The sequence below is a fragment of the Peribacillus cavernae genome (genome assembly GCF_003989135.1).
GTDB lineage: Bacteria > Bacillota > Bacilli > Bacillales > DSM-1321 > Peribacillus > Peribacillus cavernae.
Window position 1 is genome coordinate 230,686 of record NZ_RYZZ01000006.1, and the last position, 57,671, is coordinate 288,356.

The following is a 57,671-nucleotide window of genomic DNA, read 5'->3' on the forward strand; positions in this document are numbered from 1 at the left end:
AAACATACAGCATCCACATTTCCGTTCCAACAGCGAAAATCAACTGAGACAACGTAAAACCTAAAAGTCCGATAATAATCGGGATCTTTCTTCCATATTTATCAGAAATCTCCCCAGCAATTGGGGAAAACATAAACTGGGTTAATGCAAAAACGGCAACAAGATAGCCCATAGCCTGGCCGCCGACCCCAAATTCTTTCAGGAACATCGGCAAAACAGGGATAATTAATCCGATTCCAACCATGGCAATGAACATATTGACCATTAAAATAATTAATGGAGTCCGATTCTCTTTTAAAGATGACATCCTTTTCCCCTCTTTCATGAAAAACTAATGAGCAAAAATCCAATTGAACGACTGATATACACAGAGTTTTGTATCAGTGGAATAAACGAAACCTTAAACAACCACATCATTCAATATTACAACGCTGAGTCACAGAAAATCAAGAACATTTTACATATATTCGGAAATTAAATACATCATTTTTTCGGGTTACATTCCTAAATTATAGGAATTTCAAGTCTCGAAATGAAAATACGGTGAATTCCCGAAATCGGGAATCATTCGGTGCGTTTACCGGGTCCAGAAAAGGTGGGGCGAAGGGGAAATTTGAAATTGCCCATTACGGTACTATTTTCCTTGATGAAATGGGAGATCTGCGCTTTACGGCGTAGGTTATTCGGGCATTTTTTAATTGATTTAGAAACTAAATGCTAGAAGTTTTCGAAAAAAACCTTAATAATAGAGGAAAATTAGATGTTTTACTAGAGAAAAGGGTGTATGCAATGGCCCAACAGGATTTTACACAGGGAAATATTATGAAGCAATTGGTTGCTTTTTCAACTCCGATTATGTTTTCGAATCTTCTTCAAGCATCCAGCCAATTTATCAATAGTTTATGGGTCGGCAATCTCCTTGGAGCAAATGCATTAGGGGCGATTACTGTTTCGGGAACGGTCATTTTTACCGTACTTTCCTTTGTGATCGGAATTAATAACGCAACCCTGACCATTTTGTCCCAGCAAAAGGGAGTGAATAATCAAGACGGCTTAAAAAGTTATTTAAATGCTTTCGTTGTTATTTTGACATTGTTGGCTCTCGTCCTTGGTGCGGCCGGATTTCTATTTTCGGAACCTATTTTAGTGATGCTAAATACACCGGCTGTTATGGTGAAAGAGGCGACATCATATCTTCAAATAAACTTCATCGGTATTTTGTTCCTGTTTGGTTATAACTTCATCGGCACCATATTACGGGCACTCGGCGATAGTAAAACCCCTTTGATGTTTGTGCTGATTGCAGTCCTGTTAAATGCCGTTCTTGATCCTGTGTTTATCTCTATTTTCGGTCTCGGGATGGAAGGGACAGCCTATGCAACGATCCTGTCGCAATGTATCGCTTTCCTTGTCGGCATCTATTTAATCATTCGCCGGAAACTGGTCCCATTCGGCATTCCATCAGTACCCAAAAGCGAAGAAGTGTTGCTTATCTTAAAACTCGGCATTCCTTCAGGTTTACAAATGACGGTGATTTCTGCAGGAGTTATGGCATTGATGAGTGTAGTCAACTCCTATGGGGAGAATGTTGTTGCCGGTTTTGGTGCTGCCCAGCGGATTGACAGTATCATTATGCTTCCTGCTTCAGCTCTCGGAACCGCAGTAAATAGCATGGCTGGCCAGAATATTGGTGCCGGTCAGTGGGCTCGGGTATACAGGATTGCACTTTATGGCGTTCTATACAATTTATTCATTATGCTCATCCTTGCAGTTCTGATCGTTTTGCTTGCCAAGTATGGAATCAGTTTATTTATCCAGCAAGAAGATGCACTGCGGTTCGGCACTGAATATCTCAAAATTATTGCGTTCTTTTATCCATTTCTCGGACTTAATTTCATTTTAAATGGAATCGTCCGCGCATCAGGTGCGATGTTTCAGGTGCTCGTGCTGAACATCATTTCATTTTGGGTGCTCCGCTACCCGTTAACGTATGTATTTTCCAATATGATGGGGGAGAAGGGAATCGCCTTTGGAATGGGGACAAGCTTTGTGATCAGCAGCGTCTTCGCTTATCTTTACTATAAATTCGGGAAGTGGAATAAGCAGAAGCTGTTTGAGGCGAAAGAATAGGCGGAGAAAGCTCACCGCCGTAACGCTCGATTCATATAAAGTCTCAACACAGGAAAAGACACCTTTTTTCGGTGTCTTTTCCTGTCTCTCTATTTTAAATTGAATCGATTTTTGCTAAAGTTGCCTTTAAGTACATTTCAAGTTTCGCTTTTAACTCAGGCCTTTTAAGCGCAAAATCAATGGAAGCCTGTAAAAAACCGAATTTGTCCCCGACATCATAGCGGAAACCCTCAATCAGGTACGAATACATCGGTTCTCTTTTTAGCAGTTGATCGAGGGCTTCGGTTAGTTGAATCTCGCCATTCCTATCGGGTTTGATGGTTTCCAGGATCGAAAAGATGCGCGGGGTTAAAATATATCTGCCAATAATCGCTTGAGCGGATGGAGCATCCTCGATCGCCGGCTTCTCGACTAAACCTTCTACTTTAAATAACCGTTCCATTTGCAATGAATAGTTGACGATTCCATACTTTACCACATCTGATCGCGGGACTTCATGGCAGCCTAATATGCTTGACCCCGCCTCCTCAAATTGATCGATCATTTGCCTTAATGCAGGTACTTCACTGTCGACAATGTCATCACCGAGAAGAACAGCAAACGGTTCGTCTCCAATAAATTTTTTGGCGCAAAGAACGGCATGGCCAAGTCCGAGGGGTTCCTTTTGCCTTACATAATGAATGTCTGCCAGATTTGAGATATCCTCAACCATCTCAAGCATCTCTTCTTTCCCATTCTTCATTAAAGTCACTTCAAGCTCGACTGATTTATCAAAATGGTCTTCAATTGCTCTTTTATTTCTGCCCGTAACGATAATGATATCTTCAATTCCAGACTCTACTGCCTCTTCAATTATATATTGAATAGTTGGCTTATCCACGATCGGCAGCATTTCTTTCGGCTGTGCCTTTGTCGCCGGTAAAAATCGTGTCCCTAAGCCCGCGGCAGGGATGACTGCTTTTTTTATCATGAAAACCAGCCCCTTATCAAGGTGTTACAAAAAGAGTGGAAGTTATTTGTTTTCCTTCAGCGAATTGCTCCTCAAATTTCCCATAACCAATTCCTTCCTGCATGCTTCTATCCTATTCGTAGTATTAATGAATATATGCGTTGGTTTTTCGTTTCACAATCAGTACCGGGAAATTTCTTTTAATCGGAGGAAAAGGAATATATTTCAGCGCTTAAGCAAACGTTAATAGCACCAAAGATTTTATGTAAAATCAATATGGCTGTTTTTAATAGGGTGCTTCCGCTTTTCTGACTAAATAAGAAAGTATAGCTTTTTCAATGTGAACTGGTGTCTAGCGCAAGCAGTCTAGCCCCGACGCACAGGACGTGCTAGTGCCGACGTCACCACAGGAAGTGGCGATCTTAGTCGGCCTCGAGGTCATAAGCCAACCATCTGATGGTGAGAAAACCGCTCCCCATACAGACGTTCGAATTATCCTTGTCGGACTTGCACAGGATGTGTTGACGTCGACGTTCGCCACAGGACGTGGCGGATCTTAGTCGACGTTCCTTTTTCAAGAACTTTCGCTTTTCTTGTGAGGTGTTTCGATTGTTTTTAAAAGAGAATAAAAAGGAACCGAAGCTTATTGGTTTTGCACTGGTTTTGCTCTGTGTTTATTTAAGTCCGTTGTTCATTCTAGGGGAAAATGCGCACATTCGTGTTCATGATAATTTAGATTCCAACATGGCCTGGTATAAAGTATTAACGGAAAGCGGCCAGCTGTTTGGCGGTGTGGCCTCGGAAATACCACAGGTGATCAATGGTCTGTCCAGAAATGCATTTGGAACCGAATATAGCGGGATCGTTTGGCTGCATGCTCTGTTTCCGACGATGATGGCTTATGCGTTAAGTCAGGCAATCACCCGGTTCTTTGCTTTTCTCGGAATGTATCTCTTATTGAAAGATCATTTCATAACAAAGCAGGAATGGGGAGTCATTCGTGTAGGGATAGCTCTTTCCTTTGCGCTCACTCCTTTTTGGCCTTCGGGGATGCTAAGCACTTTGGGTATGCCGCTTGCGCTCTGGGCGTTGTTGAATATCAGGAATGGGGATAAGTCCTGGAGAAACTATCTCGTCCTCACATTATTGCCGCTTTATTCAAGCTTTGTCCTCGGCTTTTTCTTTTTCCTGACAGCGATGGCCGTGTTCTGGCTGGTCGATTTTATCAGAGGCAAAGGATGGAACTTTCGGTTTATTTGTTCAATTGCCTATATGACTTTCATCTACTTGATGGTCGAATACAGGCTTGTTCATTCGTTTCTTTTCGGAACTGAAGCAAACAGCCGGGATGAATATTTTCATGCAAGACTTCCTCTCTGGAGATCGATACGGCTAACTTTTAAAAATTTTGTGCTTGGCCATACACATGTGATGACTGTCCATGCATTAATTCTTCTTCCCGTCGTGTTGTTTGCCTTTTATCTTGTTTTCAAACATCAATTATGGCGAAAGGAAAAGCTATTTATTTTCCTGTTGGGATTGGACTTTGCCCTTTCGACGTGGTATGCCTTCTGGTTTTATAAAGGATGGGCGCCTTTAACGGAACAATTTCACTTTTTGGATACGTTTAATTTTGCCCGTTATCATTTTTTGAGACCGCTTATCATTTATGTCAATTTTGCTTTGGCCTTGAGAGTTATTTGGAACCGCACGAAAAATAAAAACTCGATTACAGCTGTTATATTCGCTCAGATTTTCATTCTTTTTGCTTTCAATGATGAGATTATTTATCACACAAAGCCTTCGGTAAAAGAATTTTATGCCGAGGAATTATTCGACGAAGTTGAAAACTATATCTCACTCCCCCAGGAGGATTATCGGGTCGCAAGCATTGGAATCCACCCTGCAATCGCACAGTATAATGGATTTTATACGCTCGATACATATAACAATTTTTATCCGTTACGCTATAAATATAAATTTCGTAAAATAATTGAACAGGAACTGGCAAAAAATAAAACCATCCAGACATACTTTGATGAATGGGGAGGCCGCTGCTATCTTTTTTCTGATGAATTAGGCAAGCGTTACATGTTTAACAAGGATTCGAAAAAGCGGATCAAACATCTTGAACTGAATTCACAAGCATTCAAAGAGCTAGGGGGCACGTATATATTTTCAGCTTTACCCATTGAAAACGCTGAAAAAATAAAGCTGGAATTAGAAAATGTATTTACCTCTAGAGAAGCTGCTTGGAAAATTTATTTATACAAAGCCATATAAACATATAAACACCTGGGAGGTTGCACAAATGTCAGAACCAATTCTTACGATTGTTGTACCCTGTTTCAATGAGGAAGAAGTTCTTCCGGACACAATGAGTCAGTTAAGTATACTGTTAGAGGATATGAGCGCCCGGTATCTTGTTTCCAAGAAAAGCAAACTATTATTCGTTGATGATGGCAGCAAGGACCGGACCTGGCAGATCATCCATAAAGAAAGCCTGAAAAATGAACGGGTAACCGGTTTGAAACTGACACAGAATGCAGGACACCAAAATGCGCTGCTCGCCGGGCTGTTTACCGCAAAGAATATGTCCGATTGCGTTGTCTCGATAGATGCTGACTTGCAGGATGATATATCCGCAATCATTGGATTCATTGAAAAGTTTCGTGAAGGATTTGACGTAGTCTACGGTGTACGGCAAAAACGCGATACTGATTCGTTTTTAAAACGGACCACCGCTGAAGGTTTTTACACACTAATGAGTAAATTAGGTGTTGATCTCATCTATAATCATGCGGATTTTCGCTTAATGAGCCAAAGAGCACTTCAAGCATTGGAACAGTTTGAGGAAGTAAACATGTTCCTTCGCGGGATCGTTCCCCTTATCGGTTTTCGGTCTACTTCTGTTTATTACGACAGGAAGGAACGCCAGGCAGGAGAAACAAAATACCCTTTTAAAAAAATGCTCGCCTTTGCCTTTGACGGGATTACCTCCTTTTCCGTGACACCGATCCGTTTCGTTTTATTTGTGGGTGTCCTATCGTTCGTTATCAGTTTTCTGTTTGGCTGTTATTTTTCGATATTAAAATTTTTCGGGAACACCGCCACCGGCTGGACGTCTTTGATTACATCGATCTGGCTGATCGGAGGCTTGCAGTTGATTGCTATCGGACTGATCGGCGAGTATATCGGGAAAATTTACAAGGAATCCAAGCGCCGTCCTAAATATATTGTCGACATGGACTCCTATTCATTGCCAATGTCACTCCATTTGAAAAACAAAGAAAGAGAAGAAGATGACGCATATAGCCTTGCTCTTAGAGATTTGCCTGAATCAAACTAATTCATTTATCCGTTTTTTACTGGTAGGCGTCCTCAACACATTAGTCGGGTTGTCCACTATTTTTCTGCTTATGGATGCGTTAGCGGTAAACTATTGGCTCTCTACATTCATCGGTAATGGGGCAGGAGCTGTTATCAGTTTTCTTTTGAACCGGACGTTCACTTTCAAGAGCGGCGTTTCGTTGAAAAAAGGAGGGGTACTGTTCGTTGCGGTCATCACCCTCTGCTATACTGTATCTTATGGCACCAGTGAGTGGTTAAGCGGCCATCTTTATCACCTATTCCCTGTTTCACAACAAAATCTTGCTGTTATCCTCGGAACTTGTATCTATACGGTCACAAACTATATCGGGCAAAAACTAATTGTGTTTAAGCAAGCAACGGGCTAAATCATCATATTATTAGATAAATGAGTCAAAAGCTGACAACCTGAATAAAATAATACCATACAAGCAGGATGTTAGATTCGGACAGAAATAAATATTTGTAAGCGCTCTAATTAGAAATAGTTTCCTGTATCGGTTTAAAATCGGTGAACTTTGAGTAAATAAGAATAAGAATCGATAGCGTTAAGGAGTGTATAATCATGAATGGCGAAAAAGCAATTTCAGTGCTTGATCAGATGAGGCTGCCTAATGGAGCTTATACGGCCAGTGTTTCTCAGGATTATGGGTATGTATGGATCCGGGATGTGATATATACCGTACTGCCGTTTTTGCATACAGCTTGTGGTCGGTATGAGAAAGCTTATCATAGTTTGTTCGATTTATTTAGAAAATACGAATGGAAAATCGATATTCATACAAAAAAGAAACCGGTATATCTTCACGAATTTATCCATTCACGTTACGCCAGAGATTTAACAGAGCTTCACGTAGAGTGGGGGCATGCACAAAATGATGCGATTGGGGCATTCCTCTGGGGTGTCGGTGAAGGAGTGCGCAAGGGTAAAAAAGTCATTCGCGACGAAAGAGATTTGCAAATTGTCCAGAAGCTTGTCCATTATCTTGATTGTTTGCAATATTGGCAGGCAAAAGACAATGGAATGTGGGAAGAAAACATGGAAGTCCATGCTTCCAGTGTCGGAGCTTGTGTGGCTGGACTGCATGCTGTTAAAATGCTGGTGGATGTAAAAGAAGATAGTATTCACAAAGGCGAAGAAACACTCCGTTTTATGCTCCCGCGTGAAAGTGAAACGAAAGAAACTGATTTGGCTTTGCTCTCCTTAATATTCCCTTACAGAATCGTTGACAGGCGTATGGCGCTTGCAATCGCCAATCATGTTTCAAGCAAGCTGGAACGGCAGTATGGATGCATTCGATACGAAGACGATCAATACTATAACGAAGGCAGCGAAGCAGAGTGGTGTTTCGGCATACCGTGGCTGGGATTGTGTTACAGGGAACTGGGAATGATGGATAAAGTCCAGGAATATATCAAGAAAACGATGATGATCGTACCTGAAAACTGGGAAGTTCCGGAATTATATATCGGCGGCAAAAACATGCCCAATAAAAATACACCACTGGCATGGGCTGTTTCACTATCGTACCTGTTTTTAGAGGGAAGCGGAGAAGGAAGGCAATACAAAATACAATAGAAAAGCGGACGGCATAAGGGGTGTCTATTTCTGTCTTATCTTTGATTCCCTTTGTTGGGGACTTTCTATTGCAATGACTGTTTGGTGTTGTGCGCACAAACGGTCTTTTTTTAATTTAGCCAATCTTTTGTTTTATTACACCCTAACCATTCCATAAAAGCAAACAAGCTATGTTTTGTTTTTCCGAAAAAACGGGAAAAGGACTTTGATTGTAGCCGCTTACGTATAACTATTGCTCACTAAGTTTTTTAATACTTGGCTGCTCAATTAAAAAAAGAGCATTTCCATAATTTTATTTACATTCCGACAATAAAAGACAGCTTTCGGCAAAGGATTCACCATTTATGTAGCGAATATATTACAATAATAATATACATACAGATGAAGGTGGTGGTGATAATTTGGGCAGTACACTGCAATTGAAGCACGATGTGAACCCAAGTGAGTTTGATTTGTATCTGTTTCACGAAGGAACACTATATGAAAGTTATAAAACGTTTGGCGCCCATCCGGCCACTCTTGAAGGGATCGACGGTATCAGGTTTGCCGTGTGGGCCCCAAATGCCAGAAAGGTGTCTCTCGTCGGAGATTTTAATAATTGGGACGGCAACGGGCATACGATGGATCGAGTCCATCAATCGGGAGTTTGGGTCATTTTTGTTTCAGGACTTCAGGAAGGGGAATTATATAAGTACGAAATCCTTACCCAGGAGAACAAGGTCGTTCTCAAGGCTGACCCGTATGCATTCTTTTCTGAAGAACGCCCCAACACGGCATCAATTGTCCATAGATTGGATCACTATGAATGGCATGACCAAAAATGGATCGCCAGCCTTCCTAAATCGGATCCATACCACAGACCAATGCTCATTTATGAGGTACACCTCGGCTCCTGGAAGAAAAAGAGCAATGGGGAGTCCTATAGCTATCGTGAGCTTGCCGATGAGCTGATTGAACATGTCTTAGCAAACGGATTTACCCATATTGAAATCATGCCGCTGATGGAGCATCCTTTTGATGGATCGTGGGGCTATCAGATTACCGGATATTTCTCAGCAACCAGCCGGTTTGGCACCCCTGAAGATTTCATGCACTTTGTTGACTGTTGCCACCAACGCGGGATTGGCGTAATCATGGATTGGGTCCCGGCACACTTTTGCAAGGATGAGCACGGGCTGGGCCGCTTTGATGGAACACCGCTTTATGAGCCGATTGATCCCTTGCGAGCTGAACGTCCATTATGGGGGACGTATAGTTTCGACTTTACGAAACCGGAAGTTGTCAGTTTCCTTATTTCAAATGCCTTGTTCTGGATGGACGTTTATCATATTGATGGTTTCCGGGTCGATGCCGTTTCCTCGATGGTTTATTTAAACCATGACAACCCATTGCCGCAAAAGCTGACAAACGAATTTGGCGGAGAAGAAAACGGAGCTGCGATTGCTTTTATCAAAAAGCTCAACGAAACGATTTTCGAGAAACATCCCGGGGCCCTGATGATGGCCGAGGAAGCAACGGAATGGCCTCTGGTAACGGCTCCAACTGATACAGGAGGCCTGGGATTTAATTATAAATGGAATATGGGCTGGGTGAATGATGTCCTGCGCTATATGAAGCTAGAATCTTCCGAACGGGCCAACCATCACAACCTATTAACCTTTTCTTTTTTCTATGCGTTTTCAGAGAATTTCGTTCTCCCTTTTTCACACGATGATGTAGTGCATGGGAAGCGCTCCTTGTTAAACAAAATGTCCGGTGATTACTGGCAGAAGTTTGCAAATTATCGTTTGCTTTACGGATACTTCATGACACACCCGGGAAAAAAGTTATTGTTCATGGGGAGTGAATTAGGGCAATTCGCCGAATGGAAAGACAAGGAAGAGCTTGATTGGAATCTGTTGGATTTTCCATCCCATCAAAAACTTCATCATTATCTGAAAGAGCTTAATCAATTTTATCAAGAGAATTCAAGTCTTTGGAGGCTCGACCATGAACCGGATGGTTTCGAATGGATCGATCATAGCCACCAAGAAAGTGTCTTAACGTTTATGAGAAAAGGAAAGCGAAAAGGGGATTATTGCATAGTTGTCTGCAACTTTTCCGCCAATGTTTATGAAAGGTACCGCATTGGGATTCCATCGAATGGGAAATTCATAGAAGTATTTAACAGTGATGCCCAGTCTTACGGGGGCTCAGGAATAATCAATCAGGGCGCAATCGGATCTGAAAAAGAACCTTATCACAATCAACGATACAGCATGGAAGTCACCGTTCCTCCATTAGGTGTAGCGATTTTTATGAAACAAACAAAAAATAGACGGGGGAGAGTTGAACATAATGGTAAATAAGAAGTGGATTGCAATGTTATTAGCCGGTGGGCAGGGATCAAGACTGGGAGAACTAACGCATGAGTTAGCAAAACCAGCCGTGTCATTTGGCGGAAAATATCGGATTATTGATTTTGCATTGAGCAATTGCACCCACTCCGGCATTGATACAGTCGGCGTATTAACCCAATATCAGCCTCACCTGTTGAATGCTTATGTAGGGAAAGGCAGTGCGTGGGACCTGGACCGTAATAATGGCGGTGTATCTGTGCTTCCCCCTTATCAAGGGAAAAACGGGGGACATTGGTATGAAGGAACAGCGAATGCTGTCTATCAGAATATTCATTATGTGGATCAGTATGACCCGGAATATGTACTTGTCATTTCCGGCGATCATATTTACAAAATGGATTATACGAGACTGCTTCAGTCTCACGTCGCACACGGAGCACATGCAACCATTGCTGTCATCCAAGTTCCATGGCACGAGGCCAACCGGTTTGGAATCATGAATACCGACACTACTGACAAAATAGTTGAATTCGAGGAAAAGCCGGACCAGCCAAAAAGCAATCTAGCATCTATGGGAGTCTATCTTTTCAATTGGAAAATCCTTCGAAAATATTTAATACAGGATGAACAGAATCCGGTTTCTTCTAAGGATTTCGGAAAGGATATCATTCCTAAAATGCTTGCAGATGGCTCAAGCATGTATGCTTATCGGTTCGATGACTATTGGAAGGACGTAGGAACGATTCAGAGCCTATGGGAAGCACATATGGACCTTTTGGGCAAAAACCCTGCATTCTCCCTGAATGATCAAAAGTGGCAAATCTATGCAGGAAACGCAAATCACCCGCCGCACTATATTTCACCTGGAGCCGAAGTGAAACAATCGCTAGTCAACGAGGGTTGTATAATTTACGGACAAATCGATCATTCGGTACTTTCTTACAATGTCCAGGTTGGAGCAGGTACGACCATTCATGATTCCGTCATCATGCCGAATGTTACTATCGGAAAAAATGTAACGATTGAAAGAGCGATCATTGCAAATAATGCAGTCATAGAAGATGGTGCAGTGATTCGGCCTGTAAAACAATCTGACGATATCATACTGATCGGAGACAGACAAAAAATCTTCACACATATATAAAAAGTACTGTAAACCACAGAGATACTTAGGGGTGATGGACATGGGCAACGTATTAGGAATTATCAATCTTATCAATGAAAAACCATTTCTAAAAGAATTGACACAGCATCGGTGTATGGCATCTGTGCCCTTTGGCGGCCGTTATCGCCTGATTGACTTTACATTGTCAAATTTCATTCACGCTTCTATCACGAAGGTAGGCGTGTTTACGAAAGAAAAATATCGTTCAATCATGGATCATTTAGGATCGGGAAAAGAATGGGACCTCGACCGAAGAAATGGCGGATTGTTTATTCTGCCACCCGTCCATCCTGATGAAAAAATGAAAGGCGATCTCGAACACTTTTATGATCATCTTGAATTTTTTCAACGATCGCATGAAGAAACGGTCATCATTTCGCCAGGTTATCATGTCAGTAAGATGGATTTTAATGATATCATGGCCAAACATAAAGCTGATCAGGCAGACATAACAGTTGTTTATAAAGATTATCACGGTACCTCAGTTGAAAAGCCGATATACCATACTTGTACATTTGACGAAGAGGAGACTGTCACAGATATCGAGCTTTATACTTCACCGGTGCCGGGAGAACATGTTTGTCTTGAAACCTTTGTGATAAGCAAAAAACTGTTAATCAACTTAATCATTAATTGTGTGGGAAATGGTGAATATGATTTGATAAAAGATGCTGTGAAGGCGAATCTTCATACTTTGCGTGTAAAAGCATACCATTTCACAGGTGAAATGCCCTTTATCCATTCTGTTGAAAGTTTTCACTCCGGGAATATGGCTTTTCTAAATCCCGAAATCATCCGTTCCAATTTTTATGATTCGTGGGATTTATATACGAAAGTTAAGCACGAAGCTCCTGTAAACTATGGCCTTTCATCTAAGACAAGTAACTCTTTAATTGCCAATGGCTGCGAAATTGAGGGGGTTGTGGAGGATAGTATTCTTTTCCGCGGGGTCAAGGTCCATCCTAATGCTATTGTAAAAAATAGCATTATTATGCAAAGAGGAGAAATTGGTGAAGGAGCTTACCTAGAAAATGTAATCATGGATAAACAAGCAAGGATTACGAAAGATACAGTTGTTATGGGCGGGTTCCATCCAAAAGTAATCAAAAAAGCGGAGATCATCTAACGGAGGACTGTCATGAACGTATTATTCGCTGCATCCGAGTGTGCCCCCTTTATCAAAACAGGCGGCCTTGGGGACGTGATCGGCTCCTTGCCGAAAGCATTGCAAAAACAAAATATCGAAACCAGTGTCATTCTGCCAAAATACGGAGACCTTCCAATTCATTTCAAAAAGCAGATGTCTTTCGTAGCCAGTGTCGAAGTGCCTGTTGGCTGGAGAAGGCAATATTGTGGAATTGAAAAAATGATTCATCAAGGCGTCACGATTTATTTTCTGGATAATGAGTATTATTTTAAAAGACATGGCAGCTACGGTTTTTTCGATGATGGCGAGCGATTTGCCTTTTTTTCAAGAGCTGTTTTGGAAGCTTTGCCTCATCTGGACAATAAGCCGGATATTATCCATTGCCATGACTGGCAGACTGGGCCTGTAAGTACTTTATTGAAGGCCCACTATCATAACCATCCATTTTACCAGGGAATCAAGACGGTTTTTACGATCCACAATTTACGCTATCAAGGGATTTATCCAAAAAAGGTACTAGCGGAACTATTGGATTTAAGTGAGCTTTATTTTCATATTGATGCGCTTGAATTCCATGGTGATGTAAGTTACATGAAAGCCGGACTGGCATTTTCCGATTATCTGACCACCGTGAGCCCTACCTATGCATCGGAAATCCAAATGCCCTTTTACGGGGAGAGGCTAGACGGCTTTTTGCGGAAACGCAATCAAGAACTGGTTGGCATTCTAAATGGAATTGATCATGAGGACTATAATCCGGCAGCAGATGAGACATTATACGCACCGTTTGAAGATATGAAAGGTAAGCTGAAAAACAAACGGATGCTGCAGCAATCCTTAAATCTTGAAGTAAATGAGGATATACCTGTCATTTCTTTGGTTACAAGACTGGTCGAACAAAAAGGAATCGATTTAATCCTGCATGTCTTCCATGAAATCATGAGTCTGAATGTTCAGTTGATCATTCTCGGCACAGGCGAGGAACAATATGAACGAGCCTTTAAGGAATTGGCAGCACAGTATCCCGATAGGCTTAGGTTCGAAGGTTACTTTGATGAATCGCTGGCCCGGAAGATTTATGCAGGCTCCGATATATTCCTGATGCCTTCCCAATTTGAGCCATGCGGAATAGGGCAGTTGCTTGCATTCAGATACGGAACGCTGCCGATCGTAAGAGAAACTGGGGGCTTGAAGGACTCCGTCGTTCCTTATAATGAATTTACCGATGAAGGATTTGGCTTCAGTTTCATGAATTACAATGCACACGACATGCTGTATACGATTGAAAGGGCTGTCGGGCTATTTCGGTTTCAGCCCAACAAATGGCGAAGGCTTGTCAATAGAGCAATGGGCCAGGACTTTAGCTGGAATGCTTCAGCCATCCAGTATAAAGACTTATATGAAGCCGTCACAAATGGAATAAATTAACCTTTGTTGAAGATTTCTAAATAGTTAGAATTGACATTATCCTGATTTTCTTGCATAATATAAAAAATACATCGATGAACGTTAATGGAGGATTAGTATACGGAAGCTTTATGTGTCAGAGAGCGGGGTTTATAGCTGAAAGACCTCGCCACAGCAAAGCCGTAGAACCTGTCTCCTGAGTCCCATGCAATACATGGGCGCAACCCTATGCGTTATCAGGCCAAAGCGGGATGTTCTTTTGCATCCAATGAAGGTGGTACCACGGAAACGAAGCCCTTTTCGTCCTTTTTTGTTAGGATGAAAAGGGCTTTTTTGCACTTTTTAAGCAGCAACACTTGACATAACAGCAGAGAAGTTCATGGGAGGAAGTCGGAATGGAGAAAAAACGGATTGTTGTAAAAATCGGAAGCAGTTCCTTGACCAATTTAAAAGGTGAAATCGATCAGGAAAAATTCTCTGATCACATCGAGGCGATTGCCGCCCTCAGGCAGGATGGCCATGAAGTCCTTTTGGTATCTTCCGGAGCCGTCGCGTCCGGCTTCAGGAGTCTGGGCTACCCGGCAAGGCCTGTTTCACTGAAAGGGCGGCAGGCGGCCGCGGCCATCGGCCAAAGTCTGTTAATTCAATCATATATGGATAAACTCGGTCAATTTGGAATTATTCCTGCCCAGATCCTGCTGACAAGGAATGATTTCGCCAAAAAAGAACGGTATCGAAATGCCTACGCGACGCTGAGGGAACTTCTTGAGCGTGGGATTTTGCCAATCATCAATGAAAATGATACCGTATCAGTCGCGGAATTGACCTTTGGCGATAATGACATGTTATCCGCTCTCGTCAGCGGGATGGTCCATGCCGACCAGCTAATCATCCTGACCGATATTAATGGCCTCTATGATTCCAACCCAAGAAAAAATCCTTCTGCCAAGAGAATCGATCGTTTAAACGAAATAACGGAAGAAATGCTTATTGGGGCAGAGGGTCCCGGCTCGAAGGCAGGAACAGGAGGCATGCTGTCCAAACTAATGGCTGCGAAAACATCTCTCTCCCTTGGTGTACGCATCTTCATTGGGAACGGCCAAGGAGAACGTAAATTACTCGAGATTCTTGAAGGCAAAGGCGATGGCACCTATATTGGGAAAAATGTACTTTCCCAGGTTACCAGCAGAAAGCAATGGATTGCCCACCATTCTTTGGTGATGGGCAAGATATACATTGATAAAGGAGCTGAAGAAGCACTGCTTTCCCAGGGAAGAAGTTTGCTTCCCGCTGGAATTTATAAATTCACCGGGACATTCGAAAAGGGCGATGTCGTTGAAGTCATCGGTACGGACGGCTTGATTGGTAAGGGAGAGGTGCTCTATTCCTCCGAAAACCTGAAACATATAATCGGGAAACGCAGTGATGACTTGAAGCAAGAAACGATCATGACCATTGAAGTCATACACCGTGATCAGTGGGTAAAAGCTTAGAAGAAAAAGGGGGAACTTTTGTGAGCGAGGTCACCAGAAAAGGACAGGCAGCAAAATTAGCAAGCTATTCATTGGTTGGCAAAACAACGGCTGACAAAAATAAAGCATTACGTAAGATAGCCAAGCAGTTGTTAGAAGATCAAAACCACTTAATTCAAGAAAATAAAAAGGATCTAGAACAGGGGAAACAAGCAGGGCTTTCAGATGGGATTTTAGATCGTATCCTGTTAAATGATAAGCGGATAGAGGATATGGCGGATGCAATCCAGCTGTTGGTTGACCTAGATGACCCGATCAGCGAAACGCTTGAAACGATTCGTAAAGAGAACGGATTATTGATAGAAAAGAAACGGGTACCTATCGGTGTGATCGGGATGATTTATGAAGCAAGACCAAACGTGACGATCGACGCGGCCACTCTATCGTTGAAAACAGGAAATGCTGTGATATTGAGGGGAAGTTCCTCTGCCATATATTCTAACCAGGCCCTCGTCGAAACGATTCATCGCGCTCTGGAAAATACCGCGATCCCGGTCGAAGCAGTTCAACTCATCGAGGATACAAACAGGGAAACGGCCAAGGAACTGTTCACCCTTAATCAGTATCTCGATGTTCTGATTCCGAGAGGCGGCAAAAATCTGATCGATACGGTTGTGAGGGAATCAACCGTACCTGTTCTGGAAACGGGGGCAGGCAATTGCCATATCTATATTGATGAATCAGCGGACACAAATATGGCTGAGCGTGTCGTGATCAATGGAAAAACGCAGCGCCCGAGTGTTTGCAATGCAATCGAAACGATCCTGATACACAAAAAATGGTTTGAATGTCATGGAAGAGAGCTATTAGATGTTCTTCACAAAAACCAAGTGGAAATTTACGGTGATGAAATGATATGCAATTCTTCTTCGTTAGCTAAACAAGCGACAGAAGAAGACTGGTATAGAGAATATCTGGGCCTCTCTGTCAGCATAAAAGTATCCGACAGCGTAGAGGAAGCGATTGGCCACATTAACAAATATGGAACAAAGCATTCCGAGGCGATCATCACAAACAATCAGGAAAATGCAACAATGTTCTTAACTAATGTCGATGCAGCTGCGGTCTATCATAATGCTTCAACCCGTTTTACAGATGGCTTCGAATTTGGATACGGTGCCGAAATCGGGATAAGCACACAAAAGCTTCACGCGCGGGGGCCAATGGGACTGAATGCATTAACATCGAGTAAATTTTTCATCTACGGACAGGGACAAGTCCGGGAATAGATACTTTCTTTTTATGTAGCAACCGTCCGTAGTCTTCGCTCTTAAATTTCAGAAATAGCTCTTACCATACAGTCGCTCTTAAATCTGGATAATAGCTCTTAAAATCAAATAATGGCTCATAAGCGTCAAAATGGGCTGCTAAACAAGAGAAGTGTAAGTAAATCATCAGAGATATTCCTAAATCATATGGGTATAGACGTCTACCATACAGTCTTCGCTCTTAAATTTTAGTAATAGCTCTTAAATCTGGATAATAGCTCTTAAAACCGAATAATAGCTCTTAAAATCACACAATGGCTCATAAGCGTCAGAATGGGCTGCTAAACAAGAGAAGTGTAAGTAAATCATCAAAGATATTCCTAAATCATATGGGTATAGACGTCTACCATACAGTCTTCGCTCTTAAATTTTAGTAATAGCTCTGAAATCTGGATAATAGCTCTTAAAACCGAATAATAGCTCTTAAAATCACACAATGGCTCATAAGCGTCAGAATGGGCTGCTAAACAAGAGAAGTGTAAGTAAATCATCAGAGATATTCCTAAATCATAGGGGTATAGACGTCTACCATACAGTCTTCGCTCTTAAATTTTAGTAATAGCTCTTAAATCTAGATAATAGCTCTTAAAACCAAATAATGGCTCATAAGGATCAAGATGAGCCATTATTTATCGGGATTAAAGGTGTTTCTTCCGTGATGTGGAGCCCTTTATTCATACTTGAGAAAAATAAGTGAAAGCTTTTTACCCTATTCTTTCATCCTTCAATGGTTCTGCTTTGCATTATCATGTTACTCTTTCTCATCTATTTCATTGGTTTACTTTTTGATTTCTCGGTATCACCTTCAATTCGTGCGGCAGCTTATGAGACGCACCCGGGATTACCCTTGTCTTGTATTCAAGAGTATCAGAAGAGTAAATTTTGATGATGACTCGGCCGCCTTGAGAATTCGCACGAATTAAAACCGGTTGATTGTACTTATTGACAAAGCTAAAATCAGGACCGTACCAGCTTACGGTAGCATCTCGCCCTGGTGGAACATACGAAACGCTTTTGCTATGGGAATAGCGTTGAACAATTCCCAGCCCGGCTCGGTCAACTGCGTTAAATAAGGTGGAAGATACCTGGCATATCCCGCCGCCGATCCCTTCGGCCAATTCCCCTTTTACAATAATCGGAGCCCGTAAATATCCTTTTGCAGCCGTTCTCTTTCCGACTACCTTGTTAAAGGAGAATGTCTCTCCAGGCAAGACGACATAATTATTAATGCCTTTGACCGCAAGTGAAATATTGTGGGTGCGTGTTTTGTTGTTTGCATTCAGATACGTCGTATATTCCCCGATCTTCTGTACATTAATATGTGAAAGCAGCTCACTATCTACTTTCGGATAAACGGATAGAATAGGAACCTCCATACTGGAAGAGCCTTTTCCATAAAAGTAACTATAAAACTTCTTTATAAATACTTGACGGTTCAGCTTATAGCCTGCTTGCTCTGAAATAATTTCACCATTGTCACTCATCACGGCATTTTGCGGTGGCCGATATGTTTCTTTATCCAGTTTCTCAATCAATGAATCCAAGGGAGCATGATCGACCATTTGCAGGCCCGGTACCGGTACTGAAAAATTAGCACGTTCTATGACTGCGAGAGGCTCACCCTGCCTCGATATTGTTAAATAATCCTCTTGATGAAATGATGTAACAAAGAAAACAAGCCCCATCAAACAAAGCAGCTTCATAACCATCAACCTCCCACCTTTAGTATGAATCGATTTGATGAATTCATGTAGGGATCAGATCTTTCACTTCAAAAAAACTTGCTTAAATCATGCAAGTTTTTTTACTATCCCGGGAAGTTCGATTAAAATAATTCTTTGATATCATGAGAACCTATGAATGGATTCATTTACATAAGAACATTTTGGAAGTTGAAAACCTAAACGGAAAAGAAAGAAGGAAACGATTTTGAAAATAAGTATATTAGATCAGTCGCCTATCCTATCCGGAGCGACACCTGAGCAGGCATTACAGGAGTCCTTACGCTTAGCGCAAGCAGGGGAGAAAGCGGGCTACACACGTTACTGGATTGCTGAACATCATGATCTGACAGGACTGGCCTGTCCCGCTCCTGAAGTAATGCTCGGGTATATTGGCGCAAACACAGAAAAGATTAGGATCGGCTCAGGGGCGGTATTACTGCCGCATTATAAGCCATATAAAGTAGCAGAGACATTTAACCTGCTTGCAACTTTGTTTCCGGATCGAATCGATCTCGGCATAGGCAGAGCACCAGGCGGGTCTGCGGAAGCAACCATGGCTCTTTCCGACAACTTTTTGGAGGGCATTAAAAAAATGCCCGGATCTTTTAAAGAGCTGCTGCACTTTTTACGTCAAGATTTCCCGGCTGAGCATATGTTCTCCAAAGTTTCCGCCGCACCCCGTCCTCCTGTTTCACCGGAACCGTGGCTACTTGGAACGAGTGAAAAAAGTGCAATTCTTGCAGCCGCAAATGGCGTCGCTTATGCCTTCGGAGAATTCATGAGTGATGAAGATGGCAGCAAGATTGTTGAGAAATACAGCAACGATTTCCAGCCGAGCCCAGAGTCAAAACTACCCAAAGTAATGATTTCCGTTTCGGTTATTTGTGCAGAAACAACAGAACGCGCCGAAGAACTGGCCTTAAGCAGCCAATTATGGAGAATTCAGCAGGAAAACGGCGAAGGTAACAAAGGAGTTCCTTCCCTTCAATCCGCAAAACAATATTCTTTTAGCGATAAAGAGAAAGCCATGCTAAACGATTCCAAAAAGAAGATGGTGATCGGTAATCCAGCTGAGGTAAAGCAGCGGCTATTCGAATTACAAGAGCTATATCATGCGGACGAAATGATGATACTAACGATCACTCCTACTTATCTAGACCGGATTCGCTCCTATCAATTCATTGCTGATGAAATTCTTTAAAATTGTGTTATATCTCGCCAACTGAACAATGTAATCTTGGAGCAGCGTTACTTTGATTAGTGAGGCTGGCTTTTTTCTGCTTTTCTATAAAGCGTGAACCTTTTTGAATGCATGAATTGTTTGCCGAATAAATATAACAGGGACGGCAATTTGTCGCTGACCATTGAAGCTTATTATGGGATCCTTTATTCGGGCATGAGAGACAAAAACGATGAACAAATGAGGAAAGCCCGTCAGTTTATCCTTTCAAAAGGAGGGTTGAAAAAAGCGAGCATGTATACAAAATTCATGCTCGCGATGACAGGCCAATATCGATGGCCGGCTATTTTCCCAATTCCTTTGACTGATCCATCAACTCCTGATTTAACCGGAAGAACTTTAGAGTTTTTAGGGAATTATGCCAACCTTAAGCTCCCGGACCATAAGGTAAAGCAGGCTGTTACACAACTGCTTCGCAAGCAGGAAAATAACGGCTCCTGGTATGGAAGATGGGGGATTTGCTATATCTACGGGACATGGACGGCTTTGACCGGTCTCATGGCAGCAGGCCGTTCCAATGACGATGAAGCTGTTCAAAAAGCTAAAAGATGGCTGGAAAGCATCCAAAACAAAGACGGTGGGTGGGGAGAATCCTGTTACAGTGATATCCAAAGGCAATACGTCCCGCTTGGTGAAAGCACGTTAACCCATACTGCCTGGGCCGTCGATGCTCTAATCTCTATTTCTCCTAGACCCACACCCGAAATCGAAAAAGGGATCGATTACCTGGTCAAAAACATCCGAAAGATGGACTGGACGACTTCTTATCCGGCAGGACAAGGAATGGCTGCTTTTTTCTATATCCATTACCATAGCTACCGCTATATCTTTCCATTACTAGGATTTGGCCATTATAATGCAAAATATCTCTAATCTGTGAAACAGCCTGTTTTTTTCAAGCAGGCTGTTTATTTTTCTTTATTCTGAGTAAATCAAGCGGATATGCACAGAATAAAATCAGAATTGGAATCGAACACTATTCAAACAAGATTACTTTTTGTGGGGGATGCTTATGTTTAGGAAAAGGAGATCGATAAAAGATAACCCTCACGACACGGTCCCGGCTGCTATAACAATAAATGCCCTTAGACAAATCACGGCGAACATGGAAGATGCAGAAATTATTGAACGCCAACTTCCGAACAGTGTAATGGTTACACCCATCTATATTAGAACCTTAATAGACCAGGAGCGGTTAAATGAGTCGATTATTGAGCCATTGACACGGTGCGTCTATGACACGGTGCAAAACAGCATCTTTTCCTGGAAATCACCACTTTGGATGAGGCAGAAAAGCATTTGCTCTCAGGGTGCGCTTTAATATATGACTCGTCTCAGAATATATGGGCCATCCCCCTGGAAAATCCTCTGTCTAGGTCGATTGAAAGCTCCGAAACGGAAACAGTTCTATACGGACCAAAAGATAGTTTCAGTGAACAAATCGACCAAAATATTACCATGATCCGCAGGCGACTTCCGTTAAAAGAACTGAAAACGGAGCAATTTATCGTAGGTTCCAGCACGAAAACACGTGTTGTGCTCATGTACTTTGAAGATATAGCCAACCCGGAGATTGTTTCATTGCCCGAAAGAAAATCTCTGACGTGAACTTTGATCTCATTCTCGAATCGTCCAATCTCATAGCTTTCATGGAAGACCATATACATAGCGTATTTCCCCAGTTTCAACAAACCGAGAGATCGGATCAATGTGCCTACTCTTTGGGGCTTGGCAAGCTTGTCATTTTGGTAAACAATACGCCGTTCGCGCAGCAAGACTTGATGAATACAAGGGACAAAAAAACTTAAATGATCCGAAAGAATTGAGAAAGCTAAATAATGAGATTGAAGCCTATCTGAATCAACAAACAAAGGATCTGTTTAAAAAAATGCAACAGTTGAAAGTGGACCCTCTTCAAGTTGGAACCCGCTCGCTTACCCCCTTTACGAAGCCAATGAATGATAAAGAATGGATGAGTTATTGGAGGAAAATGCTATCGTCTGAATCATGCGAAAAAGAATGGACTTGACGGAAATAACTTATAAATGTAAACTAACTTACATAAAGTAACTAAAAGTTGCGGGATATTTGATGTTGGTTTCCGCCGTGTTTCCCATACCTAAAGATGAAAAGAGGTAAATTAATGATGATTTTTCATCGGCCGCCTCATACTTATGTTGGTCAGGTCCATCTGTTAGTGGAAGATATAAAACGGTCGCTCGTATTTTATCAAGAAACGATTGGATTACAAGTACTGCAGCAATCCGAGCATAAGGTTGTATTGACTGCGGATCGAAGCACACCGCTTTTAACGATTGAACAGCCTGAAAACGCAGCTGTAAAACAGCGGAATCGAACGGGCTTATACCATTTTGCGATATTACTGCCGAACCGCTCTGATCTAGCGAAGGTATTACTTCATCTACTCCAAACCGGCTATCCTTTGCAAGGGGCCTCAGATCACCTTGTCAGTGAAGCGGTCTATTTAGCAGATCCCGATGGAAATGGAATCGAAATCTATTCGGATCGCCCATCGGAAACATGGACGTGGGACGGCCGGGAAATCGTTATGACAACAGAACCACTGGATGCCGAAAATTTGCTGTCATTAGCCAAAGGAGAAAATTGGCAAGGCCTTCCAGCCGGAACAGTAATGGGGCATATTCATTTACAAGTAGCGGATTTAGACAAAGCCGAGCAATTTTATTGCAAGGGGCTCGGCTTTGACCTTGTGAATAGTAAATATGGACAGTCTGCCCGTTTTGTTTCCTCGGGCGGCTACCACCATCATATCGGATTAAATACCTGGCATAGCGCGGGAGCATCCGCACCAACGCCAAACAGCGCTGGTCTTAAATCGTTTTCGCTGGTGCTGCCAAACGAAGAAGCAAGGAAAAAGGCAATTCATAGCCTTCACCAATTGGGTGAATCAGTAACCGAAGAAAATGGTACCGTTCTTACAAAGGACCCTTCAGGGAATCAAATTCAATTGTTGGTTTATGGCAATAGTTAATTTAGATATGAATCCACAGGATGTTAATGAACGATTTACGGTTAGCTCAGAAAATTAATAAAATGAATTCATTTTATGCATTTTAAAATAGGGCCTTGACCAAAAGGTATGGTATTGATACCTTAGGTCAAGGCCCTTTTTATCCCCTCTAATCCATGGAATGAACTACATGGTTTTTATCTGTTCGGGCATAATATGTGCGTATCTTCAATAATGATGAAACCTAATACACAAAGGGGGAACACATATGCCAGAACAAAATGAATTCACTAAATCCACTCCCAACTCTTCTATATTGGAAGCGATGGAAGAGATTTGGCGTACGACTTGTGGCACATGGCAGAACTGTAATGAAACAACGGTTCAGTCTTTTTTATCGAAATGCGAGGAGAGTAATTTTGATCCACAGTTTTGCATGACTTGGATTCAGCATCATAGTGATAAGATTCCCAACTGGTCCGCTGTTGCAGATACCACCCAAGAATGGGTGAATCAGCATACTTCCACCGGCTCTCCCATTTCAGTCTCAGAAGATAACATTCACTAGCTACAACGGGGAGCCACCTTGGCACCCCGTTGTTTTTTTTCTGTCCATCCGATTCGCAATTATTAACACCTTTCTTTAATGCAAGCGATCGAAAGAACAGGTGCTTTTGGAACTATAATAGAAAGCCGTATACGCTATTAAATGACAATAAAATAAAATTAGCACATAAAATTACAGTTAAGAAAGGTATTTGTATATTTATGTCGAATATCTGATTATTACCTTTAACTATAGGTAGAGGTAGCTTCTAGATTCTTAAAGTTGAACATGGAGGAGAGGCAAGACATGGCTAAAACGAAAAACCGCTGGCTTATTGCAGCAGCGGCAGTTGGTATTCACATCTCGATTGGTTCTGTGTATTCCTGGAGTGTGTTTACAAATCCACTAAGAGAAGAGCATGACTGGGGGTTAAGTGATATTTCATTGACGTTTAGTATTGCGATTTTATTTCTCGGGTTATCCGCTGCTTTTATGGGGCATTTTGTTGAGAAATATGGACCAAGAGCCTCAGGCATCATTTCTTCGATTTGTTTTGGGACAGGTTTACTTGGAGCCGGCTTTGCAGAAAGCATAGGATCCCTTTATCTTTTGTATTTCTTTTATGGAGCATTGGGGGGCATTGGGCTTGGAATCGGCTATATTACCCCGGTATCCTCACTCGTGAAATGGTTTCCTGACCGGCGCGGCCTTGCCACTGGCCTCGCGATTATGGGCTTTGGCTTTGCCTCCCTTATTGCAAGTCCGGTTATCGCAGCTTTAATTAACAATGTTGGAATTGATCGTACCTTTTATCTGCTGGGGGCTGTCTATTTTGTCATCATGTTTTGTTCCTCTCTTTACCTTGCACCGCCCCCTAAGGGATGGTTGCCAGCGGGGATGGAAGCAAAAAATGATACGAAAGAAAAGGTTCCCGCTGACCTTTCCCAGCTAACGGCCAATGAAGCGGTGAAAACCTTTCGTTTCTGGGCGCTCTGGGCTATGCTTTTCATTAATGTGACATGCGGAATTGCAATCATTTCAGTCGCTTCCCCGATGGCCCAGGATATTGCAGGGTTAAGCGCAGCATCCGCAGCTACAATGGTCGGGATTATGGGACTGTTCAACGGATTTGGTCGAATTGGCTGGGCTTCTATTTCCGATTACATCGGCCGTCCTAATGTTTATACTACTTTTTTTGTGTTTCAAACGATTGCGTTTCTCTTATTGCCCAACATCACAAACGCATTTTTGTTCCAGCTCATCATTTTTCTCATCTTAACCTGTTACGGGGGAGGCTTTTCTTCTATTCCTGCGTATATTGGCGATTTATTCGGGACGAAACAGCTTGGCGCCATTCACGGATATATTCTCACTGCATGGGCAGCCGCTGGGCTTGTAGGGCCGATTGTTGCTTCATGGATACGAGAAACAACGAATAGCTACTCATTGACTCTTTATATCTTTGGAGCAGCATTTATTGTCGCACTCGCTATATCGCTTTACATTCGCGTAAACATAAGAAAAATCCGTGAAGAAAACAACCAGGCCGCAAAGGTATTGAGTTAAACAAATTTGCAGCTATTGTTAACTGTAAAAAACGATTCCTCTTGTAAAGAGGAATCGTTTTTCTTATAAAGAACATTATTGTACTTTGTTTGTAGTTACCCCTGGCAATTGATACGTAGCATAATTCGGGGACTCTGTCATTGTTATTTTCGATACTCGCCCTGCATCGACTAACTCCTGTAAACCCTTTTCAATTTCTCCAGGTGACACTCCGAATATATCAGCGACCTTAACAGATGATATCGACATATTCTTCGGAGACTTTGCTGAAGACATAATCATTGTATGTATGCGCTGGAACAATTTCTCCATATCCATAATATAACCTCTTTCTTGTTCTTCTTTAGAAAACCTGCTTATTTTTTAAAATGTCAATCTCTCATTAAATAATTCTCCCCGATGAAGTAAAGATTATACGGAAATCGAAAGAGGAAACTAAACGGGCTATCATCCGCCGTACCGGATTGCTCAAACAGACATAGAGAAGGCATCCGTAATGCTATAGGAGGCAGCGTGTTTGTTTCTTTATTTTATTGGTTAGCCTATTTAAAGGACAATGGTCCGACACTAATCAAATAAGCCACATGAAATTATTAAATGATAGAAGGAGGAATAAGTGATGAGCGAAACAACGTTTTCGGTAGAAATTAACGGAAAAACCTATCCTGCCGAACCTGGTCAAACCATTTTGGATGTAGCCAAATCCCAGGATATGTTCATTCCGAGTATTTGTTATCACCCTAACCTTGGAACAATTCAAACCTGTGATACTTGCTTTGTTAATGCAGGGGGGCAAATGGTCCGTGCTTGTTCAACAAAGGTAGAACCGGGGATGTCTATTGATACTCTCTCTTCAACCGTAAAAGAAGCGCAGTACGAGGCGACGTCCCGCATTCTACAAAACCATGAATTATATTGTACAGTCTGCGATAATAACAACGGAAATTGCACGGTACATAACACAGTGGAATACATGGGGATTGAGCATCAAAAATATCCGTTCGAGGCAAAGCCTTATCCGCCTGATAATTCCCATCCTTTTTACCGTTATGAGCCGGATCAATGTATTCTGTGTGGCAGATGTGTGGAGGCATGTCAGGATTTACAGGTAAATGAAACCCTGACTATTGACTGGAATCGGGAAGTCCCTCGCGTCATCTGGGATAACGATGTGCCGATCGATCAATCATCATGCGTTTCTTGCGGACATTGTGTAAATGTTTGTCCATGCAATGCATTAATGGATAAATCAATGCTTGGAGAAGCAGGCTTTTTAACGGGGATTCCTCCAAAAATTTTAGCGCCGATGATCGATTTAACGAAAGAAGTCGAGCCGGGATATAAGGAGATTTTTACAATTTCAGAGGTAGAGGCTTCGATGAGGAAATCAAAAATAAAGCGTACCAAAACCGTGTGTACTTATTGTGGTGTCGGCTGCAGCTTTGAAGTCTGGACAAAAGACCGTGAAATTTTGAAAATCCAGCCGATGGAAGAAGCACCGGTCAATGGAATTTCCACCTGTGTAAAAGGAAAATGGGGATGGGATTTTGTTAACAGTGAAGAACGCTTGACGAAACCATTAATCCGCCAGGGTGAAGAATTTGTGGAAGCAACGTGGGAAGAAGCTCTTGATTTAATCGCTTTAAGGCTGGGTGGAATCAAAGAAGAACATGGACCGGGTTCCATTGGATACATAGCTTCCTCCAAGTGTTCAAATGAAGAGAACTTCTTATTTCAGAAGTTTGCCCGGAGCATAATGGGATCAAACCATGTTGACAATTGCTCAAGGTATTGCCAATCTCCGGCAACAGCGGGCCTTTTGAGAACAGTAGGTCTCGGTGGGGATTCCGGAACAATAAAGGATATTGCTTCAGCTGAACTTGTGATTGTTGTTGGCGCGAACCCGGCAGAATCCCATCCCGTTTTAGCCACCCGGGTAAAAAGGGCCCATAAATTACATGGACAAAAATTAGTCGTAGCAGATATCAGAGAGCATGAACTGGCTCAGCGGGCAGATGTTTTCATTCATCCAAAGCCAAGCTCTGATCTTATTTGGATAAACGCCCTTACAAAGTACATTCTTGATCAAGAGTGGGAGGATCGGCAGTTCATTGAAAGCAGAGTCAACTGTTATGATGAATTCGCAAAGAGCCTTGAAAAGTTCACACTGGAATATGCCGAAGAAAAAACAGATCTCACAAAGGCAGAGTTAATCAAGGTTGCGACGATGATTCACGAATCAAAATCAACCTGCATTTTATGGGCTATGGGTGTAACACAACATACGGGAGCAACAGATACAAGTACCGCTATATCAAATCTATTATTGATTACAGGTAACTATGGACGTACAGGTACAGGTGCCTATCCTCTAAGAGGCCATAATAATGTCCAGGGTGCCTGTGATTTTGGAACGATGCCGTCCTGGTTTCCCGGATATGAACCGGTACAGGATCCTAAAGTCCGTGAACGTTATGAAAAAGCCTGGGGAGTTTCCCTTCCAGAAGAACCCGGCTTCAACAATCATCAGATGGTCGAAGGGATTCATGATGGAAAATTAAAAGCGCTATATCTTTTTGGTGAAGAAATGGCCATAGTCGATTCTAATATGAATCATGTCCATTCTGCATTTGAGAAACTCGATTTCTTTGTTGTTCAGGATATTTTCTTTAGCAGGACGGCTCAGTTCGCTGATGTAGTCTTGCCAGCAGCCCCGAGTCTTGAAAAAGATGGAACGTTTGTAAACACGGAACGCAGGATTCAACGATTCCATAAAGTATTTGAACCGCTTGGCGATTCTAAACCAGATTGGGAGATCTTTCAAGAGTTGGCCAATCGTTTTGGTGCGAATTGGAACTATAAACACCCATCCGAAATAATGGATGAAGCCGCATCACTTGCACCCCTGTTTGCCGGGGTCAGCTATGAACGTCTGGAAGGTTGGAACAGCCTTGTATGGCCTGTTTCAGCTGACGGAAAAGATTCACCATTATTATATACGGACAAATTCGCTTTCGCGGATGGTAAAGCAAAGCTTGTGCCTGTTGACTGGACACCTCCTGTTTTCGCCGGTGAAGAGTATGACTTACATTTGAATAACGGACGCCTGCTTGAGCATTTCCATGAAGGAAATATGACGTACAAGTCGGAAGGACTTACCCATAAGGTTCCAAACCCTTGGTTAGAAGTTTCTTTACAATTGGCGAAAGAACGTAATCTTGAAGACGGGGCATTAGTTGGGCTTACTTCTCCTTATGGCCATGTTGAGGTCCGCGTTCTTGTAACAGACCGCGTTCAAGGAAATGAACTTTACCTACCAATGAATTCCAGAGATGATAACGAGGCTGTTAACATGCTGACGAGCAGCTACCACGACTTAATCACTCATACACCGAGCTACAAAGAGATGGGTGTGAAAATGGAAGTAATCGAAAGTGAAGGTGAGCGGCCACTTCCAAAAGAAAATCACCGTTTTGGAAACCGGATCCCCCAAATAAGCGTCAGGGTTGAAGAAAAATGGAAACGGGAAGATTTCACGCCGATCCAAGAGTTGTTTGAGATAAGGGGAGATGAACATGGCGAGAGCAATCAGGCAAATTAAAAAAGAAGCACCAAGACAAGATGAAGAACAGGCAAAAGCAGTAGCAGAGATCGTAAAAGAACTTGCGGAGAATCGGGAAGCAATTATGAAAACCATCGGTATCTTAAAAGGGCTTCATGATATGAAAGTTCTGGATGCAGCACATGCTCTTCTCGAACAGCGTACGGAGGTTGGGGCGATAGCTCTCCAACAATTTAACCAGCCGGGAATGCATAATATCATTAAAAATGGAATGGGGGCTGTCGGGTTTTTAGGAGCCCTTCAGCCCGACCAACTAAATACAATACTAGACGGTGTCGGGCACGGTCTCAAACGTCTTTCAAAAACAGGTGAAAAAGGCGAAAAACAAACGATTTGGAGAATGCGAAAAAGGCTGCGCAGCCCCGAAATAAGAGCAGCCATGACAACCATGGTCGATTTTATGGAAGGAATGGGCGAAGTATTTTTACAGAACGGGGAGAACAAGAAAGGATGAACAGGAATGAAGAAGCGGTTGTAGTTGTAAAAAGTATGCAAAACCAGGTTGATGCCGACAAAGTTCTTAACGTCCTGCTCGGTGTTTGGGGAATCGAAGGAGCCGAGGTAAACCTGTACAGTAATAAAGCCACGTTTACATATGATAATCGAATGGCCTCTTTACACGACTTCGAGCAAGCACTCCTTGATGCTGGGTATGATGTCACTACTGTATCTTCAGAACGATAACCTACTATCATAATAAAGCGAGGCGGGAACTTATGAGAAAATGTGAAATCTGCGGCATTGAGGAAGAAGGGCGGGGCACTGATGATGCGGTGGGTGTCTCCCATCTGCACTTGTGTGAATCGTGCCAGAATGACAGGAAATTACACTTATTAGTAGATATCTTGAAATAGACTGTAATTTCTGAAAACATAATCTCCCGGAAAGACAAAATTTATTCGTATTGTAACGCCAATGAAAAGAAATTGAAAAGATTTATTGGTAAAATTGCCTGAAAGGCTTTTTATTGAGATACAGATAAAAAAGGGAGATGGATGGTCATGGAGGCGCATGTAAAAAAGTCTTTAGCAGAGTGGAAAGAAGAAATATGTGATTTATTAAACGAGATAGATAAAGAGTATGAAGAAATAAAACGTGAACTTCAGGTTTATTCCTATAAATTCAGTATCACAAAACAGGTTGTTCAATCAACTGTTAATGACGAAATCATTCGAAACATCCGCGAGCTTTACCATAAACCGTTTGAACAAAAATTTAATCAACTAAAAGATGAAATAAGAGATTTGGAAGAAAAAAAGAAAGTTTTTCAGATGTTTGTTGACAAAATTGATAAAGTTGTAAAGGAAAAAGAAGAAGTAAGACCGTATGCTTCCGTTCAATACACGGAACAAGCCCAAGTATAGAGAAATGGCACAACTAATGGCAGCTATTAACAGAATAAGGTAAAAGCATGCAGAGATGCATGCTTTTATTTTTGTAAGTAGGAAATGTACTTACTTTCCCTACTTTCACTTTTCTTGGGTTTAAAAAAGAATCCAAGTGGAAAAGGACTAGAAAGAGAAAGGAGGCGCTTTCAATGAATGTTTTGGTATTTGGAGCGCATGGAAGTGTCGGTGAACATGTATTGAAAAAGCTTAATCAAAAGAATTATAAGACCATGGCAATTGGAAGTAAGGAAAACCAGCTAGAAGATCTCAAAAAAGATGGAGCAACTGATGCTGCAGTTTATGACGAACAGCAAAATGACTCTTTGTTGCAGAATTATGAGGCCGTCATCTTTTTAACAGATATAAATACGAAATCTGATACGGACAAGACCGTTCTCGTCGACCATCGGGCCGTCATAAACGCAGTAGAGAATGCAGAAAAACAGGGAGTGAAGCGTTTTATCTTAATGAGTGCCGTTCGCGCCAATGAATCTTCTGATGGCACGAAGCGAAATATCGGAGCTAAAGAAATACCTGATGAACTTTTACAAAAGGCAGATGTTACATATACAGTTATCCGTCCCAGTAAACTAGTCGATAAACCCGGTCAGGGAACGATACTTCTCGATGCAATGATCAACAACGATTCAGCGGAAATCGCCCGTGAAGACGTGGCAGCTGTCCTAATTGAAGCACTCGAGAATGAAGCTACTTTTAATAAAACATTCGATGTTTCCTCAGGTAATGTATCGATTCAGCAAGCCTTAAGTTCGCTGTGACTTTTTTGAGAGAAGCCAAAGGAACGTTAACGTAATGGAAAAGGAGGGTTTTAATGGGGCTAACAGATTACTTAGTCATCGCTTTGATTATCTTTATCGCTTTACTTGTATTGATACCGATTGCCTTGTTTGTCTATTTATATATCAAAGATGACAGGCAAAAACAGCATGCGATTTTGCGGAACTTTCCCGTTCTCGGAAAAGCCAGGTATATTACGGAAAAGATAGGACCTGAACTTAGACAGTATTTATTTCACAATGATAATGAGGGTAAGCCTTTTTCAAGGAAGGAATACCAGGACATCGTGAAAGCGGGAAAATATAATGAAAGATTAATAGGCTTCGGTTCAACAAGGGATTTTAATGCCGAGGGTTTTTATATCCGGAACACGTTATTTCCAAAGCTGCGGGATGAAATGAAAGTGGATAACATCGAAAAAATCAAAACCCGTGTATATAAAAGCGATGGGGAAAACCTTTTTACCAGAAAGGAACACAGTGAAGAACGTTTGATCGACCCCTATTTTTTAAGGGATGAAGACGCAGTTATTATGGGCGAAAGGACATGCCGACAGCCATTTAAGGTAAAAGGGTTAATAGGGCAGTCAGCGATGAGTTTTGGGGCACTTGGGGAGAATGCAATTACAGCGTTATCGAAAGGGTTAGGGCTTGCAGGCGGAACTTGGATGAACACTGGTGAAGGAGGGTTATCCCAGCACCATTTAGCAGGCAAACCGGATATCATCATGCAAATAGGACCGGACTTATTCGGTGTTCGAAAACCGAATGGGGACTTTTCCTGGGAAGAATTTAAAAAGAAAAGTGAAATGGAGGAAATAAAGGCCTTTGAATTAAAACTCGCCCAGGGCGCAAAGACGCGCGGCGGCCATGTAGAAGGTGAAAAGGTTACCGAAGAAATTGCGAAAATCCGCCTGGTGGAGCCTGGTAAAACGATTAATAGCCCAAATCGGTTTTATGAATTTGACGACGTTCCTTCCATGTTTGATTTTATTGAAAAATTAAGAGACGTAGGCGGGAAGCCAGTTGGTATAAAAATTGTAATAGGGGACTTGGATGCGCTTGAAAATATGGTTTCATACATCAAGGAAAGCGGCAAAGGCCCAGATTTTATCACTATAGATGGCGGCGAAGGTGGAACGGGTGCCACATTCCAGGAGCTTGCTGATTCGGTAGGTTTGCCAATACAATCCGCACTTCCTGTGGTAGATGAAATGCTAAAAAAATATGACGTCAGGGAACGGGTTAAATTAATCGCGTCAGGAAAGCTAATAACGCCTGACAAAATCGCGATTGCCCTTGCCATGGGGGCTGATTTAGTCAATGTTGCACGGGGATTCATGATCAGCGTCGGCTGTATCATGGCACAGGTTTGCCATACAAATAATTGTCCGGCAGGTGTAGCTACGACAAATAAGAAACTTCAGGACGGCCTTAGTATAGAAGAAAAGTATTTCAGGGTCTGCAACTATGTTGTTTCCCAGCGTGAAGGTCTTTATAACCTGGCAGCCGCGGCGGGAATCGATAGTCCCACAAAATTTGAACGGAAACATATTGTCCATAAAGATGAACTAGGCAGGATTTCTCCTTTAGAAGATATTCTGCATGCGGCCAAAAGGACACAGCTGCAAAAAGAAGGATGAATCATATATTTATCACCGTTATCGAGCATACTTGGGGAGTCTCCTTTTCAATTGTAAGGTTGAATCGGAGGCTTCTTTCATTTGCAGATCTCAATTAACGGCTGAAAGAAAAAACTCTCATCCGTTTTTTATTTTAAAAGAGTGATCGTAGAGCTTTTTTTAGACGTTATTCTCTATGAAGATATAAAAAAGCGCTTTATTGATTAAAAGAGAGGTAAAGGCAGGAATCATATAAAAATGAAAAATATGAAAATAGTTTTTTTAAAAAGTGATCTGAAATTTTATTTGTAACGTTATTCTAGTAAATACAAAAAAGAAGGAGTGTTTTCAAATGAAATTAAAAAAGTCTTTAGTAGCTGTTCCTCTTAGTATATCTCTATTACTCCCAACCATGGGTGTGGCAAGTGCCTCTGGGCATGAATCCCATTCCAATAATGGAACAGGAATGGCACATTCAGCTACTGTTAAATCCCCGGCAGCTGATTTAAGAGCCACACTGGATAGTTTATTGTCCGAACACGCGTATCTTGCCATTATCACCATGCAAAAAGGAGCAGATGGAGCCAAAGACTTTAATGCTTCAGCAGACGCCCTTTCCAAAAACACAGATGATTTAAGCAAAGCGGTTGGTTCTGTGTATGGAGAAGAAGCTGGAAACCAATTTAAAGAAATCTGGAGCAGCCATATTGGATACTTTGTTGACTATGTAAAAGCGACCGGTGCCAAAGATGAAGCAGCAAAGGAAAAAGCAAAGGCTGACTTAGATCAATATCGTGTCAAGCAAGCAGACTTCTTAGACAAAGCAACAGGCGGAAAATTAATGGCCGCAGATCTTGAAAAAACGTTGAACGTACACGTAAATGAGCTTATTACGGCATTTGACAGCTATGTAGCTGGAGATTACGATAAAGCTTATGACACCGTGAGAGAGTCGATTGACCATATGTTTATGGTAGGGAAAGGCCTCTCCGGCGCAATCACAGCACAATTCCCTGAAAAGTTCAAAAACACCAAATCAGATACGCCAGCGGCTGATCTGCGTGAACACTTAAATTATTTATTGTCAGAACATGCGGGTCTCGCTATCCTTGCTATGCAAAAAGGAGCAACCGGAGCAAAAGATTTTGACGCTGCTGCAGGTGCGTTAAATGAAAATACAGATGACTTGTCAAAGGCGATTGGCTCCGTTTATGGAGAAGAAGCAGCCAAGCAATTTAAAGATATTTGGAGCAGCCATATCGGCTACTTTGTGGATTATGTAAAAGCCACAGGTGGAAATGATCAAAAAGCAAAAGACATGGCCGTTAACGAACTTGATGAGTACCGTGTCGAACAAGCAAAATTCCTTGAAACTGCCACAGAAGGCCGTTTGAAAGCATCCGATCTCGAAGCAGGCTTAAAAGTACATGTGGATGATTTATTAAAAGCATTTAATACTTACGTAGAAGAAGACTACAATACAACGTATCCGACAGTCCGTACTGCCTATGCTCACATGTTTATGGTTGGAGAAGGGTTATCCGGAGCCATCGTGAACCAATTCCCTGATAAATTCCAGGGCAACATGCCTACTGATATGCCAAAAACAGGTATGGGCGGCATGAGTGAACAAGACCAGTCCAATGACGTGATCATGTGGTCAATCATCGGATTCGCACTGGCATCTATCATTGCAGCGATGATGATCCGCCAAAGAAAAACAAATTAATCTCCATTAGGGAGTAATTAAAAAGAGGAAGGGCTTCCCTTCCTCTTTTTAATGGTCAATTTCAGAATCAATCTATCGGAGTCATACGTGTATTAAAGAACAAATCAAGAGAAGCAGTCCTTGTTCATGCAAGGGCTATTTATTTTTGCGTAGAAGAGCCATTCCAATGTGCTTGGGAATCAGAGAACAAACTTTCACTGATGATTTAGTCCCTTTCACTTGACGCTAAAAAACCGTATAGTTATATTGGCTACGGACTAAAACAACAACATACGAGGGGAACTGATTCTCTCCCTTTTTATGTTGGAGAAAAATATCTCTGTTTTTCGTTTAGCACTGATCATTGCCATTCCTGCCGCTGTTATCGCAGGCCCATTATTTGCTAAGTGGATTAATACACGCGTGATACCTGAAGGAGAGCCAGAGTTAATTCGCATTAATCAGAGGGGAAAAACATTACCTGGCACGGGAATTTCCTTCTTCATTATTTTATTGCCCGTCATATTAATGATTTTATCAGCTATGGCACCGTATATGTCATTGCCGGATGGCTTAATGAAATTTTCCGCATTTATTGGCAGCCCTGCCATCGCCCTTTTAATTACATGTTTCGCTGCTTTCTATTTCCTAGGTATTCGCCAGGGTATGGACGGGACTGTTATTAAAAAGCTAACAGAGGAAAGCTTGCTGCCCGTCGGTTCGATTATTTTAATCATTGGTGCAGGTGGTGGATTTAAACAAATTCTAATTGATAGCGGCGTAGGTGATACCATTGGTCAAATGTCCGAGAATTTATCGCTTTCCCCGCTTGTTTTAGCGTTTATGATAGCGGGTCTTATCCGGATTGCGACAGGTTCAGCGACAGTCGCCTTAACGACAGCCGCCGGAATCGTTTCCCCAATCATTGAACATATGTCAGGTGTAAATCTGGAATTGCTTGTAATTGCAACAGGTGCAGGTTCATTAATGTTCTCACACGTAAACGATGCTGGGTTCTGGATGGTTAAAGAATATTTGGGTTTGACCGTCAAAGAAACTTTTAAAACCTGGACGGTATTGGAGACCCTACTTTCATTTATCGCTTTCGCCGGTGTATTATTGGTTAATATGTTCATTTAATACAACGGCTGCTAGAAAACGGTTAAACAGTGGGTAAAGAAAAGCTGCGAGCAACAGACGTTATCTGTTATTCGCAGCTTTTTTGTTTTCAAGTGATTTTTTATAAAGTTTTCACATACTCCTCAATCATATCAGCCGTAACGTTTCTTCGATTTGGAATAATCCGCAATTTGGGCAGACGGTTCATTTCGTTCGTTATTTCATTTATTTTATCTGTCGTAAATGGACGTCCCTGTTTACATAAGGCAACTGTTTGTTCGATATAATTTTCACGTTCCTGATCCAAGCTTAAAAAGTGATTATAAATTTCGTTTTGTTTCCTTGCATGAATTGCAAGATCTTTATGTACACTCATTTTGTCACTCCTATTTTATTACTGATCTTACTAAACATATTATCATTTTTTATTTATTTCGTTAAGCGAAGCCGATTTTAATCAGCTAAAAGCAGTCAGAAATGCAGACCCTCAGAATATTATTTTCTTGAGAGGTGATTCCAAATGGAAAATGAGACAAACGTTTGTTTTTACTGTAAACGATTAGTGACATTTACCACCGATACTTGTCCCAATTGCCATAAACCGAAGAAGTTTATTTTTGAAAAAGAGATAAAAAAGTGGGAAGTACAAAAAAAGAAGCAGCAAGCCGACTGGAATAAAAACGAACTGGCACGATTAAGAAACCTTAACCTAAGCAAGATCCAATGGGAGTACATCAAAGTAGTCAGTCCAACGGAGCATGAAATGAATAAATTGGGCGCCTATGGCTGGGAGTTAATTGTCACGCATACGCTACAGCAGGATGAAGATAAGTCCAAACAGGAATATATCTTTAAACGGATATATAATAAATAAAGATGCTTTCTATAATATAAGGAAAATAGTTGCAGCGAGAGTTTCCAGTTTACATTTTGATTCTCTATCGCTATGATTAATGAAAAGAATATCAAGCTACTAGGGGTGCCCTGTTTTACGGGCTGAGAGGAAAATGCAAAGTTTTTTAACCCTTCAGACCTGATCTGGATCATGCCAGCGTAGGAAAGTAGTGAATGGAAAAAGCCTTTTTCCTTTACATACTAAACCAGGTCCTTTCACGGATCTGGTTTTTTTACATTCAGGGGGATGATAACGATGAGAATTAATGAGCAAGTAGTACTGGTAACAGGAGGCAGCCGTGGTTTAGGAAGTGAAACGATCAAGGCTTTTGCCAGAGAAGGCGCTAAAGTGGTCATTAACTACTTTAACAGTGAGGAAAAAGCTTTGGAGCTTAAAGAACAAATCGGCACAAACGCAATCGCGCTTCAGGCGGATGTCCGCGATCATGAGCAAGTTCAGGCGATGTTCCGGCAGGCAAACGAATATTTCAATCAACCAGTTACAACCATCGTCAACAATGCCCTTGTGAATTTCCGGTTTGATCCCGTTTCAAAAAAGGACGCTTCAGAAATTTCATGGGCGGATTTCCAAATCCAGCTTGAAAGTTCGATACGCGGTGCCTTAAACACTATCCAGGCCGGGCTGCCTGATTTTAAGGAGATTGGCTTTGGAAGAATCATCAATATTGGCACGAACCTGTTTCAAAATCCGGTTGTAGCCTACCATGATTACACAACAAGTAAAGCTGCTTTGTTAGGCTTTACACGGAATATGGCTAATGAATTGGGGCAATACGGGATAACTGTTAATATGGTTTCGGGCGGGCTGTTAAAAATGACGGATGCAAGTTCGGCGACTTCAGAAGAAGTTTTTGCCTTAATCGAATCCTCGACACCGCTTCGAAAAGCAACGGATCCTAACGAATTAGCAGATGCGATCCTATTTTTTGCTTCACCCTGGGGAAGAGCCGTCACTGGGCAGAACCTGGTGGTAGACGGCGGTTTGGTCATGGATTAAGGTTGGAGGGGAATATAATGGATAAACCAATGATAAGTGCTTCGTTACAAAGAGTACGGGATGTAAATCCACTCATACACAATATTACAAATGTTGTCGTTACTAATTTTACAGCTAATGGACTGCTTTCGCTTGGGGCATCACCTGTAATGGCGTATGCTCCAGAAGAAGTAGCCGATATGGCGAAGATAGCAGGGGCTCTCGTTTTGAATATCGGTACATTAAACCCGGTTGTTGTGGAATCGATGATTATCGCCGGGAAGACGGCAAACGAGTATGGAATCCCTGTTATTTTTGATCCAGTTGGAGCCGGCGCCACAACTTACCGAACAGAAACCGCTCAAAAGATTATGAACGAAATAAACGTGGCAGTCATAAGAGGCAATGCGGCCGAAATTGCAAATGTCGCAGGAAAACAATCCAACATCAAGGGAGTAGAGGCTGGCAATACACAAGGTGATTTTGTTGAACTAGCGATTTCTACAGCTAAAAAACTGAATACCGTGGTGGTCACTACTGGGAAAGAGGATGTGATTACTGATGGAGATACAACTTATCTGGTTGCCAATGGACATCCCATTCTTACAAAAGTCACAGGCACCGGGTGTTTGTTAACTTCTGTGATTGGGGCGTTCGCAGCGGTTGAAAAAGATATACTGCAGGCCTCTGTTTCAGCGTTAACTTATTATGGGGTTACGGCTGAAATCGCGGCAAGAAAAACAGCTGAGCAGGGACCAGGCAGTTTCCAAATCGAATTCTTAAATCAATTGTCTAAAGTTTCTTCCAGTGATATTGATCAATATGGAGATGTTAAAAAGTTGCAAATAGACAAGAAAGGAGGCAAACAACTATGAAAAAGGCATTGACAATTGCGGGCTCTGACAGTGGAGGCGGAGCAGGGATCCAGGCCGATTTAAAGACCTTTCAGGAATTAGAAGTTTTTGGAATGTCTGCTTTGACTGCAGTAACGGCTCAAAATACATTGGGAGTACAAGCAGTATACCCGATGACTGCTGAAGCGGTTATGACACAAATTGACTCGATCGGAGAGGATATCGGCGCAGATGCCGTTAAAACAGGTATGCTTTTTAACGCTGAAATCATTGAGGCAGTTGCAAAAAAAATGTACCATTATCATTGGACTAATGTCGTGGTCGACCCCGTTATGATTGCTAAAGGCGGGGCGTCCTTGCTGCAAAATGAAGCCATATCTGCTTTAATACAATTTTTACTGCCCCTTTCCACTGTGATTACACCCAACATTCCGGAAGCTGAAGTATTGACGAACTTGTCTATCCAAACGGCTGAGGATAAAAAAGAAGCCGCCAAAAAGCTGCTTGCATTAGGTGTCAAAAATGTAGTCATAAAAGGTGGCCATGATGAAGATCCAAATCAAGCGGTGGATCTTTTCTACGACGGCCTTGAATTTGTGTTTATAAAGAGCAAACGAATTAACACAAAGAACACCCATGGCACAGGATGTACCTTTTCCGCGGCTGTTGCGGCCGAGCTGGCCAAAGGGCACCTTGTATATGACGCTGTTGCCAAAGCGAAAAGCTTTATTCAGGCAGCTATCGAAGATCAACTGGATATCGGCCACGGCCATGGCCCTACAAATCATTGGGCTTTCAGAAAAAAAGGAGCAGGAACCGAACATGGCGAGATCCAACAGTGATTCATTAAAAGATTTATTAAAGGTCTATTTTATAATGGGCAGTACGAATTGTACAAAAAACCCTGCGGAGGTCTTAAAAGAAGCGATAGCAGGAGGGATTACCCTCTTTCAATATCGGGAAAAGGGAAAGGGTGCCTTGGCAGGGGATAAAAAATATGAACTTGCCAAGGAGTTGCAGAGTATTTGTATCGAAAATCATATTCCTTTTATTATCAATGATGATATTGACTTGGCTATGGCGCTAAATGCGGACGGTGTTCATATAGGCCAAGAAGATGATCCTGTTGAAATGGTACGAGAGAAGATAGGGGATAAAACCCTTGGCATTTCTGTCCATACTTATGAAGAAGCGATGACTTCGATTCAAGCTGGAGCCGATTATTTTGGGATAGGTCCGATCTATCCTACTAATACAAAGGAAGACGTTCGGTCCGTTCAAGGAACGTATCTTATTGAAGAAATCCGAAAAAAAGGACTGAAAACACCTATCGTTGGAATTGGCGGAATCACTGCCGAAAATGCAAAACCTGTTATCAAAGCAGGCGCTGATGGCGTTTCCGTGATTACGGCGATAAGCCATGCTGAATCGATTAGCGATGCTGCTGCTGAATTACGAAAAAACGTATTTCGTTAATACTGAAATTAAGGGCTGCTGATGCAGCTCTTTTTTAAAAAAGAAACTATACCTTTTTCAGTGTGTACAGCGTCCAGTACAAGCAGCCTAGCCAGTTTTCACCTTTGGAACAACCCCTTTACAATCTTTTGGATAAAAAAGGAGAGATTAGCAACCAAACCGTAAATTTAGCAACAAAATAACACTGATGTTGACTTCCTTTTTTTGGGCGCTTCCGCTCTTCATATTAAAAACGAACAATTCTTGCTAAATCAAAGGAAAATTCAGCAACTTTATCGAAGTTTATTGATAAAGGAGGTTTACTATGAATTGGATAAATGAAAGTTGCGTAACTGTTGATATGTTTCAGCTGCTAAATGAAGGAGGGAAGCTTGTTGGGGAGAAGCCGGATATTCCCGATGATAAGTTGCTCCAGCTTTATAAACAAATGATTTTTTCCAGGGTTTTTGATGAACGGGCGCTAAAATTGCAAAGACAGGGGAGAATTGGAACTTATGCTCCATTTACAGGACAGGAGGCTGCACAGGTAGGCAGCGCCGCGGCTTTGGATAAAGGCGACTGGGTATTCCCATCTTACCGGGAAGTGGCTGTTTCCCTGGTCCGCGGAGTTCCTGCGTCGCAATCATTGCTCTATACAATGGGCCACCATTCAGGAAGCGGAGATCCGGACGCTCATATGTTCCCTGTTCAAATCATCATTGCCAGTCAGACTCTGCATGCTGTCGGAAGTGCATGGGCGAGCAAGTATAAAAAAGAAAAACAGGTAAGTGTGGCCTACCTCGGTGATGGTGCGACGTCTGAAGGTGATTTTCATGAAGCGCTTAATTTTGCCGGAGTGAATTCATTGCCTGTCATTTTTTTCGTGCAAAATAATCAATGGGCCATCAGCGTGCCGCTTTCCAGTCAGACTGCCAGCAAATCGATTGCCCAAAAAGGCATTGCTTATGGCCTAACAAGCATACAGGTTGACGGTAATGATGTCCTCGCTGTTTATGAAACGATGAAAAAAGCGGTTCAGCTTGCCAAGGAAGGAAAGCCGATATTGATTGAAGCTGTTACCTATCGTCAAGGTCCTCATACAACGGCAGATGATCCAACAAAATACCGCACCAAAGAAGAATTATCCGCTTGGAAACAAAAAGATCCTCTGTTACGGATGAAGCACTATTTAATCCATAATCATTTATGGAATGAGACGCAGGAAGAAGAAGAAACGGCTATAGCTGAACAAAAGATGACCGAAGCCTATCAGACTGCCATTCAAACCCCAAGAAGCGGGCTGGATGATATATTTCAAAATGTTTATCATAAAAAAACATCCAATTTAGAAGAGCAACAGAACAGCAGCAAGAGAGGAGAAGTTTCGGTATGACCGTAATGAATATGGTCCAGGCAATAAATGCGGCATTGAAAAGCGAGATGCTCCAGGATGACCGCGTTATTTGTTTAGGAGAAGACGTTGGCAGAAATGGCGGTGTCTTTCGTGTAACGGATGGATTAATGGACATATTTGGAGCAGAACGTGTGGTGGACACACCACTTGCCGAATCTGCGATTATTGGAGCGGCAGTCGGGATGGCTGCAAGAGGACTCAGACCGGTTGCTGAAATTCAGTTTTTAGGATTCATCTATGAGGCAATGGATCAAATGGCTTCACAGGCTGCCAGACTCCGGTTTAAATCAGGCGGTAAATTTAGCGCCCCGATGGTGGTTCGCGCTCCCTATGGCGGCGGAGTCAGGACGCCAGAATTGCATTCAGATAGCTTAGAAGCATTATTTTTACATACGCCTGGATTAAAAGTTGTCATGCCAAGTACTCCATATGATGCAAAAGGGCTTTTGACATCTGCGATACGGGATGAAGACCCGGTATTATTCCTGGAACCAATGAAATTATATCGCGCTTTCAGCGAAGATGTACCCGAAGAAGATTATGAGGTGGAAATCGGAAAAGCAAAGGTCATTCAAGATGGAAACGATTTAACGATTATCAGCTGGGGCCAAAGCATCCATACTGTACAAAAGGCGGTAAAAGAGTGGGAGGAACAAAAGAATCTCTCAATAGAAATAATTGATCTGAGAACGATCGCACCGCTAGATTTGGATACCATTATCCAATCAGCGAAAAAGACGGGAAGGGTCATGATCGTACACGAAGCCGTCAAGTCAGGCGGGGTCGGTGCAGAACTTGCTGCGTTAATCAGTGAAAAAGCTATGTTTTATATGTTTGCACCTATTTTACGGATAGCTGGCTTTGATACGCCTTATCCATTTCCAATGGTCGAGGACGAATGGCTTCCAAATGTTGAAAGGATTAATAAGGCGATTGAAGAAATGCTCTCTTATTCTTAATAGAAAGGAAGACGACCATGAGTTATATGTTTATACTGCCGGATATTGGCGAAGGATTGCATGAAGCAGAAATAGTTACTTGGTTCGTTAAGACAGGCGATTTTGTGAAAGAAAATCAAAATATCGTCGAAGTTCAAACCGACAAGGCTGTTGTGGAACTCCCATCTCCTTATACTGGTATTGTTGAATCTCTTGGTGCCGAGGAGGGAGAAATCGTCAAGGTAGGCGAACCATTGATCCGCTTTCAAATAGAAAACGGATCAAACAGCAAAGCTTCCTGTGGACAAGAAAAGGAAGACTTACATTTTGAAAACTCTGTTTCCTCGATACATACAAGTGCAAAAGTATCAAATCGTGTCATAGCAGCGCCCGGTGTTAGAAAACTTGCGCGAACGCTGGGTGTTGACCTCATAAACGTAACTCCTTCTGCCAAAGGCGGAAGGGTTACAGCCGGGGATGTAACAGCATTCAAAGAACGATTGGATCAAACGAACGAGGCTGTATCTACTATTGAAAAACCGGTCGATAAAAGATTACCAATCGAGTTCCCAGAAACCGAAAAAAGGGTAAGAATAAAGGGAATTCGCAAGAAAATCTTTGAAAATATGAAGCGTTCACAGCTTGCTGCTGCACAATGTACAGGAATGGAAGAGATTAATGTTACAAGATTGGTAGAAGCGAGGAAAAGAATTTTACCTTATGCCGAGAAAAAAGGGATCAAAATGACTTATCTCCCTTTTATCATTAAGGCCGTTGCAAAAACACTCACCCAGATCCCAGTGTTTAATTCTTCAGTTGATGAAGAAAATATGGAGATTATCTATCATCCTTCTATTCATATCGGGATTGCCACAGCAACTCAAGCAGGGCTTATCGTTCCTGTACTTAAAAATGCAGATCAAAAATCAATTTTTGAAATGGCGATGGAGTTGGAGCGGCTTACAAATAAAGCGCATTCAAAGCAATTAACGGCAGAGGAACTGACAGGAAGCACATTTACCATATCAAATACAGGCAGTAAGGGAGGATTTTTTGCCACTCCTATCATTAATTATCCCGAGGCAGCAATTCTAGGGGTTCATAGTATTAAAAAGAAACCGGTCGTGGAAGATGATCAAATTATTATTGGCGAGATGATGGGAATGTCGCTGACATTTGACCACCGAATTATCGATGGAGAGCCTGCGGGAATATTTATATCTACTTTTGCTGAATATTTACAGGTTCCGGAACTACTTATGTAATAGAAGTTATGCAAAAAGAATCTGGCTAAGAATCGAAAAAGCCGTGAATAAAAGACATTGTCTTTTATTCACGGCTTTTTTTAATTTCAAAAAAGGATGTACACTTATTACTTTTTACCAGTTTAGGTACACTACGTTAAATGTGAAAAGACAGGATATCTCTCACCTAACTTGCGATAGATAAGTGTTTTACGTTGTTTCACTCCCTGATCACGAATATTCATCTCAAATTGAGATGGGTATTATCTAAATTATGTATTGTTTGAGATTAATTAAATAACTTACAATAAAACATATATAATCGGCAATGGCCAAGAGTAAAAAACGGGGGGAATAACATGACATATAATCAAATGCCAAAAGCACAAGGTCTCTACCGTCCTGAATTTGAACATGATGCATGTGGAATCGGCTTATATGCACATATTAAAGGGCTCGCTACACACGACATCGTCAAAAAAGGCCTGCAAATGCTTTGTCAATTAGACCATCGAGGCGGTCAGGGGAGTGACCCTCTAACCGGTGACGGAGCCGGTTTAATGGTACAAATTCCTGATGATTTTTTTCGAAAGACATGCTCAGATATGAACTTACCGGAAAAAGGACGCTACGGTGTTGGAATGATCTTTTTTTCAAATAATGATATGGAGCGTAAAGAAATTGAGGCTCGTTTAAATACATTTATTGAGCAAGAGGGACAGATTGTTTTAGGATGGAGAACTGTACCAATAAATGTCGGAACAATCGGAACAGTTGCACAACAAAGCTGTCCGGTCATTCGGCAGGTTTTTATCGGCGCAAATGAAAACATTATAGATGATCTTGCATTCGAAAGAAAATTATATATCATTCGTAAGCAAGCGGAAAATTGGGTGAAAGAGAGTGGCGAACGTTTTTACTTTGCTAGCCTTTCTAGTCGAACAATTGTTTACAAAGGGCTGCTGACACCTGGACAAGTGGATGCCTTTTATTTAGACCTTCAAGATGAGGACTTTGTATCGGCATTCTCTTTAGTGCATTCCCGCTTTAGTACCAATACTTTTCCAAGCTGGGAAAGGGCACATCCTAACCGTTATCTCATCCATAACGGGGAGATCAATACGCTCCGCGGCAATATGAATTGGATGAAAGCACGTGAGCAGCAATTCGTATCTGAAGCTTTTGGAGATGATTTACAGAAGGTGCTTCCTATCTTAGATGCGGATGGCAGCGATTCTTCTGTTCTGGATAATGCTCTGGAGTTTTTTGTCCTGGCAGGGCGTAAACCAGCGCATGCAGCGATGATGTTAATTCCAGAACCATGGACAGAAAATCCTCATATGACTGAGGAAAAACGTTCCTTCTATGAATATCATAGCAGTTTAATGGAGCCATGGGATGGACCTACTGCCATCTCCTTTACGGATGGTAAACAAATTGGAGCTGTCTTGGATCGAAATGGATTACGTCCAGCTCGATACTATGTCACAAAAGATGATTATATTATTTTCTCCTCCGAAGTCGGTGTAATTGATGTGGAGGCAGAAAATGTACTATATAAAGATCGGTTAAGCCCAGGTAAAATGCTGCTTATTGACCTTGAAGAGGGACGAATCCTTTCTGATGAAGAAATTAAAACGGAGATGGCACAAGCTTTTCCTTATCAGGAATGGTTAGATGAAAATTTTGTGAATTTAGAGAATCTAGGAAAAGAAACAGAAGCAGTGACAGGAAAAGATTTATTCCTTCGTCAAAAAGCGTTTGGATATACGTATGAAGATATTCATAAATATTTACTTCCAATCGTGACAGAAGGAAAAGATCCGTTAGGTTCTATGGGCAATGACATGCCGTTGGCAGTTCTATCAGATCGCCCTCAGTCTCTATTTAATTATTTCAAGCAATTATTTGCACAAGTTACAAACCCGCCGATTGATGCGATTCGTGAGCAAATTGTCACTTCGACGATGACTTTATTGGGGCAAGAAGGAAATATCCTTCACCCCGAAAAGGGGAATAGCCGCCGAATTCAGCTTGATACACCAATTCTAACGAATTCCCAATTGAATCAAGTAAAGGCAAATCAGCAACCTGACTTCAAATCCAGGGTAATCGATACGTTATTTTCAGATGATTTAGAAAGTGCGCTTGATTCCATTCGCTCACAGGCTGAAAAAGCGATTGAAGAGGGTGTATGTTTGCTTATCTTATCCGATCGTAACATGAACGAAAAAGAAGCCCCGATTCCAAGCCTGTTAGCAGCGAGTGCGTTACATCAATATCTTATTCGCCAAGGAAATCGCACAAAGGTGAGCATCCTTGTAGAAACGGGAGAGGCGAGGGAAGTACATCACTTTGCAGCCTTAATTGGATATGGTGTTGATGCGATTAATCCATATCTCGCCTTCGCATCATATCAGGAAGCGATCGAAGAAGGCAATTTGTCTGTAACCCTTGAGGAAGCTGTAAGTTTATATGTAAAGGGTGTTACAGAAGGCGTAGTAAAGGCAATGTCAAAAATGGGAATATCAACGGTCCAAAGTTATCGCGGTGCGCAAATTTTTGAAGCAGTTGGGATTAGCGGAGATGTAATCCATCGTTACTTTACCGGTACTGCCTCACAACTGGATGGTATTGGACTTGAGACAATTGCTCAGGAAGCGTTAATGCGCCATCGATCCGCTTATGCCGATTCCTATGATCGTACGTTAGATTCCGGAAGTGACTTCCAGTGGAGAAGCGATGGGGAACACCATGCCTTTAATCCAAAAACGATTCATATGCTGCAGTGGGCTGCCCGTAAAAATGATTATAGCTTATTTAAACAATTTTCTATGGCGGCAAATGAAGAAAGAATCGGCTTTTTACGGAATTTATTCTCATTTGGCGAAAACCGTCAATCCTTATCCATTGATGAGGTTGAATCCGTTGATTCGATCGTTCGCCGTTTTAAAACGGGTGCGATGTCATTTGGTTCTTTAAGTAAGGAAGCTCATGAGGCTCTTGCAATCGCCATGAATCGTCTAGGCGGAAAAAGTAATAGCGGTGAGGGTGGAGAGGATCCTGATCGTTTTATCATCGATGAAAATGGCGACAATCGCCGCAGCGCTATTAAACAAATTGCCTCAGGCCGTTTTGGAGTCAAGAGTCATTATCTTGTTAACGCTAATGAGCTTCAAATTAAAATGGCACAAGGAGCGAAACCCGGTGAAGGCGGCCAGCTGCCAGGAAATAAGGTATATCCATGGGTCGCCGATGTACGCGGTTCAACACCTGGTGTTGGATTAATCTCGCCACCGCCTCATCATGACATTTATTCAATTGAAGATTTAGCACAGCTAATTCATGACTTAAAAAATGCAAATCGTGAGGCAAGGATCAGTGTCAAACTTGTCGCAAAAGCAGGTGTCGGCACGATTGCAGCCGGTGTGGCAAAGGGAGCCGCTGATGTCATTGTCATTAGTGGCTATGATGGAGGCACAGGAGCATCACCTAAAACAAGTATCAAGCATACAGGGCTTCCGTGGGAGCTAGGGCTTGCAGAAGCACATCAAACCTTGATGCTCAACGGGTTGCGTGAGCGTGTCGTCCTGGAAACGGACGGAAAATTGATGACTGGCAAAGATGTTGTCATGGCCGCCCTGCTTGGAGCAGAAGAATTCGGATTCGCCACCGCGCCGCTTGTCGTTTTAGGCTGTGTCTTGATGCGTGCATGCCACTTGGATACCTGTCCTGTAGGTGTGGCCACACAAAATCCGGAGCTTCGCCAGAAATTCATGGGAAATCCTGACCATATCGTTAACTATATGCGCTTTGTTGCCGAGGAAGTTCGTGAAATTATGGCAGAGCTTGGATTTAGAACCGTTGAAGAAATGGTTGGACGAACAGATGTGTTGAGCGTAAGTGAGCGTGCAAAAGCGCACTGGAAGGCAAAACATTTAGATCTGACTACCCTACTTTATCAACCAAAAGGTGTACGGACTTTTAAAACGCCTCAGAATCATAAGATCGATGAGTCTTTAGATATCAAGGAAATTCTGCATGTGGTTCAACCATCGATAGAGTCACAACAGCCGATTGAGCTTGACCTGAAAATTCGAAATACGAACCGTGTTGTGGGAACGATTGTCGGAAGTGAAATTTCAAAACGCTATGGTGAACAAGGATTACCTGAAGATACGATTACTCTTCGTTTCACAGGTTCCTCGGGGCAAAGTTTTGGAGCATTTGTGCCAAAGGGCATGTCTTTATATTTAACGGGTGATGCCAATGACTATGTCGGAAAAGGACTGTCTGGCGGAAAGATTATCGTTTCCGCACCTAAAGAATCAGCGCTAGTTTCAGACGGCAATGTCATCATCGGTAACGTGCCATTTTATGGGGCAACCAGTGGCGAAGCTTATATTAATGGCCGCGCAGGTGAACGTTTTGCTGTCCGTAACAGCGGGGCAAATGTAGTTGTCGAAGGAATTGGAGATCATGGCTGTGAATATATGACTGGTGGAAACGTCGTTATATTAGGTGATGTCGGTAAAAATTTCGGCGCAGGGATGTCTGGCGGTATTGCGTACATCTATACAGAATCTGAAGACGAATTCAAGTCATTATGCAATAAAGAAATGATAGAGTTTGAAACACTACAGGACAATGCAGAGAGTCGCACTGTTAAAGAAATGATCGCAAAACACTACCAATATACCGGAAGTCCTAAAGCTGCTTTTGTACTGGATAACTGGAAGGAAACTTTAAATAAATTTGTCAAAGTCATTCCAAAAGACTATAAGAGAATGCTAAATAGTATCCAGGCTCAAAAAAATGCAGGCTTAACGGATGATCAAGCTGTTATGACGGCTTTTAAAACGAATGCTATTCAAGGGAAGAAAGAAACTGCAGCAACGAAAGTACCAGAAGTTGTAGCACAGTAAGAAAGGGGAAGGAAGATGGGAAAAGCAACAGGATTTATCGACTATAAGCGCGAAAAAGCACCCGAAAGGAAGCCCCTTACACGCTTAAATGACTGGAAAGAATATTCAGCTCCCTTACCTGATCAAACATTGCGTACACAAGGAGCCCGCTGTATGGATTGCGGCACTCCTTTCTGCCATATCGGAACAGAGATTAATGGGGTTACATCTGGATGTCCCATTCATAACGTAATTCCTGAATGGAATGATCTAGTGTATCGGGGTCAATGGAAGGAAGCATTGGACCGCCTATTAAAAACCAATAATTTTCCTGAATTTACGGGGCGTGTCTGCCCCGCACCGTGTGAAGGATCTTGTACGCTTGCGATCACCGATCCGGCTGTGGCCATTAAAAGCATTGAGCGTGCGATTATTGATAAAGGGTTTGAAAACGGCTGGATTACACCGCGAATCCCTGAGAAGCGCACCGGAAAGAAAATCGCGATTGTCGGTTCGGGGCCTGCCGGGTTAGCAAGTGCCGACCAATTAAACCAAGCCGGCCATTCTGTAACCGTATTTGAGCGCTCAGATCGTGCAGGAGGCCTCTTGACATACGGAATTCCAAACATGAAGCTTGAAAAGGACATTGTCGAACGCCGGATTACATTACTCACCCAGGAAGGCATTGACTTTGTTACAAACACTGAGGTAGGAAAAGATATTACGGCAGATGAATTACGCGCACAATTTGATTCGGTCATTCTTTGTATCGGTGCTCAAAAGCAACGTGATTTAGGGCTTGAAGGCCGTGAAGCAAAAGGTGTTCATTTTGCAATGGATTATCTATCAACTTCAACTAAAAGTTTACTAGATTCCAACTTTGAAGATGGCCAGTTTATTGATGCAGAGGGAAAGGATGTTATCGTTATAGGAGGCGGAGATACTGGAGCTGACTGTGTTGCGACAGCACTGCGCCAAAAATGCAATAGTGTTGTTCAATTCGGTAAACATCCCGTATTGCCTATGGCTCGTACTTCAGATAATATGTGGCCTGTACCTCCTAATGTATTTACGCTTGAATATGCATATGAGGAAGCAGAAGCAGCATTTGGTGAAGATCCACGTAAATATTCCATTCAAACCAAAAAACTCGTCGCTGATGACGATGGCAACTTAAAGGAACTACACACCATCCAAATGGAAAAAGTGGAGGATGAGAATGGTCTGTACGTGTTCAAAGAGCTGCCAGGTACTGAAAAAATCTGGCCGGCACAGCTTGTATTTATCGCAATTGGTTTTGAAGGTGCCGAACAGCCGCTATTAAAGCAATTTGGCGTGAACACAACTGCCCGTAATGTAGTAGACGCTATATACGGCCAATATACCACAAATATCGAAGCTGTCTTCGCAGCAGGAGATGCAAGAAGAGGCCAGAGTCTGATTGTCTGGGCCATCAACGAAGGCCGTGAAGCGGCACGAGAGGTAGATCGCTATTTGATGGGGAGCTCGAATTTACCTTAATAACTGTTTCTAAACTAAAAAACTCGAATGATGACATGGAAGGAGTCTATCATTCGAGTTTTTCATACGTAAAATAGTCTATAATATAAGATATGGGATACTTGATTAACGAAACACCCGTTATAGTGGTTATTTAGAAACAATTTCTTTGGCATACTCTTTACCGGCATCCAAAATGGCATCACTTAAACCTGGATCATCAACAGATCGTGCCAATAGAAGGGAGCCAACCATCGTACTAACGATCGCTATGCTTTTTATCTTGTCTTCTCTAACGAGGGTGGAAACAAAGTCGAAGAAACCGTCTATCTCTTCGGTAAACACTTGCCTCACCTCTTGCGAAGACCGAGAAATTTCACTGGATAAAGTAGGAATAATACAGCCTTCTTCTGGCATATTCCGGTGATGTTTACTTAAATAATTATCGATTACGGTTTGAATTTGTTGATTAGCAGGCGCTTGGTCGGCTGCTTTTTGTAAGAAAGCAGTTGTTTCTTCAATAGCGTATTGGCATGCCTCCGCAACTAGTTTGTCTTTACTTTCGAAATGTGCATAAAAACCGCCATGGGTAAGGCCGGCGCCTTTCATAATTTGCGGCACACTTACCTCTTTGATGCCGTTGGTCCGGAAAGCTTGTGATGCGCTTTTTAAAATTTTGCCGCGTACTTTTGTTTTATGTGATTTTGTATATGAAATAAGGACCACTCTCCAGTGTTCTTTGCCATTTACTGTCCTCATTTCCTAATGAATTTCAAACTAAATATGATGTGTATAATATATATTATACACATCATATTTAGAAGATCAATCCATGATTTATTTTAAAGATGAATAAAAAATGCATTATAATCTTGCGAGAAATGACAATGACATGGAATAAAAGCTTGTGGCATAGAAACAAATCCAGTGAAAACTCCCATAAACATCCGCAAGATAAACAACTGCCAAACTAGATGTACTCACTATAAGAAAAAAACGGTAGCGCCATATAATACAGCCGTAATGGCTGCTGCGATCAGCGCAGGCTTCAATTTGAACCTGGCATACTCCATAACTGATAAATTGAGGATTCTGGCGATCGTGTTTGTATCATCGCTTAAGGGGGAGGCAAAAGCGCCGAATGTTCCGCTCGCAAAAACAGCGCCTATTACAAGCGGAAGAGAAATATCGGCGGCAATCGACATTGACACTCCTAAAGGCATCAGAATACCCCATGTACCCCAGGCCGAACCAATAAAATAAGAAACAGCTGCGCCAAAGAGAAACAAAAGAGGAACAACGATAGATGCAGGTATCCAGCCCGCATTCTTCGTAATAAAGTCGGAAAATCCAAGCTGTTCAGTAACGGAAGAAAGTCCCCAAACAACAGCCAGCAAAACAATAACCGACATTAATTCATTTCCACCAAAAATAAAGCTATTAAGCAAATCACCTGTTTTCATTTTCTGAAACCGCAAAAACAGAAAAGTAAAAAGGGTTGTAAATAAAAGGGCAATCAGCATTGCATCCATCACATCCGCTTTTATAAATGCAGAAAAAAATCCATTTACTTTTTTGTATCCGTCCCACCAAGTAAACAAGAGAGTTAAACTGACCACCATAAATAAAGGAATGAGCAGATTCCACGGTTTCGACGGTAAATCCCGGCCGACTGCAGGATCACAGCTATGCCAATCATCATCATCTGTACCCGATTCCTTTCCAACCTTATCAGGATCACTGTCTTGTGTAGATTTCGAATGGTGAAAAAAGCTTAAATATATGCCGAGTAGAATCATAACAAATGAAAAGAAATTAAAAGGAATGCTTTGTAAAAATAAGCTGTACGGGTCAGCATTTATGTGTTCATTCTTAATTGCAATATCGACAATCGAAGTCATATAACCAACGAATGCTGTCGCTATCGGAATCAAGACGATAATAGGTGTAGCTGTAGTTTCGATGACAAACCCTAATTCCTGTGTAGACATGTTTACCTTTTTCAGAAGCGCGCGCATGATTGGTGCGATGGTAACAAAACGAAAACTGGGTGCAGCAAAAGTTCCAATCGTAGAGAGGTATGTAAGAAAAAGAGCTTCTTTTTTAGTTTGAATCCTGGATGAAGCTTCTTCAACGAAGCCACGGATTCCTCCAGCGATTTTGATCATTCCAATTAACCCTGAGAATGCGTATAGAAACAATAGAATTTTTATGTTGTTCGGATCAATAAGCCCTTTGACTAAAAATTGGACCATTTTTTCAAGTCCACCGACGAGAGTGGGCTGAAGCAAATACGAACCAACTAACAATCCTGCAAACAAGCCAGGCAAGACCTGCCTAGTTTTTATGGCAATTGGAATCACGATTAAAAAAGGGATAATGGAAACCCATTCATTTAGCAAATTCTTCACCCTACCTTTTGTGTCCTATCGTTAGATTGTGAATGTTGGGCAGATTTATACTTTTTATTCAAGGAAGTACTCGATAAGGTAGAAGGTCACTTTTCCCTTCACTGCACATTCTCTTACAGAATCGGTGAACTTAGAACCTATTTAAACCACTGCAACGGCCCAATAATCGTAGGCTGGGATACAAACCCGATAATCAAAACTTTAGCTTTTTAATCACTCATACGTTTTGACCCAAGACTATTCTAAGCATCCGTTAACGGATATCGCTAACCAAAAATAAAGCAAAAAAATACAAGCAGTTAGTGGTGTTTTTACATAGAAATAAGATTGAGACAGTATAGTGCCCTAAAATCATTGCTTTAACCTTTTCGAGCGTTTCCACTTTTGGACTCTTGACTAATGTAAAGAAGTTTGATGTTTTTAATGTACTATTTGTCAGGTTAAATATATTGAGTAGGAGGCATTAAAGATTGGAGAAGAATAGTATCGTGTTAAATGGAAAGAAAATATCATATATAGAGGAAGGCAGCGGTCACGCTCCCACTGTTCTTTTGCTGCACGGTGTGCCCGAGTCCAGTTTACTATGGAAAAAGATCATCCCTGTTATTGTGTCCTGCGGGTTTAGCGTTATTGCACCGGACTTGCCCGGATTCGGACAAAGTGACCCATTTGATGAACCCTCAACATGGGAACGCTATGAGCAGTTTATATCGGATTTTACATCTGAAATGAAGATGGACAAGTTCCACCTTGTTGTACATGACTGGGGAGGATTAATCGGATTAAAATGGGCGTGTGATTTTCCAGAGAAGATCTTAAGTCTCGTTATTTCCAATACAACCATATCAGATGGTTATCAGTGGCACAGGCTTGCTCAGATATGGCGAACCCCAGGAGCAGGAGAAGAAATAATGAAGCGCATGTCTGATTGGAGTCAGTTTCAATCCGGGATGAAGAAGTCCATTCCTAACGTAGATGACGAAACGTTGAACGATTTCTTTCAAGTCTTTCGAACGGCCGAATCAAGTAGAGTAGTGCTCGAATTGTATCGTTCAGGAAACTTGGAAAAAGTTAAAACATACAACGCAAAACTGACTCAAATGGATCAACCGGTGACAATTATCTGGGGAGAAAAAGATCCATATGTCCCTTTCGAATTTGCCTTAAAACTTCAAAATGAATGTTTACCTCATGCAAAAGTCCACATTATTCCAAATGCTGGGCACTTTATCCAAATCGAAGTACCTAATGAAGTGAATTTATATATACAGCAGCATTTCAAAAATACATGAAAGAATATTGGAATTTTCATGGTGTGGGGTCTTATCCACACCTTTTGTATTCAATGAGCATTCTATGATGTGTATAAGGATGTGAAAAGAATATGCAAGACATAGTATCCATTAAAGATTGTTATATAGTAAGAATCAGTAACAAATTCTTTATGGTGATAGAAATCATATTGGAAGTTGAGAACGCAATTAAAGAGGAAGTTGTTTTCATTCGACTAAATTCGGATGAGGCTAGAAGATTCATGGATATAGGAGTGTAACTGCATTCATTTGTTAGCAATAATCCCAGATTGATAAAAAGGATTTTTTTAATTATCGTTTATTCTCAATGAACTGTCTTTAACCATGCATAAATAACGTATATTGAGTGATCAGATGCAATGTTTAGAAAAATTTTATCTATAAGAAGTACAAGCCAATTTATCTAAATCGCATACCATGAGTAGAAGGTAAATTAATCAAAGGAGGGAATAACTGATTGAGTGACAAAGCAATCTCGGATCATTCTCCGCAAGGTCCCAAAGGGAAATTATTAACTGGACATTTAAAGGAGTTTCAAAGCGATCCTCTTGAGTTTCTAACACGATTGACAACAGAATACGGAGATGTGGCAAAAATCCGTTTTGGACCATTCCAGAATGTCTATCTCATCTCCGATCCAGATCTGATAAAGCAAGTACTGGTTACGAAGCAAAAACATTTCGTGAAATCTAGAGACTTTCATGCTTTAAAACCAATTATTGGAGAAGGCCTACTTACGAGTGAAAAAGAACTTCACATGCGTCAGAGAAGGCTTATACAACCCGCTTTCAGAAAAACTCATATTGTCAATTACGGCCAGGATATGATTGATATAACGACGAACTATATCTCCACATGGAAAGACGGAGAAGAACGCATGATTACACAGGATATGATGAGCATGGCTCTCGGGATTATCAGCAAGACGATGTTCAGCATGGATTTCGAAGAAGGGTATGACGTGCTCGGGGAGCCGATAGAAACAGCAATGAGGACCGCTGTTAAAAGAATGAGGACACTTCTTCAACCCCCTTTATGGGTTCCGACTAGAAGCAATCGTGAATATAAAAATGCCATACATGAACTCGATAAAGTGCTGTTTGAGATTATCGATAAACGAAGGGAAGACGCAGAGAAGCAAGAAGATATGCTTGGCATTCTAATGGATGCCCGGGATGATGAAGATGGTTTAGGCATGACAGACACTCAGGTCCGGGACGAGTTAATGACTATTTTCCTTGCCGGCCATGAAACCACTGCCAATGCGCTGTCCTGGACACTGTATTTGCTTTCCCAGCATCCTGAAGTAGAAAGTAAACTCTTTCATGAAATAGAAAACGTAATTGGCAACCGTCTTCCTGCTCCTGAAGATTTCAAGAACTTAACATACACACAAAACATTATCTGGGAATCGTTGCGTCTCTACCCGCCTGGATTTGTTACTGGGCGTGAAGTGGATGAAGATGTAGATATCGGTGGTTATCACTTTAAAAAGGGCGATATGATCTTAGTAAGCCAGTATGTCATGCACCACAAGCAGGAGTATTTTGACAATCCAGAGTCTTTCTATCCTGAGCGGTTTGAAAACAACTTCGCAAAAACTATCCCGGCATATGCCTACTTTCCGTTTGGCGGAGGTCCGCGAGTTTGTATAGGCAATCACTTTGCAATGATGGAAGCTGTACTCGTACTAGTGTGCATTTCGCAGCGCTATCGGCTAAGGATTGCGCCGGACCATCATGAAGTGACTCCATATCCATCTATTACACTCAGGCCAAAACGTGGATTGCGCATGATCGTGGAAGAAAGAAATGAAACTGGTTTCCAACCAGAAGCTACTGAAATATAATTGAAAAATGGAACAGATTGGTTTTCATAAAATTACTGCCACTTTTTTTCATCATAGGGAGATGCCGTTACAAGTCAGGACAAGCATGAATAAGATAAAACAAATGGAATGAAAGGAGTGTTGTTTGTGAGCAGAAGGAGAAAACATTTTAGAAAATTCCTTGTTCGTATAGCAGATTTTCAATTAGATGTATTGGATGAGACAAGGGATTTTATTCGTAACGTAAGAGATGAGTTAAGTTAAATAGACAAGATTAGAAATCACGACCAGCTGCCTTTAAATGCTGGTCGTGATTTTTATGGCGAATAAGATCCGTTATTTGATGCCCTTTGGATTTGAGCTGGTTTCTCAAGCCAGGTTGATCCACGATAATAAGGGCTAAAGGGGACAAACGGGTCTTCCCGGAGATTAAGGATAAAGCGAATCTCCTGCAACATGGATTCTTATTATTGTTAATTAAATCCTTAATACTTGAAGTGTATTTTTGGATAACATAGATAGCAATTTAATTTTCGATATACTATAATTTCAGTAAAAACGGTGCAACTTGGAGAATCTTAATTTAGTGCCAATCTTTGAAAAGTTTGAACGAAAATATAACGTTTTTATATAGACCATAAGGTTGAAAACCTAGAAATATAGGATGTGAGAGTAATTAAACATGCATTAGTAGTTGGCGGTACTGGAATGTTAACAAATGTATCATTATGGCTAATGAACAATGGCTATCATGTGACTGTTATTGGCCAAAGTCCTGACCGAATGAAGCATTTATTAAAAAAAATAAAAAATGATGCACTAATAACACCAATATTGGTGGATTATAAAAATGGAAATGAATTGAAAAAGAAAATGGAATTTATCATTAGGAAAAATGGAGATATTCATTTAATTATTGCTTGGATACACTCTGACGCTGAAAATGCACTGGATATAATATCCCAACAAAATTCGAAGAACAATAATAAGTGGACTTTGCTACATATTTTAGGGAGTAGCAGCAATTTAATTGAAACTAAAAGAAATGCTAAAATACCCGACCATTGTTTGTATCGCCAAGTGCAGCTAGGTTTTATAATTGAAGGTGGGTATTCAAGGTGGCTAACAAACGAGGAAATATCCAACGGAGTAATTGAATCTATTATTAATGATAAACTTTTAAGTATTGTTGGAGTTACTCAACCTTGGGAAAAGCGCCCATAATTTTCTTTTTTTTATGCAGAAGAACATATCTTTAAAGCTATACATGAATTATATTTAAAATATATGAATTTAAAAGAGTAATATCTCGCCACATTCCACAATAAGATGGAATATCGATTTGAGGAATGGGGCGATCAGAATGAAAAATGAAATAGACTATTTGATTACAAAAGAGATGTTGGCACAATATATTGAGCTTAATCGCAGGAAAAAAGAAATTGAAACCCAATTGGATGAATTAAAGAAAGTCTTTAACCAATATTTTGATCTGTCGGTCGGCAAAAACTTGAAAGGCGATGTGACAATCAGTGATTACAAATTACAAAGGCAAATACGAAAAACAGAAAAATTCGAACAAGAAATAACTGTAAAAAGACTGGAAGAATTAAATATGATGGACCTTATCCAAAAGAAGCCTGATGAGATAAAGATAAAATCAGCTTTAAATTTAGGTTTGATAAATGAAAAAGATTTAGATGGATGCGTCATTTCGAATACCTCCCAGGCGATCTATGTAAAACAAATACAAGCAAAATAAGACTGTTTTTTATAAATGTATCTAACGATCTTAAATGAGCCTACAAGGGCTCTTTTTTATGTTAAAAAACCATCCTTTCTTTTATCCTGTCCCTGATATATATGGATATAGACTATAATAGGGATGTACTAACTGTATGAAGATATGGTTATAATGATGGCGACTAAACACAGATATTTGGAGGATTTAGAAAATGTTAAAGAATCAAGTGAAGCAACATCTAGCAGAAGAAATGAAGAAGAGTGGAGAACAGCAACTTAAAACGATTGAAATATATAAAGAAGAGAAGGAATACGCGGAGAAATATCATCTAATTCCAGAAAATATGATCCTTGTAGAGAAAAACTCTACTTCCCGCTTTTCCAATGCTTATATAGAACGATGTGATAAAGAATCCGAAGAAGTGCTTGCTGAAGAAACACCAGCCTTTTTAAATCAGCCCATTGCCTACTTTAAAAAACATATGAATGAATTTATGTACCTGGAGTCTAGCTGTCTTGCAATGATTGGGATAGATGCGATTTCTTTAGAAACCGATAATGTATTTGGTATCTACGATGTCATGTTAGGTCTTAAGCTGCAAAAGAAATTTGAAGCTCCTATAAAGGACTATCTGGAAAAAGAATTGCATGGGGATGAGGCTGCATATGAGCTGCTTTTCATCCAAGACGACGGATTATGGGATTTGAATTTCACTTTGAACTACGCCGATGGATTCAAAGAAGATATATCTATTGGTGATGCATATCGTTTAATTTACCGTTTTTTATTTAAGCTGGTTGAATCGGTTGAAGAAGGAAACTAAATAGTTAGGCCTGAATATCTGATGCCGAAATATATGCAGCCGCAGAAAAAGCAAAAGGATGATGGATTTGAGATATACCTGTTCCTGTTGTGGTTTAAAAACATTAGCCGAGTCTTTTAGCTACCATATATGTAAAATTTGT

At 41.5% G+C, this 57,671-nt stretch carries 52 protein-coding genes, 2 pseudogenes, 1 riboswitch and 1 other annotated feature (2 of these 56 only partly in view); of the genes and pseudogenes, 47 read left to right on the plus strand and 7 right to left on the minus strand.

Annotation, left to right across the window (positions count from 1 at the left end; genetic code table 11):
- Positions 1 to 307, minus strand: partial view of an MFS transporter gene (locus tag ELQ35_RS05665; RefSeq protein WP_126863853.1) — the start only. It extends 908 nt beyond the left edge of the window; 307 of the gene's 1,215 nt are visible here — the first part of the coding sequence; the start codon lies at positions 305 to 307; its stop codon lies beyond the left edge, outside the window.
- 236 nt (positions 308 to 543) lie between these two features.
- Between ELQ35_RS05665 and ELQ35_RS23010 the strand changes: the two genes are divergently transcribed.
- A complete protein-coding gene (locus ELQ35_RS23010; RefSeq protein WP_370873433.1) occupies positions 544 to 678 on the plus strand; it encodes a sigma 54-interacting transcriptional regulator in 135 nt (44 codons plus the stop codon).
- A 111-nt stretch (positions 679 to 789) separates the two neighbouring features.
- On the plus strand, positions 790 to 2,130 hold the full coding sequence (locus ELQ35_RS05675; protein WP_126863854.1) for an MATE family efflux transporter: 1,341 nt from the start codon (positions 790 to 792) through the stop codon (positions 2,128 to 2,130).
- A 94-nt stretch (positions 2,131 to 2,224) separates the two neighbouring features.
- Here ELQ35_RS05675 and galU read toward each other — a convergent pair whose 3' ends face one another.
- The gene (galU, locus tag ELQ35_RS05680; protein ID WP_126863855.1) at positions 2,225 to 3,100 is read right to left on the minus strand and encodes a UTP--glucose-1-phosphate uridylyltransferase GalU; all 876 of its coding nucleotides are present in this window, start codon (positions 3,098 to 3,100) and stop codon (positions 2,225 to 2,227) included.
- 371 nt (positions 3,101 to 3,471) lie between these two features.
- Between galU and ELQ35_RS22515 the strand changes: the two genes are divergently transcribed.
- The 11 genes from ELQ35_RS22515 to ELQ35_RS05730 all read left to right on the plus strand — a co-directional run bounded on the left by ELQ35_RS22515 (position 3,472) and on the right by ELQ35_RS05730 (position 16,846).
- Entirely contained in the window at positions 3,472 to 3,639 is a 168-nt protein-coding gene (locus ELQ35_RS22515) for a hypothetical protein (protein ID WP_185861674.1), read from the plus strand.
- Positions 3,640 to 3,688: 49 nt separating this feature from the next.
- Complete coding sequence (locus ELQ35_RS05685) at positions 3,689 to 5,362, plus strand: DUF6044 family protein (protein ID WP_126863856.1); 1,674 nt, start codon at positions 3,689 to 3,691, stop codon at positions 5,360 to 5,362.
- A gap of 28 nt (positions 5,363 to 5,390) precedes the next feature.
- Entirely contained in the window at positions 5,391 to 6,428 is a 1,038-nt protein-coding gene (locus ELQ35_RS05690) for a glycosyltransferase family 2 protein (protein WP_126863857.1), read from the plus strand.
- Positions 6,382 to 6,816 (plus strand): GtrA family protein, encoded by a 435-nt coding sequence (locus ELQ35_RS05695; RefSeq protein ID WP_126863858.1) that lies wholly within the window; start codon positions 6,382 to 6,384, stop codon positions 6,814 to 6,816. The genes ELQ35_RS05690 and ELQ35_RS05695 overlap by 47 nt, the downstream gene beginning before the upstream one ends.
- 197 nt (positions 6,817 to 7,013) lie before the next feature.
- Complete coding sequence (locus tag ELQ35_RS05700) at positions 7,014 to 8,027, plus strand: glycoside hydrolase family 15 protein (protein ID WP_126863859.1); 1,014 nt, start codon at positions 7,014 to 7,016, stop codon at positions 8,025 to 8,027.
- Positions 8,028 to 8,428: 401 nt separating this feature from the next.
- Positions 8,429 to 10,375 carry a 1,4-alpha-glucan branching protein GlgB gene (glgB, locus tag ELQ35_RS05705; protein WP_126863860.1) on the plus strand — a complete coding sequence of 649 codons (1,947 nt, stop codon included), beginning with the start codon at positions 8,429 to 8,431 and terminating at the stop codon, positions 10,373 to 10,375.
- Positions 10,365 to 11,510 (plus strand): glucose-1-phosphate adenylyltransferase, encoded by a 1,146-nt coding sequence (locus ELQ35_RS05710; RefSeq protein WP_126863861.1) that lies wholly within the window; start codon positions 10,365 to 10,367, stop codon positions 11,508 to 11,510. Before glgB ends, ELQ35_RS05710 begins: the two co-directional genes overlap by 11 nt.
- Before the next feature lie 40 nt (positions 11,511 to 11,550).
- On the plus strand, positions 11,551 to 12,657 hold the full coding sequence (gene glgD, locus ELQ35_RS05715) for a glucose-1-phosphate adenylyltransferase subunit GlgD (RefSeq protein ID WP_126863862.1): 1,107 nt from the start codon (positions 11,551 to 11,553) through the stop codon (positions 12,655 to 12,657).
- 12 nt (positions 12,658 to 12,669) lie between these two features.
- Positions 12,670 to 14,106: a glycogen synthase GlgA gene (glgA, locus tag ELQ35_RS05720; RefSeq protein WP_126863863.1), complete on the plus strand. Its 1,437-nt coding sequence runs from the start codon at positions 12,670 to 12,672 to the stop codon at positions 14,104 to 14,106.
- Between the two features lie 72 nt (positions 14,107 to 14,178).
- Positions 14,179 to 14,396, plus strand: a binding site (T-box leader).
- Between the two features lie 84 nt (positions 14,397 to 14,480).
- Positions 14,481 to 15,578, plus strand: coding sequence for a glutamate 5-kinase (proB, locus tag ELQ35_RS05725; protein ID WP_126863864.1), 1,098 nt, complete (start codon positions 14,481 to 14,483; stop codon positions 15,576 to 15,578).
- 20 nt (positions 15,579 to 15,598) lie between these two features.
- Complete coding sequence (locus ELQ35_RS05730; RefSeq protein ID WP_126863865.1) at positions 15,599 to 16,846, plus strand: glutamate-5-semialdehyde dehydrogenase; 1,248 nt, start codon at positions 15,599 to 15,601, stop codon at positions 16,844 to 16,846.
- A gap of 809 nt (positions 16,847 to 17,655) precedes the next feature.
- Here the strand turns inward: ELQ35_RS05730 and ELQ35_RS05735 are convergent.
- Positions 17,656 to 18,588 (minus strand): VanW family protein, encoded by a 933-nt coding sequence (locus tag ELQ35_RS05735; RefSeq protein ID WP_126863866.1) that lies wholly within the window; start codon positions 18,586 to 18,588, stop codon positions 17,656 to 17,658.
- 226 nt (positions 18,589 to 18,814) lie between these two features.
- Between ELQ35_RS05735 and ELQ35_RS05740 the strand changes: the two genes are divergently transcribed.
- The 9 genes and pseudogenes from ELQ35_RS05740 to ELQ35_RS05770 all read left to right on the plus strand — a co-directional run bounded on the left by ELQ35_RS05740 (position 18,815) and on the right by ELQ35_RS05770 (position 24,954).
- Positions 18,815 to 19,810, plus strand: coding sequence for an LLM class flavin-dependent oxidoreductase (locus tag ELQ35_RS05740; RefSeq protein WP_126863867.1), 996 nt, complete (start codon positions 18,815 to 18,817; stop codon positions 19,808 to 19,810).
- 111 nt (positions 19,811 to 19,921) lie between these two features.
- Entirely contained in the window at positions 19,922 to 20,722 is an 801-nt protein-coding gene (locus ELQ35_RS05745; RefSeq protein ID WP_126863868.1) for a prenyltransferase/squalene oxidase repeat-containing protein, read from the plus strand.
- Between the two features lie 139 nt (positions 20,723 to 20,861).
- Positions 20,862 to 21,170, plus strand: coding sequence for a hypothetical protein (locus tag ELQ35_RS23020; protein ID WP_246025987.1), 309 nt, complete (start codon positions 20,862 to 20,864; stop codon positions 21,168 to 21,170).
- On the plus strand, positions 21,128 to 21,457 hold the full coding sequence (locus tag ELQ35_RS23420; RefSeq protein WP_281278104.1) for a spore germination protein: 330 nt from the start codon (positions 21,128 to 21,130) through the stop codon (positions 21,455 to 21,457). The genes ELQ35_RS23020 and ELQ35_RS23420 overlap by 43 nt, the downstream gene beginning before the upstream one ends.
- Positions 21,454 to 21,558: pseudogene (locus ELQ35_RS23425) on the plus strand (hypothetical protein); the annotation flags it as partial. The gene ELQ35_RS23420 and the pseudogene ELQ35_RS23425, both read left to right, overlap by 4 nt.
- Positions 21,558 to 21,878 (plus strand): Ger(x)C family spore germination C-terminal domain-containing protein, encoded by a 321-nt coding sequence (locus ELQ35_RS05755; protein ID WP_126863869.1) that lies wholly within the window; start codon positions 21,558 to 21,560, stop codon positions 21,876 to 21,878. The pseudogene ELQ35_RS23425 and the gene ELQ35_RS05755, both read left to right, overlap by 1 nt.
- Positions 21,879 to 21,995: 117 nt before the next feature.
- Positions 21,996 to 22,862 carry a VOC family protein gene (locus ELQ35_RS05760; RefSeq protein ID WP_126863938.1) on the plus strand — a complete coding sequence of 289 codons (867 nt, stop codon included), beginning with the start codon at positions 21,996 to 21,998 and terminating at the stop codon, positions 22,860 to 22,862.
- 247 nt (positions 22,863 to 23,109) lie between these two features.
- Positions 23,110 to 23,409, plus strand: a complete 300-nt coding sequence (locus ELQ35_RS05765) for a hypothetical protein (RefSeq protein ID WP_126863870.1) — start codon at positions 23,110 to 23,112, stop codon at positions 23,407 to 23,409.
- A gap of 285 nt (positions 23,410 to 23,694) precedes the next feature.
- Entirely contained in the window at positions 23,695 to 24,954 is a 1,260-nt protein-coding gene (locus ELQ35_RS05770) for an L-lactate MFS transporter (RefSeq protein WP_185861675.1), read from the plus strand.
- A gap of 75 nt (positions 24,955 to 25,029) precedes the next feature.
- Here the strand turns inward: ELQ35_RS05770 and ELQ35_RS05775 are convergent, their stop codons facing one another.
- On the minus strand, positions 25,030 to 25,272 hold the full coding sequence (locus tag ELQ35_RS05775; protein ID WP_126863871.1) for a hypothetical protein: 243 nt from the start codon (positions 25,270 to 25,272) through the stop codon (positions 25,030 to 25,032).
- A gap of 301 nt (positions 25,273 to 25,573) precedes the next feature.
- Here ELQ35_RS05775 and fdhF point away from each other — a divergent pair, with 301 nt between their 5' ends.
- The 9 genes and pseudogenes from fdhF to ELQ35_RS05815 all read left to right on the plus strand — a co-directional run.
- Entirely contained in the window at positions 25,574 to 28,555 is a 2,982-nt protein-coding gene (gene fdhF, locus ELQ35_RS05780) for a formate dehydrogenase subunit alpha (protein WP_126863872.1), read from the plus strand.
- Positions 28,530 to 29,030 (plus strand): helical membrane plugin domain-containing protein, encoded by a 501-nt coding sequence (locus ELQ35_RS05785; protein ID WP_126863873.1) that lies wholly within the window; start codon positions 28,530 to 28,532, stop codon positions 29,028 to 29,030. Before fdhF ends, ELQ35_RS05785 begins: the two co-directional genes overlap by 26 nt.
- Positions 29,027 to 29,260, plus strand: a complete 234-nt coding sequence (locus ELQ35_RS05790; protein ID WP_126863874.1) for a heavy-metal-associated domain-containing protein — start codon at positions 29,027 to 29,029, stop codon at positions 29,258 to 29,260. The genes ELQ35_RS05785 and ELQ35_RS05790 overlap by 4 nt, the downstream gene beginning before the upstream one ends.
- A 32-nt stretch (positions 29,261 to 29,292) precedes the next feature.
- Positions 29,293 to 29,430, plus strand: a complete 138-nt coding sequence (locus ELQ35_RS22520) for a hypothetical protein (protein ID WP_185861676.1) — start codon at positions 29,293 to 29,295, stop codon at positions 29,428 to 29,430.
- Positions 29,431 to 29,577: 147 nt separating this feature from the next.
- Positions 29,578 to 29,940, plus strand: a complete 363-nt coding sequence (locus ELQ35_RS05795) for a hypothetical protein (RefSeq protein ID WP_126863875.1) — start codon at positions 29,578 to 29,580, stop codon at positions 29,938 to 29,940.
- Between the two features lie 173 nt (positions 29,941 to 30,113).
- The gene (locus ELQ35_RS05800) at positions 30,114 to 30,743 is read left to right on the plus strand and encodes an NAD(P)H-binding protein (protein WP_126863876.1); all 630 of its coding nucleotides are present in this window, start codon (positions 30,114 to 30,116) and stop codon (positions 30,741 to 30,743) included.
- A 53-nt stretch (positions 30,744 to 30,796) separates the two neighbouring features.
- On the plus strand, positions 30,797 to 32,404 hold the full coding sequence (locus ELQ35_RS05805) for an FMN-binding glutamate synthase family protein (protein WP_126863877.1): 1,608 nt from the start codon (positions 30,797 to 30,799) through the stop codon (positions 32,402 to 32,404).
- A 331-nt stretch (positions 32,405 to 32,735) separates the two neighbouring features.
- Positions 32,736 to 34,112 carry a copper amine oxidase gene (locus tag ELQ35_RS05810; protein WP_126863878.1) on the plus strand — a complete coding sequence of 459 codons (1,377 nt, stop codon included), beginning with the start codon at positions 32,736 to 32,738 and terminating at the stop codon, positions 34,110 to 34,112.
- A gap of 321 nt (positions 34,113 to 34,433) precedes the next feature.
- Positions 34,434 to 35,231 (plus strand): annotated as a pseudogene (locus tag ELQ35_RS05815) (GntT/GntP/DsdX family permease); the annotation flags it as partial.
- 100 nt (positions 35,232 to 35,331) lie between these two features.
- Here ELQ35_RS05815 and ELQ35_RS05820 read toward each other — a convergent pair.
- Positions 35,332 to 35,586 carry a DUF2533 family protein gene (locus ELQ35_RS05820; RefSeq protein WP_126863879.1) on the minus strand — a complete coding sequence of 85 codons (255 nt, stop codon included), beginning with the start codon at positions 35,584 to 35,586 and terminating at the stop codon, positions 35,332 to 35,334.
- Positions 35,587 to 35,730: 144 nt separating this feature from the next.
- Between ELQ35_RS05820 and ELQ35_RS05825 the strand changes: the two genes are divergently transcribed.
- From ELQ35_RS05825 to gltD, 10 genes are all read left to right on the plus strand, one after another.
- Positions 35,731 to 36,084: a hypothetical protein gene (locus ELQ35_RS05825; protein ID WP_126863880.1), complete on the plus strand. Its 354-nt coding sequence runs from the start codon at positions 35,731 to 35,733 to the stop codon at positions 36,082 to 36,084.
- A 91-nt stretch (positions 36,085 to 36,175) separates the two neighbouring features.
- A riboswitch (TPP riboswitch) is annotated at positions 36,176 to 36,287 on the plus strand.
- Between the two features lie 73 nt (positions 36,288 to 36,360).
- Positions 36,361 to 37,122: a 3-oxoacyl-ACP reductase gene (locus tag ELQ35_RS05830; RefSeq protein ID WP_126863881.1), complete on the plus strand. Its 762-nt coding sequence runs from the start codon at positions 36,361 to 36,363 to the stop codon at positions 37,120 to 37,122.
- Positions 37,123 to 37,139: 17 nt separating this feature from the next.
- Entirely contained in the window at positions 37,140 to 37,976 is an 837-nt protein-coding gene (gene thiM, locus ELQ35_RS05835; RefSeq protein ID WP_126863882.1) for a hydroxyethylthiazole kinase, read from the plus strand.
- Entirely contained in the window at positions 37,973 to 38,797 is an 825-nt protein-coding gene (gene thiD, locus ELQ35_RS05840) for a bifunctional hydroxymethylpyrimidine kinase/phosphomethylpyrimidine kinase (RefSeq protein ID WP_126863883.1), read from the plus strand. Before thiM ends, thiD begins: the two co-directional genes overlap by 4 nt.
- A complete protein-coding gene (gene thiE, locus ELQ35_RS05845; RefSeq protein ID WP_126863884.1) occupies positions 38,778 to 39,431 on the plus strand; it encodes a thiamine phosphate synthase in 654 nt (217 codons plus the stop codon). The genes thiD and thiE overlap by 20 nt, the downstream gene beginning before the upstream one ends.
- A gap of 304 nt (positions 39,432 to 39,735) precedes the next feature.
- Entirely contained in the window at positions 39,736 to 40,803 is a 1,068-nt protein-coding gene (gene pdhA, locus ELQ35_RS05850) for a pyruvate dehydrogenase (acetyl-transferring) E1 component subunit alpha (protein ID WP_126863885.1), read from the plus strand.
- Positions 40,800 to 41,783, plus strand: coding sequence for an alpha-ketoacid dehydrogenase subunit beta (locus tag ELQ35_RS05855; RefSeq protein ID WP_126863886.1), 984 nt, complete (start codon positions 40,800 to 40,802; stop codon positions 41,781 to 41,783). Before pdhA ends, ELQ35_RS05855 begins: the two co-directional genes overlap by 4 nt.
- Positions 41,784 to 41,800: 17 nt before the next feature.
- The gene (locus ELQ35_RS05860) at positions 41,801 to 43,027 is read left to right on the plus strand and encodes a dihydrolipoamide acetyltransferase family protein (RefSeq protein WP_126863887.1); all 1,227 of its coding nucleotides are present in this window, start codon (positions 41,801 to 41,803) and stop codon (positions 43,025 to 43,027) included.
- Positions 43,028 to 43,365: 338 nt separating this feature from the next.
- Positions 43,366 to 47,931: a glutamate synthase large subunit gene (gene gltB / locus ELQ35_RS05865; RefSeq protein WP_126863888.1), complete on the plus strand. Its 4,566-nt coding sequence runs from the start codon at positions 43,366 to 43,368 to the stop codon at positions 47,929 to 47,931.
- Between the two features lie 15 nt (positions 47,932 to 47,946).
- Positions 47,947 to 49,431, plus strand: a complete 1,485-nt coding sequence (gene gltD / locus ELQ35_RS05870; RefSeq protein ID WP_126863889.1) for a glutamate synthase small subunit — start codon at positions 47,947 to 47,949, stop codon at positions 49,429 to 49,431.
- 129 nt (positions 49,432 to 49,560) lie between these two features.
- Here the strand turns inward: gltD and ELQ35_RS05875 are convergent, their stop codons facing one another.
- Positions 49,561 to 50,127, minus strand: coding sequence for a TetR/AcrR family transcriptional regulator (locus tag ELQ35_RS05875; protein ID WP_126863940.1), 567 nt, complete (start codon positions 50,125 to 50,127; stop codon positions 49,561 to 49,563).
- A 266-nt stretch (positions 50,128 to 50,393) separates the two neighbouring features.
- Positions 50,394 to 51,812 (minus strand): Na+/H+ antiporter NhaC family protein, encoded by a 1,419-nt coding sequence (locus ELQ35_RS05880; RefSeq protein ID WP_126863890.1) that lies wholly within the window; start codon positions 51,810 to 51,812, stop codon positions 50,394 to 50,396.
- 479 nt (positions 51,813 to 52,291) lie between these two features.
- Between ELQ35_RS05880 and ELQ35_RS05885 the strand changes: the two genes are divergently transcribed.
- The 6 genes from ELQ35_RS05885 to ELQ35_RS23030 all read left to right on the plus strand — a co-directional run.
- Complete coding sequence (locus ELQ35_RS05885) at positions 52,292 to 53,113, plus strand: alpha/beta fold hydrolase (protein ID WP_126863891.1); 822 nt, start codon at positions 52,292 to 52,294, stop codon at positions 53,111 to 53,113.
- Between the two features lie 478 nt (positions 53,114 to 53,591).
- Positions 53,592 to 54,983 (plus strand): cytochrome P450, encoded by a 1,392-nt coding sequence (locus tag ELQ35_RS05890; RefSeq protein ID WP_126863892.1) that lies wholly within the window; start codon positions 53,592 to 53,594, stop codon positions 54,981 to 54,983.
- A 645-nt stretch (positions 54,984 to 55,628) separates the two neighbouring features.
- A complete protein-coding gene (locus ELQ35_RS05895; RefSeq protein ID WP_281278105.1) occupies positions 55,629 to 56,186 on the plus strand; it encodes a short-chain dehydrogenase in 558 nt (185 codons plus the stop codon).
- A 139-nt stretch (positions 56,187 to 56,325) separates the two neighbouring features.
- On the plus strand, positions 56,326 to 56,724 hold the full coding sequence (locus ELQ35_RS05900; protein WP_246025989.1) for a hypothetical protein: 399 nt from the start codon (positions 56,326 to 56,328) through the stop codon (positions 56,722 to 56,724).
- A 193-nt stretch (positions 56,725 to 56,917) separates the two neighbouring features.
- A complete protein-coding gene (locus ELQ35_RS05905) occupies positions 56,918 to 57,529 on the plus strand; it encodes a branched-chain amino acid aminotransferase (RefSeq protein ID WP_126863893.1) in 612 nt (203 codons plus the stop codon).
- 61 nt (positions 57,530 to 57,590) lie between these two features.
- Positions 57,591 to 57,671, plus strand: partial view of a CPCC family cysteine-rich protein gene (locus ELQ35_RS23030; protein WP_246025990.1) — the 5' portion only. Its footprint extends 42 nt past the window's final position; 81 of the gene's 123 nt are visible here — the first part of the coding sequence; it begins with the start codon at positions 57,591 to 57,593; its stop codon lies off the right edge, out of view.

Coding starts and splice junctions, on each gene's coding strand:
- ELQ35_RS05675 (WP_126863854.1), top strand. CDS start 790: ATGGCCCAACAGGATTTTACACAGGGAAATATTATGAAGCAATTGGTT.
- galU (WP_126863855.1), bottom strand. CDS start 3,100: ATGATAAAAAAAGCAGTCATCCCTGCCGCGGGCTTAGGGACACGATTT.
- ELQ35_RS05690 (WP_126863857.1), top strand. CDS start 5,391: ATGTCAGAACCAATTCTTACGATTGTTGTACCCTGTTTCAATGAGGAA.
- ELQ35_RS05695 (WP_126863858.1), top strand. CDS start 6,382: ATGACGCATATAGCCTTGCTCTTAGAGATTTGCCTGAATCAAACTAAT.
- ELQ35_RS05700 (WP_126863859.1), top strand. CDS start 7,014: ATGAATGGCGAAAAAGCAATTTCAGTGCTTGATCAGATGAGGCTGCCT.
- ELQ35_RS05710 (WP_126863861.1), top strand. CDS start 10,365: ATGGTAAATAAGAAGTGGATTGCAATGTTATTAGCCGGTGGGCAGGGA.
- glgD (WP_126863862.1), top strand. CDS start 11,551: ATGGGCAACGTATTAGGAATTATCAATCTTATCAATGAAAAACCATTT.
- glgA (WP_126863863.1), top strand. CDS start 12,670: ATGAACGTATTATTCGCTGCATCCGAGTGTGCCCCCTTTATCAAAACA.
- proB (WP_126863864.1), top strand. CDS start 14,481: ATGGAGAAAAAACGGATTGTTGTAAAAATCGGAAGCAGTTCCTTGACC.
- ELQ35_RS05735 (WP_126863866.1), bottom strand. CDS start 18,588: ATGAAGCTGCTTTGTTTGATGGGGCTTGTTTTCTTTGTTACATCATTT.
- ELQ35_RS05745 (WP_126863868.1), top strand. CDS start 19,922: ATGAATTGTTTGCCGAATAAATATAACAGGGACGGCAATTTGTCGCTG.
- ELQ35_RS23020 (WP_246025987.1), top strand. CDS start 20,862: ATGTTTAGGAAAAGGAGATCGATAAAAGATAACCCTCACGACACGGTC.
- ELQ35_RS05755 (WP_126863869.1), top strand. CDS start 21,558: ATGTGCCTACTCTTTGGGGCTTGGCAAGCTTGTCATTTTGGTAAACAA.
- ELQ35_RS05760 (WP_126863938.1), top strand. CDS start 21,996: ATGATTTTTCATCGGCCGCCTCATACTTATGTTGGTCAGGTCCATCTG.
- ELQ35_RS05765 (WP_126863870.1), top strand. CDS start 23,110: ATGCCAGAACAAAATGAATTCACTAAATCCACTCCCAACTCTTCTATA.
- ELQ35_RS05770 (WP_185861675.1), top strand. CDS start 23,695: ATGGCTAAAACGAAAAACCGCTGGCTTATTGCAGCAGCGGCAGTTGGT.
- ELQ35_RS05775 (WP_126863871.1), bottom strand. CDS start 25,272: ATGGATATGGAGAAATTGTTCCAGCGCATACATACAATGATTATGTCT.
- fdhF (WP_126863872.1), top strand. CDS start 25,574: ATGAGCGAAACAACGTTTTCGGTAGAAATTAACGGAAAAACCTATCCT.
- ELQ35_RS05785 (WP_126863873.1), top strand. CDS start 28,530: ATGGCGAGAGCAATCAGGCAAATTAAAAAAGAAGCACCAAGACAAGAT.
- ELQ35_RS05790 (WP_126863874.1), top strand. CDS start 29,027: ATGAACAGGAATGAAGAAGCGGTTGTAGTTGTAAAAAGTATGCAAAAC.
- ELQ35_RS22520 (WP_185861676.1), top strand. CDS start 29,293: ATGAGAAAATGTGAAATCTGCGGCATTGAGGAAGAAGGGCGGGGCACT.
- ELQ35_RS05795 (WP_126863875.1), top strand. CDS start 29,578: ATGGAGGCGCATGTAAAAAAGTCTTTAGCAGAGTGGAAAGAAGAAATA.
- ELQ35_RS05800 (WP_126863876.1), top strand. CDS start 30,114: ATGAATGTTTTGGTATTTGGAGCGCATGGAAGTGTCGGTGAACATGTA.
- ELQ35_RS05805 (WP_126863877.1), top strand. CDS start 30,797: ATGGGGCTAACAGATTACTTAGTCATCGCTTTGATTATCTTTATCGCT.
- ELQ35_RS05810 (WP_126863878.1), top strand. CDS start 32,736: ATGAAATTAAAAAAGTCTTTAGTAGCTGTTCCTCTTAGTATATCTCTA.
- ELQ35_RS05820 (WP_126863879.1), bottom strand. CDS start 35,586: ATGAGTGTACATAAAGATCTTGCAATTCATGCAAGGAAACAAAACGAA.
- ELQ35_RS05825 (WP_126863880.1), top strand. CDS start 35,731: ATGGAAAATGAGACAAACGTTTGTTTTTACTGTAAACGATTAGTGACA.
- ELQ35_RS05830 (WP_126863881.1), top strand. CDS start 36,361: ATGAGAATTAATGAGCAAGTAGTACTGGTAACAGGAGGCAGCCGTGGT.
- thiM (WP_126863882.1), top strand. CDS start 37,140: ATGGATAAACCAATGATAAGTGCTTCGTTACAAAGAGTACGGGATGTA.
- thiD (WP_126863883.1), top strand. CDS start 37,973: ATGAAAAAGGCATTGACAATTGCGGGCTCTGACAGTGGAGGCGGAGCA.
- thiE (WP_126863884.1), top strand. CDS start 38,778: ATGGCGAGATCCAACAGTGATTCATTAAAAGATTTATTAAAGGTCTAT.
- pdhA (WP_126863885.1), top strand. CDS start 39,736: ATGAATTGGATAAATGAAAGTTGCGTAACTGTTGATATGTTTCAGCTG.
- ELQ35_RS05855 (WP_126863886.1), top strand. CDS start 40,800: ATGACCGTAATGAATATGGTCCAGGCAATAAATGCGGCATTGAAAAGC.
- ELQ35_RS05860 (WP_126863887.1), top strand. CDS start 41,801: ATGAGTTATATGTTTATACTGCCGGATATTGGCGAAGGATTGCATGAA.
- gltB (WP_126863888.1), top strand. CDS start 43,366: ATGACATATAATCAAATGCCAAAAGCACAAGGTCTCTACCGTCCTGAA.
- gltD (WP_126863889.1), top strand. CDS start 47,947: ATGGGAAAAGCAACAGGATTTATCGACTATAAGCGCGAAAAAGCACCC.
- ELQ35_RS05900 (WP_246025989.1), top strand. CDS start 56,326: ATGAAAAATGAAATAGACTATTTGATTACAAAAGAGATGTTGGCACAA.
- ELQ35_RS05905 (WP_126863893.1), top strand. CDS start 56,918: ATGTTAAAGAATCAAGTGAAGCAACATCTAGCAGAAGAAATGAAGAAG.